Annotated in this window: 50 protein-coding genes, 2 tRNA genes and 1 riboswitch; of the genes, 29 read left to right on the forward strand and 23 right to left on the reverse strand. The window is 65.0% G+C overall.

Translation table 11 applies throughout. The annotated features are described in order from the left end of the window. Positions 1-123 precede the first annotated feature (123 nt). Together F812_RS0115025 and recJ are read right to left on the reverse strand one after the other, a co-directional pair. Positions 124-198 (reverse strand) — tRNA-Glu (locus tag F812_RS0115025). A gap of 123 nt (positions 199-321) precedes the next feature. Next, entirely contained in the window at positions 322-2,181 is a 1,860-nt protein-coding gene (gene recJ, locus F812_RS0115030; protein WP_020086805.1) for a single-stranded-DNA-specific exonuclease RecJ, read from the reverse strand. Positions 2,182-2,338: 157 nt separating this feature from the next. On the opposite strand from recJ, the gene F812_RS27135 reads away from it, so the two are divergent. Then, entirely contained in the window at positions 2,339-2,470 is a 132-nt protein-coding gene (locus F812_RS27135; protein WP_020086806.1) for a hypothetical protein, read from the forward strand. 10 nt (positions 2,471-2,480) lie between these two features. Here the strand turns inward: F812_RS27135 and glpX are convergent, their stop codons facing one another. The 3 genes from glpX to F812_RS0115050 are packed head-to-tail and all read right to left on the reverse strand — an operon-like array spanning position 2,481 to position 6,087. Further along, complete coding sequence (gene glpX / locus F812_RS0115040; protein ID WP_020086807.1) at positions 2,481-3,479, reverse strand: class II fructose-bisphosphatase; 999 nt, start codon at positions 3,477-3,479, stop codon at positions 2,481-2,483. A gap of 26 nt (positions 3,480-3,505) precedes the next feature. Continuing rightward, the gene (locus tag F812_RS0115045; RefSeq protein ID WP_020086808.1) at positions 3,506-4,840 is read right to left on the reverse strand and encodes a homoserine dehydrogenase; all 1,335 of its coding nucleotides are present in this window, start codon (positions 4,838-4,840) and stop codon (positions 3,506-3,508) included. Between the two features lie 20 nt (positions 4,841-4,860). Further along, positions 4,861-6,087, reverse strand: coding sequence for an LL-diaminopimelate aminotransferase (locus F812_RS0115050; RefSeq protein WP_020086809.1), 1,227 nt, complete (start codon positions 6,085-6,087; stop codon positions 4,861-4,863). 286 nt (positions 6,088-6,373) lie between these two features. Between F812_RS0115050 and F812_RS0115055 the strand changes: the two genes are divergently transcribed. The 6 genes from F812_RS0115055 (at position 6,374) to F812_RS0115080 (ending at position 15,316) form a co-directional block, all read left to right on the forward strand. Continuing rightward, positions 6,374-8,179 (forward strand): PHA/PHB synthase family protein, encoded by a 1,806-nt coding sequence (locus F812_RS0115055; RefSeq protein WP_026868159.1) that lies wholly within the window; start codon positions 6,374-6,376, stop codon positions 8,177-8,179. 137 nt (positions 8,180-8,316) lie between these two features. Beyond that, positions 8,317-9,132, forward strand: coding sequence for a GDSL-type esterase/lipase family protein (locus tag F812_RS0115060; RefSeq protein ID WP_020086811.1), 816 nt, complete (start codon positions 8,317-8,319; stop codon positions 9,130-9,132). 245 nt (positions 9,133-9,377) lie between these two features. Beyond that, complete coding sequence (gene chrA / locus F812_RS0115065) at positions 9,378-10,679, forward strand: chromate efflux transporter (RefSeq protein ID WP_020086812.1); 1,302 nt, start codon at positions 9,378-9,380, stop codon at positions 10,677-10,679. A 101-nt stretch (positions 10,680-10,780) separates the two neighbouring features. After that, the gene (gene rimO, locus F812_RS0115070) at positions 10,781-12,154 is read left to right on the forward strand and encodes a 30S ribosomal protein S12 methylthiotransferase RimO (RefSeq protein WP_083929208.1); all 1,374 of its coding nucleotides are present in this window, start codon (positions 10,781-10,783) and stop codon (positions 12,152-12,154) included. A gap of 114 nt (positions 12,155-12,268) precedes the next feature. Then, positions 12,269-13,030 (forward strand): hypothetical protein, encoded by a 762-nt coding sequence (locus tag F812_RS0115075; protein ID WP_020086814.1) that lies wholly within the window; start codon positions 12,269-12,271, stop codon positions 13,028-13,030. A 105-nt stretch (positions 13,031-13,135) separates the two neighbouring features. Further along, positions 13,136-15,316: a CHASE2 domain-containing protein gene (locus F812_RS0115080; protein ID WP_020086815.1), complete on the forward strand. Its 2,181-nt coding sequence runs from the start codon at positions 13,136-13,138 to the stop codon at positions 15,314-15,316. 325 nt (positions 15,317-15,641) lie between these two features. Here the strand turns inward: F812_RS0115080 and F812_RS0115085 are convergent, their stop codons facing one another. Further along, positions 15,642-16,610 carry a FecR family protein gene (locus F812_RS0115085; protein ID WP_026868161.1) on the reverse strand — a complete coding sequence of 323 codons (969 nt, stop codon included), beginning with the start codon at positions 16,608-16,610 and terminating at the stop codon, positions 15,642-15,644. A 186-nt stretch (positions 16,611-16,796) separates the two neighbouring features. Then, entirely contained in the window at positions 16,797-17,708 is a 912-nt protein-coding gene (locus F812_RS0115090; RefSeq protein ID WP_020086817.1) for a cation diffusion facilitator family transporter, read from the reverse strand. Positions 17,709-17,975: 267 nt separating this feature from the next. Here F812_RS0115090 and F812_RS0115095 point away from each other — a divergent pair, with 267 nt between their 5' ends. Further along, positions 17,976-18,794 carry a metal-dependent hydrolase gene (locus F812_RS0115095; protein WP_051113852.1) on the forward strand — a complete coding sequence of 273 codons (819 nt, stop codon included), beginning with the start codon at positions 17,976-17,978 and terminating at the stop codon, positions 18,792-18,794. A 72-nt stretch (positions 18,795-18,866) separates the two neighbouring features. Here F812_RS0115095 and F812_RS24095 read toward each other — a convergent pair whose 3' ends face one another. From F812_RS24095 to F812_RS0115115, 4 genes are all read right to left on the reverse strand, one after another. Then, the gene (locus tag F812_RS24095) at positions 18,867-19,505 is read right to left on the reverse strand and encodes a TetR/AcrR family transcriptional regulator (protein WP_020086819.1); all 639 of its coding nucleotides are present in this window, start codon (positions 19,503-19,505) and stop codon (positions 18,867-18,869) included. Between the two features lie 522 nt (positions 19,506-20,027). After that, positions 20,028-20,642 carry a TadE/TadG family type IV pilus assembly protein gene (locus F812_RS0115105; protein WP_020086820.1) on the reverse strand — a complete coding sequence of 205 codons (615 nt, stop codon included), beginning with the start codon at positions 20,640-20,642 and terminating at the stop codon, positions 20,028-20,030. 59 nt (positions 20,643-20,701) lie between these two features. Further along, entirely contained in the window at positions 20,702-21,262 is a 561-nt protein-coding gene (locus F812_RS25585; protein ID WP_020086821.1) for a TadE/TadG family type IV pilus assembly protein, read from the reverse strand. Between the two features lie 339 nt (positions 21,263-21,601). Then, positions 21,602-21,686, reverse strand: a tRNA-Leu gene (locus F812_RS0115115). Positions 21,687-21,975: 289 nt separating this feature from the next. Here F812_RS0115115 and lipB point away from each other — a divergent pair. Further along, entirely contained in the window at positions 21,976-22,698 is a 723-nt protein-coding gene (lipB, locus tag F812_RS0115125) for a lipoyl(octanoyl) transferase LipB (protein WP_020086823.1), read from the forward strand. Positions 22,699-22,773: 75 nt separating this feature from the next. Here lipB and F812_RS0115130 read toward each other — a convergent pair whose 3' ends face one another. Beyond that, positions 22,774-23,145 (reverse strand): hypothetical protein, encoded by a 372-nt coding sequence (locus tag F812_RS0115130; protein WP_020086824.1) that lies wholly within the window; start codon positions 23,143-23,145, stop codon positions 22,774-22,776. 280 nt (positions 23,146-23,425) lie between these two features. Here F812_RS0115130 and F812_RS0115135 point away from each other — a divergent pair, with 280 nt between their 5' ends. Then, positions 23,426-24,274, forward strand: coding sequence for a LysR family transcriptional regulator (locus F812_RS0115135; RefSeq protein WP_020086825.1), 849 nt, complete (start codon positions 23,426-23,428; stop codon positions 24,272-24,274). Between the two features lie 6 nt (positions 24,275-24,280). On the opposite strand, the gene F812_RS0115140 is transcribed toward F812_RS0115135, so the two are convergent. From F812_RS0115140 to F812_RS24105, 3 genes are all read right to left on the reverse strand, one after another. Next, complete coding sequence (locus F812_RS0115140; protein WP_020086826.1) at positions 24,281-24,571, reverse strand: acylphosphatase; 291 nt, start codon at positions 24,569-24,571, stop codon at positions 24,281-24,283. Between the two features lie 100 nt (positions 24,572-24,671). Next, the gene (locus F812_RS0115145; RefSeq protein WP_020086827.1) at positions 24,672-26,690 is read right to left on the reverse strand and encodes an acetyl-CoA carboxylase biotin carboxylase subunit; all 2,019 of its coding nucleotides are present in this window, start codon (positions 26,688-26,690) and stop codon (positions 24,672-24,674) included. A gap of 317 nt (positions 26,691-27,007) precedes the next feature. Further along, on the reverse strand, positions 27,008-28,012 hold the full coding sequence (locus F812_RS24105; RefSeq protein ID WP_020086828.1) for a hypothetical protein: 1,005 nt from the start codon (positions 28,010-28,012) through the stop codon (positions 27,008-27,010). Positions 28,013-28,299: 287 nt separating this feature from the next. Here F812_RS24105 and F812_RS0115155 point away from each other — a divergent pair, with 287 nt between their 5' ends. Continuing rightward, a complete protein-coding gene (locus F812_RS0115155; protein WP_020086829.1) occupies positions 28,300-30,243 on the forward strand; it encodes an acyltransferase family protein in 1,944 nt (647 codons plus the stop codon). A gap of 12 nt (positions 30,244-30,255) precedes the next feature. Here the strand turns inward: F812_RS0115155 and F812_RS24110 are convergent, their stop codons facing one another. After that, positions 30,256-30,861: a class I SAM-dependent methyltransferase gene (locus F812_RS24110; RefSeq protein ID WP_020086830.1), complete on the reverse strand. Its 606-nt coding sequence runs from the start codon at positions 30,859-30,861 to the stop codon at positions 30,256-30,258. A 241-nt stretch (positions 30,862-31,102) separates the two neighbouring features. On the opposite strand from F812_RS24110, the gene gltX reads away from it, so the two are divergent. After that, the gene (gene gltX / locus F812_RS0115165) at positions 31,103-32,470 is read left to right on the forward strand and encodes a glutamate--tRNA ligase (RefSeq protein ID WP_020086831.1); all 1,368 of its coding nucleotides are present in this window, start codon (positions 31,103-31,105) and stop codon (positions 32,468-32,470) included. A gap of 43 nt (positions 32,471-32,513) precedes the next feature. Here the strand turns inward: gltX and F812_RS24115 are convergent, their stop codons facing one another. Next, positions 32,514-33,743, reverse strand: a complete 1,230-nt coding sequence (locus F812_RS24115) for a DUF2865 domain-containing protein (RefSeq protein ID WP_020086832.1) — start codon at positions 33,741-33,743, stop codon at positions 32,514-32,516. A gap of 452 nt (positions 33,744-34,195) precedes the next feature. Between F812_RS24115 and cysS the strand changes: the two genes are divergently transcribed. From cysS to thiC, 11 genes are all read left to right on the forward strand, one after another. Next, the gene (gene cysS / locus F812_RS0115175; protein WP_020086833.1) at positions 34,196-35,617 is read left to right on the forward strand and encodes a cysteine--tRNA ligase; all 1,422 of its coding nucleotides are present in this window, start codon (positions 34,196-34,198) and stop codon (positions 35,615-35,617) included. Between the two features lie 153 nt (positions 35,618-35,770). Continuing rightward, positions 35,771-36,262, forward strand: coding sequence for a GNAT family N-acetyltransferase (locus tag F812_RS0115185; RefSeq protein ID WP_020086835.1), 492 nt, complete (start codon positions 35,771-35,773; stop codon positions 36,260-36,262). A gap of 20 nt (positions 36,263-36,282) precedes the next feature. After that, positions 36,283-37,893, forward strand: coding sequence for a citramalate synthase (gene cimA, locus F812_RS0115190; RefSeq protein WP_020086836.1), 1,611 nt, complete (start codon positions 36,283-36,285; stop codon positions 37,891-37,893). 65 nt (positions 37,894-37,958) lie between these two features. Continuing rightward, a complete protein-coding gene (locus F812_RS24120) occupies positions 37,959-38,804 on the forward strand; it encodes a pentapeptide repeat-containing protein (RefSeq protein WP_020086837.1) in 846 nt (281 codons plus the stop codon). A gap of 43 nt (positions 38,805-38,847) precedes the next feature. Beyond that, positions 38,848-40,068 (forward strand): aminotransferase class I/II-fold pyridoxal phosphate-dependent enzyme, encoded by a 1,221-nt coding sequence (locus F812_RS0115200; protein WP_020086838.1) that lies wholly within the window; start codon positions 38,848-38,850, stop codon positions 40,066-40,068. Between the two features lie 15 nt (positions 40,069-40,083). Next, positions 40,084-42,837 (forward strand): FtsK/SpoIIIE family DNA translocase, encoded by a 2,754-nt coding sequence (locus F812_RS0115205; protein ID WP_026868165.1) that lies wholly within the window; start codon positions 40,084-40,086, stop codon positions 42,835-42,837. A 214-nt stretch (positions 42,838-43,051) separates the two neighbouring features. After that, complete coding sequence (locus F812_RS24125; RefSeq protein WP_020086840.1) at positions 43,052-43,882, forward strand: LolA family protein; 831 nt, start codon at positions 43,052-43,054, stop codon at positions 43,880-43,882. 598 nt (positions 43,883-44,480) lie between these two features. Next, positions 44,481-44,813 (forward strand): hypothetical protein, encoded by a 333-nt coding sequence (locus F812_RS24130; RefSeq protein ID WP_020086841.1) that lies wholly within the window; start codon positions 44,481-44,483, stop codon positions 44,811-44,813. 255 nt (positions 44,814-45,068) lie between these two features. After that, positions 45,069-45,395, forward strand: a complete 327-nt coding sequence (locus tag F812_RS0115220; protein WP_020086842.1) for a hypothetical protein — start codon at positions 45,069-45,071, stop codon at positions 45,393-45,395. 104 nt (positions 45,396-45,499) lie between these two features. Continuing rightward, positions 45,500-45,610: riboswitch (TPP riboswitch) on the forward strand. Continuing rightward, positions 45,602-45,991, forward strand: a complete 390-nt coding sequence (locus F812_RS26620) for a hypothetical protein (protein ID WP_156827447.1) — start codon at positions 45,602-45,604, stop codon at positions 45,989-45,991. (Overlaps the previous riboswitch by 9 nt.) Positions 45,992-46,081: 90 nt before the next feature. Beyond that, on the forward strand, positions 46,082-48,076 hold the full coding sequence (thiC, locus tag F812_RS0115230) for a phosphomethylpyrimidine synthase ThiC (protein WP_026868167.1): 1,995 nt from the start codon (positions 46,082-46,084) through the stop codon (positions 48,074-48,076). 12 nt (positions 48,077-48,088) lie between these two features. Here thiC and F812_RS0115235 read toward each other — a convergent pair whose 3' ends face one another. Continuing rightward, positions 48,089-48,589: a hypothetical protein gene (locus F812_RS0115235; RefSeq protein WP_020086845.1), complete on the reverse strand. Its 501-nt coding sequence runs from the start codon at positions 48,587-48,589 to the stop codon at positions 48,089-48,091. 118 nt (positions 48,590-48,707) lie between these two features. Then, on the reverse strand, positions 48,708-50,066 hold the full coding sequence (gene mgtE, locus F812_RS0115240; protein ID WP_020086846.1) for a magnesium transporter: 1,359 nt from the start codon (positions 50,064-50,066) through the stop codon (positions 48,708-48,710). 274 nt (positions 50,067-50,340) lie between these two features. On the opposite strand from mgtE, the gene F812_RS0115245 reads away from it, so the two are divergent. Together F812_RS0115245 and F812_RS0115250 are read left to right on the forward strand one after the other, a co-directional pair. Next, complete coding sequence (locus tag F812_RS0115245) at positions 50,341-50,751, forward strand: hypothetical protein (RefSeq protein WP_020086847.1); 411 nt, start codon at positions 50,341-50,343, stop codon at positions 50,749-50,751. A gap of 148 nt (positions 50,752-50,899) precedes the next feature. After that, positions 50,900-51,220 (forward strand): hypothetical protein, encoded by a 321-nt coding sequence (locus tag F812_RS0115250; RefSeq protein ID WP_020086848.1) that lies wholly within the window; start codon positions 50,900-50,902, stop codon positions 51,218-51,220. A gap of 15 nt (positions 51,221-51,235) precedes the next feature. Here the strand turns inward: F812_RS0115250 and F812_RS0115255 are convergent, their stop codons facing one another. The 3 genes from F812_RS0115255 to F812_RS0115265 form a co-directional block, all read right to left on the reverse strand. Then, entirely contained in the window at positions 51,236-51,505 is a 270-nt protein-coding gene (locus tag F812_RS0115255; protein ID WP_020086849.1) for a DUF2277 domain-containing protein, read from the reverse strand. A 64-nt stretch (positions 51,506-51,569) separates the two neighbouring features. Next, on the reverse strand, positions 51,570-52,169 hold the full coding sequence (locus F812_RS0115260) for a glutathione peroxidase (RefSeq protein ID WP_020086850.1): 600 nt from the start codon (positions 52,167-52,169) through the stop codon (positions 51,570-51,572). Positions 52,170-52,600: 431 nt separating this feature from the next. After that, the gene (locus F812_RS0115265; protein WP_020086851.1) at positions 52,601-53,092 is read right to left on the reverse strand and encodes a protease inhibitor I42 family protein; all 492 of its coding nucleotides are present in this window, start codon (positions 53,090-53,092) and stop codon (positions 52,601-52,603) included. 182 nt (positions 53,093-53,274) lie between these two features. On the opposite strand from F812_RS0115265, the gene F812_RS0115270 reads away from it, so the two are divergent. Together F812_RS0115270 and F812_RS24145 are read left to right on the forward strand one after the other, a co-directional pair. Then, positions 53,275-53,676 (forward strand): tautomerase family protein, encoded by a 402-nt coding sequence (locus tag F812_RS0115270; protein WP_020086852.1) that lies wholly within the window; start codon positions 53,275-53,277, stop codon positions 53,674-53,676. A 167-nt stretch (positions 53,677-53,843) separates the two neighbouring features. Further along, complete coding sequence (locus F812_RS24145) at positions 53,844-54,371, forward strand: bactofilin family protein (protein ID WP_156827448.1); 528 nt, start codon at positions 53,844-53,846, stop codon at positions 54,369-54,371. A 170-nt stretch (positions 54,372-54,541) separates the two neighbouring features. Here the strand turns inward: F812_RS24145 and F812_RS0115280 are convergent, their stop codons facing one another. After that, positions 54,542-54,871, reverse strand: a complete 330-nt coding sequence (locus F812_RS0115280) for a hypothetical protein (RefSeq protein WP_020086855.1) — start codon at positions 54,869-54,871, stop codon at positions 54,542-54,544. 221 nt (positions 54,872-55,092) lie between these two features. Here F812_RS0115280 and F812_RS0115285 point away from each other — a divergent pair, with 221 nt between their 5' ends. Both F812_RS0115285 and F812_RS0115290 read left to right on the forward strand, forming a co-directional pair. Continuing rightward, the gene (locus F812_RS0115285) at positions 55,093-55,902 is read left to right on the forward strand and encodes a CorA family divalent cation transporter (protein ID WP_020086856.1); all 810 of its coding nucleotides are present in this window, start codon (positions 55,093-55,095) and stop codon (positions 55,900-55,902) included. A gap of 365 nt (positions 55,903-56,267) precedes the next feature. Further along, complete coding sequence (locus tag F812_RS0115290; protein ID WP_020086857.1) at positions 56,268-56,840, forward strand: septal ring lytic transglycosylase RlpA family protein; 573 nt, start codon at positions 56,268-56,270, stop codon at positions 56,838-56,840. Positions 56,841-56,888: the final 48 nt, after the last annotated feature.

Here is a 56,888-nt window from a genome sequence, read left to right on the forward strand (position 1 = left end):
GCCTCGTCGCCTCCCACGCGGAGGCGTGGATTGAATCCACGACGTGTGCGCGATGTGGGCGCGCAACTTCGGCCGCCTCCTGCGCGGAGCACTTCAATAGACTGAATTAAATGGAGAAATTCATGGCGGTCCCTACGGGAGTCGAACCCGTCTTTTCAGATTGAAAATCTGACGTCCTAACCGATAGACGAAGGGACCGTTCTCGCGGCGGACAGCGTCAGCCAACGGCAGCCGGTGGTATAGGGAGGTTTGCCGCAAGACGCAAGCGCTGCCCTGTCGCTCCGCTCCGGCGCGCCATTTTCGCGCACAGCCGCCTGGAAATTAAGGCTTTTGCTTCCGCGGATCGGCCGCATCCTCGATCTGCAGCTCGATGCGGTTCCGCCCGCCCCAGGTATCGCGCCTGAGTTGTCCTGCCACATGAACGGGGAGCCCGCCCGCCGCCTCCATGAGAAGGTCACCGAGCGGCTGTCCCGCGGCCCGGAAGGCCACAGCATCGAGACGCGAACCGTCGCCCGCTTCCAGCACACAGCGGATGTGGGCTGTCCCGACCGGCTTCGCGAACTTCACCCGATGCGCCGGAAACGCAAAGCGCGGCTGCGGATTGCCCTGGCCGTAGGGACCGGCCCTGCCGAGGAGATCCACGAGCGCGTCGGTCACGGCCGAAGGCGTCAGCGCGCCGTCGATGGCAAGGGACGCGCGCTCGGCGAGACGCGCCGCCGACCCCGCGAGCTCCGCCGCGAAGAAAGCCTTGAGAGCGTCGAGCTTGGCGTGGTCCACAGTCAGGCCCGCCGCCATGGCGTGCCCGCCGCCCTTGAGCAGATGCCCTGCCGCAACCGCGTGACGGACCGCGGCGCCGATGTCGATGCCTGAGACGGAGCGAAGCGAGCCCGTCCCCGTCATCGCGCCTGTTGCGCCGTCCTTGTCCCACGAGATCACGCAGGACGGCCGCTTGAAGCGCTCCGTGAGGCGGCTCGCGATCAGGCCGACGACGCCCCGATGCCAGTCGGGCGATCCGACCAGGAGAACACCGAGATCAGGCGTCTCCTCGAGCATACGGTCGGCCGCCGCGGTGGCTTCCTCGAGTGCGGCCTGCTCGATCTCCTTGCGCTCCTTGTTGAGGCGGTCGAGCACCGCGGCGATGCGCACGGCCTCTCCCTCGTTCTCGGTCGAAAGCAGCTTCGCCCCCAGCGCCGCGTCGCCGATGCGCCCGCCCGCGTTGATGCGCGGCCCCAGGATGAACCCGAGATGATAGGCGTTCGGCGCCTCGCCGAGCCCCGCCGCATCCGACAAGGCCCGCAGCCCCACGTTGTCGCGGCCCGCCATCACCGCGAGCCCTTTGGTGACGTAGGCACGGTTCAACCCCTTGAGCGGCACCACGTCGGCCACCGTCGCCAGCGCCACGAGGTCGAGATCGCCGATGAGCTGCGGCTCGCGAACGTTCGCATAGTAGCCGCGCTTGCGAAGCTCGCGCACCGTTGCCACCAGCACCAGGAACACAACGCCCGCCGCGCAGAGATGTCCCTGCCCGGAGATGTCGTCGAGCCGGTTCGGATTGACGAGCGCGTGCACCGCGGGCAGCACCTCGTCCGCCTGATGGTGGTCGATCACCACCACGTCCACGCCCCGCTTGCCCGCGCCAGCGAGCACGTCGACGCTGGTCGTGCCGCAGTCGACCGTGACGATCAGCTTCGCGCCTTCGCCGATCAATTGCTCGAACGCCGACGCGTTGGGGCCGTAGCCTTCCGTGAGGCGGTCCGGAATATAGATGCGGCTCGGCGTGTCATGGTGGGCGAGGAAGCGCGCCATGAGCGCGGAGGAGCAGGCCCCGTCCACGTCGTAGTCGCCAAAAATGGCAACCGGCTCCCGCTTGGTGATCGCGTCCGCCAGACGGCGCGCCGCCTTATCCATGTCGGTAAGCGAGGATGGATCGGGCATCAGCACCCGGATCGTGGGGTCGAGAAACACCGGCACGTCGTCGAGACCGACCCCGCGCGCGGCCAGCACCCGCCCCAGCAGCTCGGGCAGGTTGTGCTGCTGGCTGATGGCGATGGCATCCTTGGCGCGGGCGGGCTCCAGCGTCTCGCTCCACCGGTAGCCCCGCGCCGATTGAACCACCCCCAGGAATGCCGCCTCCGCAGGCTCTACCTGCTGAGAGACGCGCGCTTTCCGAAGTGCCGTCATATCCGAGATGCCCCCGCCCGATTCGCAATAGGCAAGGCTCCCACGCCCGGCCCAGGAAGGCGATTCCCTAAGGATGTATCGTCCACAGCGGCCGCGCTTGTTCCCTCGCCGGGCTTATGGCAGAGGTGCAGAACCGTCACAGCGAAAAGGCCCCGCCATGAGCGACCCGAAAAACCTGATCATCGCGCTGCTGCTCGTCGGCATCGGCGTGCTCGGCTATCTCTATTACGACAGCCAGCGCACGGCCGTCCGCATCGACGTACCGGGCTTCAAACTCGAAGCAAAGTAGGCGGACGCCCCTAGTCGCGGCTTGCGGGCAGGCGCTGCCCGTAGTCGCGGAACTTGCTGCGGATGCGGCGCACCGTGCCGGTCTTCGAGCGCATGATCAGCGTCTCGGTCTCGGCGGTCTGGCCGCGGAATTTCACGCCATCGAGCAGCGAGCCGCTGGTCACCCCCGTCGCCGCGAAAATCACGTCCGACGAGGCCATGTCCGCGAGCGTGAACTTCTTGCGGATGTCGGTGATGCCCATCTTGTGCGCGCGCTCGCGCTCGCCATCGTTCGAGGGCATCAGCCGGCCCTGGATCTGCCCGCCGATGCAGCGCAGCGCCGCGGCGGCCAGCACGCCTTCGGGGGCGCCGCCCGAGCCCATGTAGATGTCGATGCCGGTCTCTTCCGGATCGGTGGTCCAGATCACGCCCGCGATGTCTCCGTCGGGGATGAGCTGCACCGCAGCCCCGGCCTCACGCACGGCCTTGATCAGCTCCGCGTGACGGGGGCGGTCGAGAATGCAGGCGGTGATGCCGCTCACCGGCACGCCCTTCGCCTTGGCGAGCGCCGCGAGGTTTTGCGGCACCGGCGCATCGAGATCGACGACGCCCTCGGGATAGCCCGGCCCGACGGCGATCTTGTTCATGTACATGTCCGGGGCGTGCAGCAGGCCGCCCCGCTCCGAGATGGCAAGCACGGCAAGCGCGTTCGGCATCAGCTTGGCGCAGATCGTGGTGCCCTCGAGCGGATCGACCGCGATGTCGACCTCCGGCCCGGTGCCGTTGCCGACCTCCTCGCCGATATAGAGCATCGGCGCTTCGTCCATCTCGCCTTCGCCGATGACGACAGTGCCGCGCAGAGAGACGCGCCCCAGCTCGTGGCGCATGGCGTCCACCGCGGCCTTGTCCGCCGCCTTCTCGTTGCCCCTGCCGGAGAGACGCGCCGCCGCGATGGCCGCCGCCTCCGTCACACGGGCGACCTCAAGCACCAGCATGCGGTCCAGCCCGACGTCGCCATTGTCCTTCGCCATGGAGTTCCCTTGACCCAAGTCAGCTCTCAAAGATCTTCGATGCGGATCATCTGCGGACGCTCCGTCACCTTACCATCCTTCTCGATGGCTCGGAGCGCCTTGCGCATTGCATCCTCGGTTGTGTCGTGCGTGATGAGTATAACATTGACGGCCGGCTCCGCCGCGCCGGGCGGCGGCTCCCAGGCCTGGCCCGGATGCACCGCGCCGGGCCGCCTCTGAACGATGCTCTCAAGCGACACGTTCTCGTCGCTCATGCGCTTGGTGATGGCCGCCATGGCACCCGGCCGGTCGTAGACCGAAAGCCGCACGTAATAGTTGCCCTGGTGCGCTTTGAGATTGAGCTTCCTGGCGGATTCCAGCGCGGCCGTGGGCCGGATGAACGGCGGCATCACGAGACCGCGCGCGATGTCCACGATGTCGCTCGCGACCGCGGAGGCCGTGGGCTTCGCGCCCGCCCCGGGACCGACGAGCAGAAGGTTACCCGCGAAGTCGCCGTCGATGCCGACGCAGTTGGTAACGCCCGAGACTTCCGCGAGCGCGGATTCTTCCGCCACCAGCACCGGCGTCACGCGCGCCTCGATCCCATGCGCAGTCTCGACCGCGACGCCGAGTAGCTTGATGCAGTAGCCGAGCTCCGTCGCCGCCTCGATGTCGGCGGAGGTGATGTGCTGGATGCCTTCCACGTGGATCTGGTCGAAAGCGAGTGTCGTGCCGAAGGCGAGGCAGGTGAGAAGCGAGAGCTTGTGCGCGGCATCGAAACCGCCGATGTCGAACGACGGATCGGCCTCCGCGTAGCCGCGCTCCTGCGCTTCCTTGAGCGCATCGGCGAAGGCCCGCTTCTCGTCCGTCATCTTCGAGAGAATGAAATTGCAGGTGCCGTTCAGGATGCCGTAGACGCGCCGCACCTCGTTGGCCGCAAGCGCCTCGCGCAGCATCTTGATGATCGGAATGCCGCCAGCGACAGCCGCCTCGAAATTGAGGGCGACGCCGTTCTCTTCGGCAAGGCGGGCCAGCGCGACGCCATGCTTGGCGAGCAGCGCCTTGTTGGCCGTCACCACGTGCTTCCTGGCTTTGAGCGCGGCCTCGACAGCCGCCTTTGCCACACCGTCCTCGCCGCCGATCAGCTCGACGAACACCGCGATCGACGGGTCCTTCGCCAGCGCTACCGGATCGTCGAACCAGCGGGCATCCCCCAGTCCCTCGCCCCGCTCCTTGCTGCGCGAGCGCGCCGAAACGCCGGCCACCGTGATCCGGCGGCCCAGCATCTTCTCGAGGCGCGGCGCATGGGCCGAAAGCAGTTGAATGAGGCCCATTCCGACGGTGCCGAGTCCGGCAACGCCGAGGGTCAAAGGCTCTGACATGGCTGGTTAATCTGAAACGACTAGCGGCTGGCTTTTTGCTGAATTGGGATGACGTTATGCAGTGTTTCAGGTGTTTGAGCCAGGAACTTCTTGATGGAGCGGGCCGCCTGCCGGATACGGTGCTCGTTCTCGACCAGGGCGATGCGCACATACCCCTCGCCGTACTCGCCGAAGCCGAGGCCGGGCGAAACGGCAACATCCGCCTTTTCAATCAATAGCTTAGCGAACTCCACCGAGCCGAGCGCGCGGAACGGCTCGGGGATGGGGCACCAGGCGAACATGGTGGCCGGCGGAGGAGGAACCGGGAAGCCTGCACGGCCGAAGCTCTCCACCAGGCAGTCCCGGCGGCTCTTGTAGGTCTTGCGGATCTCCTCGACGCAGTCCTGCGGCCCATTGAGGGCTGCGGCCGCCGCCACCTGGATGGGCGTGAACGCACCGTAGTCGAGATAGGATTTGACGCGGGCGAGCGCACCGATCAGCCGCTCGTTGCCGACGGCGAAGCCCATGCGCCAGCCGGGCATGTTGTAGGTCTTGGAGAGCGACGTAAACTCGACGGTGATGTCCATCGCGCCCGGCACCTCCAGCACCGAAGGGGGCGGATTGTCGTCGAAGTAGATCTCCGAATAGGCGAGGTCGGAGAGGATGATCAGGTCGAGCTTCTTCGCGAGCGCAACCGCCTCCTTGTAGAAAGCGAGATCGGCCGTCATCGCCGTCGGGTTAGACGGATAGGACAGCACCACGGCGAGCGGCTTCGGAATCGAATGGCGCACGGCATGATCGACCGCGCGCAGGAAATCGTCGCCGTTCCCGGCCGGCACGTGCCGTAGCACCGCGCCCGAGATCAGAAAACCGAACTCGTGAATGGGATAGGTGGGATTGGGGACGATGATCACGTCACCCGGCGCAGAGATCGCCTGCGCCATGTTGGCGAAGCCTTCCTTGGAGCCGAGCGTCGCGACCACCTGCGTCTCCGGATCGAGCTTCACCCCGAACCGGCGCTCGTAGTAGGCGGCCTGAGCGCGGCGCAGACCAGGAATACCCTTCGACGCCGAGTAGCGGTGGGTCCGGGGCTTCGCCACGGTCTCGACGAGCTTCTCGACGATGTGCTGCGGCGTCGGCAGATCGGGGTTGCCCATGCCGAGGTCGATGATGTCCGCCCCGCGCGCTCGCGCCGACGCCTTGAGGCGGTTCACTTCGGCAAAAACATAAGGCGGCAAGCGCTTGATGCGGTGGAAGTCGTCGATCACGAGATCATCTCTTGGCTTGTTGCGGCACGCGCACGACAGCCGGTCCTGGGGCAGCGTATCGCACGCGGCGGTCGTCCGAGCACATGGTCATCCGGGCGCACGACGGTCACCCGCCATCCGGCCAGGAAACCGCGGGGCTCCAGCTCCCTGTATTTACGCTGAGCCGGGCATAAACGTCCAGAGGCAGGGGCCGGGAGGCCCTGGAGCTGTGCACATCTCGCCCGTTTTGCGCGTACTCCTTTCATCCTACTAGGCGTTGTCACATGGACCTCTTATCTTGGTGGCCATGACCCAAGACACTACCTCGCCCACTACTCCCTACCGGATCGAAAACCCCGAGGAGTTCGCGCGCAACATGTTGCGCCTTTTCGAGGAGGGCGGGCGCGCAATGGCCGAGTTCCTCGAGCGGCCTGACGCCAAGATCAGCCCTTTCTCGGCGGCGAGCGAGGTCAACGAGGCGACCAAGACACTGGCCGACATCGCCCGCCTCTGGCTCACGGACCCGAGCAAGCTGGCCGAAGCCCAGACCGCGCTCGTCACCTCTTATCTCGATCTCTGGAACAACTCGATCCGCCGCCTCCTGGGCGAGAAGGTCGATCCGGTGGCCGAGCCGGAGCCCTCCGACAATCGCTTCAAGGACCCCGAGTGGTCCTCGAACCCCTACTTCGATTTCTGGAAGCAGGCCTATCTGCTCACGACCCATTGGGCCGAGGATGTGCTTCAGCAGACCGAGGGGCTGGACGAGCAGGAGCGCCACAAGGCCGAGTTCTATCTGCGCCAGCTCTCGAGCGCGCTCTCTCCCTCCAACTTCCCGATGACCAATCCGGAAGTCGTCCGCGAGACTTTTGCCACCAACGCGCAGAACCTCGTGCAGGGCATGGCCCACCTGGTGCACGACATGGAGAAGTCCGGCGATCTGCTCAAGATCAGCCAGACGGACACCACCGCGTTCGAGGTCGGCAAGAACCTGGCCACCACGCCCGGCAAGGTGGTGTTCCAGAACGACGTATTCCAGCTCATCCAGTACGCGCCGAGCACCGACAAGGTGCGCGAGGTGCCGCTGCTCGTGGTGCCGCCCTGGATCAACAAATACTACATCCTCGATCTCACGCCGCCGAAGAGCCTTCTGAAGTACGCGGTCGATCAGGGCTTCACGGTCTTCGTCGTGTCCTGGGTGAATCCGGACGAGCGCCTCGCGCACAAGACCTTCGAGGACTACATGCTCGAAGGCATTCTTGCTGCCGCCGATGCCGTGAAGCGCGAAACCGCCGTCGAGAAAATCAATGTGGTGGGCTACTGCGTGGGCGGCACTCTGCTCGGCTCCACGCTCGCCTATCTCGCCGCCCGCGGCGAGGAGCCGTTCCGCTCGGTGACGTTCCTCACCACGCAGCTCGACTTTTCGAAGGCGGGAGACTTGCTGCTCTTCACCAACGACAGCCAGCTCACCAGCCTGCAGGAGATGATGGCCGAGCGCGGCTTCCTCGATGGCTCGCGCATGGCCAACGTCTTCAACATGATGCGGCCGCGCGACCTCATCTGGCCGTACATCGTCAACAACTACCTGCTCGGCAAGAAGCCGTTCCCGTTCGACCTGCTCTACTGGAACCAGGACTCGACGCGCATGGCCGCCGCCAACCACGCCTTCTACCTGCGCGAGTTTTACAACGAGAACAAGCTTGCCAAGGGTGAGATGACACTCGCCGGCGTAAAGCTCGACCTCAAGAAGGTGAAGCTGCCTGTCTTCGAGCTGGCGACCAAGGAAGACCACATCGCACCCGCCAAGTCCGTGTTCATCGGCTCGAAACTGCTCGGCGGCCCGGTCGAGTTCGTGCTGGCGGGCTCGGGCCACATCGCCGGTGTTGTCAATCCGCCCGACAAGATGAAGTACCAGTACTGGACCGCCAACAAGGCGGCGGCCGATACGCTCGACGAGTGGGTCCGCATGGCCAAGGAGCATCCCGGCTCCTGGTGGCCGTACTGGGTCGAGTGGCTGACCAAGTACTCCGGCGACTGGACGGCTCCCCGCGAGCCCGGCGAAAACCTCGGCGTCATCGAGGACGCGCCCGGCACCTTTGCCAGAACCAAATCGTGAGCCGGTGAGGCGCCGGGATTAACCCCAGCCCGCGCCTTAAGGTGCCAAAACCGTGTCCGCGTGCTTGTCTCCGTGTGGAGACTGTCGACCGCGTCTCACTGCCAGGGTTCGCGGCGCGGGCGAGTCCGGGCCACGCCATGATCATCCGCACCCGCACACAAGCACGCATCCCCCCATCCGCTGCGCGGTTTTGCCTGCACGGGGCCGCGTGGGCCGTCGCCTGCCTCCTCGTGTTCGCCTCGCACGCGCTCGCCGATACCGCCGCGTCCGCCACCGCTCCTCAATCCGGCACACGACCGATCTACGTCCTGCCGTTGGGCGACTCGATCACTCAGGGCGGCCGAAACGACCGGCCCGAATACACCTACCGCTATCCCCTCTATTACATGCTGAAGGACGCCGGATACCCGGTAGACTTCATCGGCTCGCTTCACGCCGGTCTCAACGCGGACGCCGTCTGGCCCGACAAGAACGGCGTGCCGTTCGACCTCGACCATGAAGGCCATTACGGCTGGACCACGTCGGAGGTGCGCGACAACCTCAAAGGCTGGATGACAACCTATCCGGCCGCGCCCGACATCGTCCTCATTCACCTCGGCAGCAATGACGAGCACGCCTGGAGCTACCGGCGCGCCATCATTCGCCCGCTTGAGGACATCATCGCCATGCTGCGCGAGAAGAACCCGCACGTGGTCATTCTGATCGGACACATGATCGCCAACGGCCGCAACGCGCGCGCCTCACGCCCGTTGCTGGATGAACTGGCCCAGCGGATCAGCACCGCGGACTCCCCTGTCGTCACCGTGCCCCACTTCATCGACTGGCATGAAAGACCGGGCGAGCCCGGCTCCGACACCTTCGATTGGGCGCATCCCAATCCGCAAGGCCAGCAGAAGATGGCGGACAAGTGGTTCGCCGCCATGAAGCCATTTCTCGACGGGCTGCGGAAATAGCCGCCTCCGCTGGTGTCCGTCACATCCGTGTAAAAGAACTACGACAATATTTCTGCTCGAACGGAAGTCTCGCGCCGCTCTCCTTGCGGCTTGAAGAGCGGCCGCGGGCCGCGATAATCTTGCACCGCAGACCATGGGGCTCCCACTGCGACCGCCCCGTCAGGCATTCGCCCAAGCGTCGCTCCATCGGCCCTCCGGCTGAAGGAGTACGTATGTCGAGCGAGATCCCTTCTCGAACCCATTCGATGCAGCATGAACCCGTCTCTGCGCCGTCGTTCCGAGAGGCGCTGGCCACGTTCGCGCGCATCGGCATTCTGTCCTTCGGCGGTCCATCGGCCCAGATCGCCCTGATGCATCGCGTTTTCGTGGATGAGAAACAGTGGCTCGACGAGCGCCGCTATCTCAGCGCCTTGAGCTTCTGCATGTTGCTGCCCGGCCCCGAGGCGATGCAGTTGGCCACTTACGTCGGCTGGCGGCTCCACGGCTTTGCGGGCGGGCTCGCGGCCGGCCTCTTGTTTGTGCTGCCCGGCGCGCTCATCGTTCTCGCCCTCTCGATGATCTACGCCGCGTTCGGCAACGTGCCGCTTGTGGAAGCCCTCTTCTTCGGCGTCAAGGCCGCGGTCCTCGTCATCGTGATCGAAGCTCTCCTGCGCATCGCGCGGCGCGCGCTCAAGCTCAGCGTGCATTGGCTCATCGCAGGTCTCTCCTTCCTCGCGATCTTCTTCCTCGCCGCCCCCTTCCCGCTCATCGTGCTCGCCGCCGCGCTGTTCGGCTTCTTCCATGTCCCGAGCGCAATCGCGGCAGCCAAAACCGCATACGCGTCTCCTCTCATCTCCACGGCGAAGACGTTGCGCACGATCGCCCTCTGGAGCGCAATCTGGGTCGCACCCCTCGCAATCATCTCTGCCGTCTTCGGCCGCGAGCACGTGCTGTCACAGCTCGGCCTCTTCTTTTCCAAGCTCGCCGTCGTCACCTTCGGCGGCGCCTACGCCGTGCTCGCCTACATGGGGCAAGATGTCGTGACCCGCTTCGGCTGGCTCGATGCGGGCGCGATGCTCGACGGGCTGGGTCTCGCGGAAACGACGCCGGGACCGCTCATCCTCGTGACCGAGTTCGTCGGGTATCTCGCCGCCTACCGGAACGGCGGCGAGCCGCAACTCGTCATGGGGCTGCTCGGCGCCTTCGTCGCCGTGTGGGCCACCTTCGCCCCCTGCTTCCTCTGGATCTTCGCCGGCGCGCCTTACATCGACTGGATCACACACCAGCCACGCCTCGCGGGCGCGCTCACCGCCATCACGGCGGCGGTCGTGGGGGTGATCCTCAATCTCGCGGTCTGGTTCGCGCTCCACGTCTTCTTCGCCGAGGTGGATCTCGTGGAATGGGGCTACTTGAAGCTTTGGACCCCCGCGTGGACGTCGCTCGACTGGCGCGTGGTGGCCCTCTCGGCCGTCGCGGCAGTGCTGATCTTTAAGCGCCGCTGGGATATCCCGGGCGTCCTGCTCGCAACGTCCGCGCTGGCACTTTTAATCAAGGTTACAGGGGTTTAGCTGATCCGTGACCCGCCCGCGCCTGCGGCCTCTTCACCAGAGGGCTCCACAGAAACCGAACCTGTGGTAGAAGGCCGCTTTCACGCGCTTCAAGGCCTAGAATGACCGTCCGAGCCCCGGCAAATCCATCCCCTGCACCTGCCCAGCGCGAGCCGAAACCGGCCCCGAAGGTGGGCTTCGTCTCGCTCGGCTGCCCCAAGGCGCTGGTGGACAGCGAACGCATCATCACCAAGCTGCGCGCCGAAGGCTATCAGGTTGCCCCCGACTACGCGGGCGCCGACGTGGTCGTCGTCAACACCTGCGGCTTCCTGGACAGCGCCAAGCAGGAGAGCCTCGACGCCATCGGCGAGGCTATTGCCGAGAACGGGCGCGTGATCGTCACGGGTTGCATGGGCGTGGAGGAGGGTCGCATCCGCGAGGTGCATCCTGGCGTTCTCGCCGTCACCGGCCCACACCAGTACGAGCAGGTAGTCACGGCCGTGCACGATGCCGTACCGCCGCTGCACGATCCCTACGTGGACCTCGTGCCGCCCGAGGGCCTTCGTCTCACACCCCGCCACTACGCCTATCTGAAAATTTCCGAGGGCTGCAACAATCGCTGCTCCTTCTGCATCATCCCGAGCATCCGCGGCGATCTCGCGAGCCGCCCCGCCAGCCACGTGATGGCGGAAGCCGAGCGCCTCGTGAAGGCAGGCGTGAAGGAGCTGCTCGTCATCAGCCAGGACACGAGCGCCTACGGCCTCGACATCAAGTATGCCGAGAGCCAATGGAAGGGCGCGCCGCTCAAGGCGAAGTTCCTCGATCTGTCCCGCGCGCTCGGCGAGCTCGGCGTGTGGACGCGGATGCACTACGTCTACCCCTATCCGCACGTGGACGAGGTGATCCCCCTGATGGCGGAGGGCAAGATCCTCCCCTATCTCGACATCCCCTTCCAGCACGCCTCTCCGGCCGTGCTGAAGGCCATGCGCCGCCCCGCGCATCAGGAGAAGACGGCCGAACGCATCGCCAACTGGCGCAAGATCTGCCCGGATCTCGCCGTCCGCTCCACCTTCATCGTCGGCTTCCCCGGCGAGACGGAGGAGGACTTCTCATTCCTTCTCGACTGGCTGCGAGAGGCGAAGCTGAACCGCGTCGGCTGCTTCAAGTACGAGGCGGTCTCGGGCGCCAAGGCCAACGAGCTGCAGGGCGCCGTGCCCGAAGAGGTGAAGGAGGAGCGCTGGCATCGCTTCATGGCGGCGCAGCGGGAAGTCTCGGAAGAAATCCTGGCAACGCGCGTCGGCACCACCATCGACGTCATCATCGACGAGATCGACGAGGAGGGCGCGACCGGCCGCTCGAAGTGGGACGCGCCCGAGATCGACGGCAGTGTTTTTCTCAACGGCGAGCAGAACCTGAAGCCCGGCGACATCGTGCAGGCTCACATCGACGAGGCCGACGACTACGACCTCTGGGGCACGGTCGTCCGAAACGGCTGATACGGCCTCCGTTAACTCTCCTGTTGCCACATCGTCATATCCGTCAGCCTGCGTTGACAGGCTGCGGGAGCCGGTGCGACAGTTCGCCCGATAAAACGGGGAGGACGTCTCGCAATGGCAATGCCGGACCAGGCAACTGCACCCGCGCCCGCGCCGCAAGGCGCCCCGGAAATCCGCATCTACGCCCACTCTCCCATCATCTACTGGTGGGTCGTCTGGGCCTATGGCTTCTTCTGCGCAGCCCTCACCTATTTTCAGGGCGAGCGCCTCACCTTAGGCCAGAACGCAAAACCCCTCTTCATTCATACGAGCGCGTGGGTCGGCCTCTCCTTCACACTGCTCCTGCTGCTCGTGATCGTCGCCACCTCGGTGCGCGCACGCGGCGTCAACGCGCTGCTGTTGCTCCTCCTCATGGGCGGCGCCGGGGCCGCGACCTACGTCGTCATGAACACGCCCGGCCTCTGGTCGGAGCCGCCCGCGCTTCTCGTGCACATGAACCTCGCATTTTACCTGCTGGTCTCCTCGGTGCTGTTCATCGTCTGGTTCGTCATCGTCTTCATCGTCGACCGGCTGAGCTATTGGCGCGTCCGCGGCACCCAGGTCGAGCGCGTCCAGATGTTCGGAAGCGTGCTGGGCCGCGCGCCGGAAAGCTGGTCCGTCATGCACATCCGCTTGACCCGCTACAGCGACGACATCATCGCCCACAAGCTGCTGGGCCTCGGCATCCTGGGGCTCGGCACCAGCGACATCGACGCCAAGCTCTCGATCTTCGGCGGCGGCCACGAGCAGTTCCGCATCGAGAACGTATGGCGCGCAGCGCGGCCCCTGAAGGCTGTGCAGGCAGCCATGGGTCCGAAGGCGACGGTCGTCATCTGACCGGCCGAACAGAGAGACGATACGCTCGCTGCCGAACGATGAGACGTCGCCCCGCTAGAGCCGTGGTCCGGACATGCATCCTCTGATGCAAAGGTTGAGTTGGCGATGACCCTGCGCCGTCCCTCTCTGCACGTCCTCGTTACGGCGGCCGTGCTGGGGCTCGCCGTTGCACTGCGGATCCTCGACCCGAGCCCTGTCGCACGCCTGCGCCTTTCCATCTTCGACAGCTACCTCAACCTCAAGCCGCGCGAAGCCGATCCCGCTTTCCCCGTCCGCATCGTCGACATCGACGAGGCGTCGCTCGCCGCCATCGGCCAATGGCCCTGGCCACGCTCCGAGCTTGCCCGCATCGTCGAGCGCCTCGCGGACGCCGGCGCCAAGACCGTCGCGATAGACCTTATCCTCTCCGAGCCCGATCGCCTCTCGCCCGAAGCCCTCGCCCGCCAGGCCGAGCACCGCGCCGAGCTCGCCCCCATCGTGGCGGAGCTGGCCGCGCTGCCGTCCAACGACACGCTTCTGGCCACCGCGGCGGCCCGCCTCCCCGTGGTGCTTGGCGTCGCGGGAGACGCGACGGCCAGACCCGCACCCCGGCCGCCCAAGGCACGCTTCGCTACTGCCGGCGACGACCCCGCACTCTTCGTCCCGTCGTTCGCGGGCGCCATCGAGCCGCTCGCAGCACTCGCCGCGCCAGCCGCGGGCATCGGTGCCGTCAACTGGCTGCCCGCAGCAGACCAGATCGTTCGCCAGGTTCCTCTCCTGGCCACGCTCTCCGGCACACTCTATCCGACCCTCTCGCTGGAGGCGCTCCGGACCGGCATGGGCGAGACCACGGCGTTCGTCCGATCCTCCGGCGGCAGCGGCGTGCTCGCGTTCGGCCAGCAGACCGGCGTCGAAACGGTCCGTGTCGGCGCGACCGTGCTCCCCACCGCCAGCGACGGCCAGCTCTGGCTCAACTACGCACGCCCCGATCCGCGCCGCTACGTGTCCGCCCATAAAATCCTCGACGGCAGCTTCGATCCGAACGACTTCGCCGGACGCCACGTCCTGATCGGCGCGAGCGCCACCGGCCTTCTCGATCTGAGAGCTACGCCCCTCGCCTCATCGGTGCCCGGTGTGGAAATCCACGCCCAGGCCATCGAGCAGATGCTCTCCGGCGCACACCTCACGCGCCCTGCACTCGCCACGGGCGCCGAGATTCTGTTTCTCCTCGCGGCAGGCGCGCTCGTCGCGGGTCTCATCCGCCGCTTGGGCCCGCTCGCCGCCGCCCTCGCGGGCGTCGCCGCCATCGCCGCCGTCGCACTGGGCTCATGGCTGGCCTTCGCCGAAAGCGGCTACCTGTTCGACCCCGTCTATCCCTCCCTCTCCCTGCTCGCCGTCTATCTCTCGGGTTCTCTCCTCTCCTTCATTCGCACCGAGACCGACCGCGCCCGCGTGAAACGCGCGTTCGGGCATTACGTCGCCGCGCCCCTGGTCGAGGAACTGGCCGCCGATCCCACTCGGCTCAAGCTCGGCGGGGAGACGCGGGAGGTCACGCTGCTGTTCGCCGACGTTCGCGGCTTCTCCCGCCTCTCCGAAGGCATGGACGCGGAAACGCTCATCCGCTTCGTCAACCGCCTCTTCACCCCGCTTTCGGAGATCATCCTCGATCACCGCGGCACCATCGACAAATTCATGGGAGATGCGGTGATGGCTTTCTGGAACGCCCCGGTGCCGGATCGCGATCACGCCGCCAACGCCTGCCGTGCCGCGCTCGCCATGCAGAAAGCCATGGACCGCCTCAATCGGGAGGAGGCCGCGCGTTGCGCCGCAGCCGCCACCCCCCATCATCCGGTCCGCATCGGCATCGGCCTCAACACCGGCCCCTGCTGCGTAGGCAACGTCGGCTCGCCCCAGCGCTTCGACTATTCCGTGCTCGGCGACGCCGTGAATGTCGCCTCCCGCATCGAGGACGCGACCAAGATCTACGGTGCTCCCATCATCGCCGGCGAGCGCACCGCACGCGAGGCGGTGGGCTTTGCCTTCCTCGAGATCGAGACCGCGGCACGCCTGCGCGGGAAGGATCGCCCGGAGCGGTTGTTCGCGCTCGTGGGCGACAACACGCTGGCGGCCACACCGGACTTCAAGGCGCTCTCCGCCCGCTACGCGGCTTTGCGCGCAGCCCTCGAGAGACGAGACACCGCAACGGCCGCGAGCGAGATCGCGGCCTGCCGGACGCTCGCGAGAACCGCATCCCCGGTCTCGATCGACGCTCTGCTCGACACCTACGAGGCCGCGCTTAGGTCCTGAGAGGACGCCAATCCAGCCGGTTCGTCGCAAGACACTCCGGCCAATCCAAAAGCATGCGATCCGAGCCTTCGAGCACAGAGCGTCCCAGAAACTGGCGGTCGGTTTTTACTGAGACGTGGCTGGAGCCCGACCTGCGTCGGGCTGACGGTTCCGTGAGGATGTCGACGCGTGGGCGTCCGCCCGATGACGTCATTCCGGCGAAGGCCGGAATCCAGATACGCCTTTGAAGGCGCATCTGCCGGCAAGGAGCGGTGGGCCGCTAGAAAATACGACAAATCAAAAAAGCTGGAGCGTGCGATCCGAGTCTATCGGATCGCGGTACGCTCTAGTACTTGCCGCCGGTCCGGCCGCCCCGCATCGGGCTGTCCATGCCGCGTCCGCCGCCGCCCTTGTAGCCGCCGCGCCCGATCCCGCCGCCAATCCCGATCACGATGTCCATGCCCTTGACGATGTTGCTGTCGTCATCGGAGCTGTTCTTCTTCGCCGTGCGGGTCTTCTTCGGCTTCGTCTTTGTCTCGGTCGGCGTGGTCCGCGTGCGCTCCACGCGCTTGGTGGGTTTCGTGGTCTCCGTCTTCTTCTTGGGCTTCTCGGGCGTGGGAAGGTTGCCGAGAATGATCACGTCGCGCGTGAAGACGGGATTGGGATCGATGCTTGGCGTCTTAGCGACGAACGGAAACGCCGTGTCGAATGGAACCGTATCCTTCCCCGGGAGCGACGCCCATTTGACGGGCGAGCCCACGTCCCCGTCTCCGGTGATGCGGATAAGCTTGCCGGGCTCGTTCAGCTCGCGGCATTGCCCGCGCTGATTGCAAACCTGGATCGCGCCCTCGTGCAGCAGCAGCCACGAAAGCCCATCGTCCTGCACATAGACGTCGAACACGGTGCCGCGCACGGTGATCGCGGCCGCGGGCGTCTTGATAACGTAGGTCGGCTTCTCGGCCACGCCCGTCATGAAGCGGAACGTGCCCTTCACCAAGTCGAGCACGATGGAGCCTTTCGACTTCGCGGGATCGTAGACGAACTTGTCGAGCGTGAGGTGCGAGCCGGGCCCCAGCGCCAGCTTGGTCTCGTCGTCGAGCTTGAGCTCGCTCGAGGCATCGAGGCCCACCTCGATGGTCTCGTCCTGGTTGACGCGGTCTCCGGTGCTCAGCGTGCGCGTATCGCGATTGAAGGCCGCTGTCACCAGATTGACCACCGACAAGGTGGAGCCGATCGGTTCCTGAGGCGCAGCGTTGACGATGGAGACGGAGCAGAACAGCAGCAACAGGCTTGCGGCAAATGGGCGGAGTGTCATGACGGCCATCTTTCTTTTTGGCTCATGCCTCCATGGGTCTGGTGTGCGGCAGACCCGATCGGCGCGGCCCGAATGAAGCGGCGTGACGCATATCCCATCATATCAGATGGCGCGCTCCGCTCGAAAGGGCCCTACACTGCACCGCGATGGGTGATCAATTAGGGCAGATGGCCAAAATCCCGCGCGTCAGAGCGGAATCGTACCCTTGGAATGATCCTTGGCCTTATGCTCAGGCTCGACGTGAATGACCACCTCCGAGCCTTCGATCTCCGCCTCGATCTCGGCTTCGAGCCTGTCGCAGATCTCGTGTGCCGCGTGCACCGTCATGCTGCCGGGCACGACAAGATGGAACTCGATGAAGATGGCACGCCCCGCCTGCCGGGTACGCACGTCGTGGGCTTCCAGCGCGCCGTTCCCGCTCCGCTTGATCGCGGCGCGAATGCGCGCCTCGATATCGCCATCCGCCGCCTCGTCCAGTAGTCCGCTCATGGAGGTCACGGCGATCTTGGATCCGCTCCAGAGAATGTAGGCGGCCACAGCCACCGCAAGCAGCGGATCGAGCACCTTGAGACCCGTGGCCCAGGCCAGCAGCAGCCCGGCGACCACGCCTGCCGAGGTCATCACGTCCGTAAGGAGATGCCACCCGTCCGCAACCAGCGCCGGCGAGCGCAAGGCCCTTCCGCGCCGGATCAGAAAGGCGGACCACCCGCCGTTCCCGGCCGTCGCGAGGACACTGAGCAGCGCACCGTAGCCAAACTCGGAGATCTCGCGCGGCCTCAGGAACGCGTCGTAGGCCTCGCGCATGATGAGGATGGCCGCAACGACGATGAGAACCCCTTCGAGCACCGCCGAGAGATACTCCGCCTTGTGATGGCCGAACGGGTGGTTCTTGTCGGCGGGACGCGAGCTTATGTTGATCGCGAGCAGCGCCGCGACCGCAGTGACGAGGTTGACGATGCTCTCGAGCGCATCCGAGTAGAGCGCGACACTGCCCGTCACCCGGTAGGCGGCGTACTTGAGCCCCATGACGGCCAGAGCCACGAAAATGCTGGCGAAGCCGATCAGGTGAACTGTTTTCGTCGTGCGCAGGTCCGCCACCGCAAGTCCCGTCGTCCAAGCTTATGATAGGATTGCGCGATTGCGCGCAGCTGAGGCTTCTCCTGCCAGAGTTGGAAGCCGAGCGCCACCCCTCACGTCCTGCGGCGTCTCAGCGCCCTTCTCCGGGGGAACGGCGCGAACGCGTGTTATCCACACCGATTGCACCGCCCAAGCTCCCTCCTGGTGCGCGAATCTGGTCCGAAGGCATGGGATGAGCGCCGCGGGGTGCAAGCCGGCGCATGGCTTCGGATCGAGGAGCGCTTCGCCATGGCTAATTTCACGACACACATCGCGGCAGGAACCATCGTCGCTGGCGCGCTGGCTACGCTGACACTGGCCGCAGACGTCATCGCGCCCGACAACCTGATCGCGGTCACGATGGCGGGCGTGCTGGGCTCGGTGCTGCCCGACATCGATCTCAAGGACAGCCGGCCCAGCCGTGCGATGTTCTCCGGCCTCGGCATCTTCTTCTCGTTCGCGGTGCTGTTTTCGGCTGCGGGCCGCTTCTCGATCGCGGAACTCTGGATCCTGTGGCTCGGCACCCTGGTGCTGATACGCTACGGGCTGCACACCGCCTTCCATAATCTCGCCGTCCATCGCGGCATTTGGCATTCCATCATAGCCGCCCTGTTCTGCTCGGCGGCCACCGCCGTCGTCTTCGGCCACGTCCTCGACAGACATGCCGGCGTCGCCTGGCTCGCGGGCGGCTTCATGTTCGTGGGCTACCTCGTGCACCTCACCCTCGACGAGATCTATTCCGTCGACGTGATGGACACGCGCATCAAGTCCTCCTTCGGAACGGCTCTCAAGTTCGTGGACCGCCGCTACCCCTACGCGACGGCCGGCATGGCCACGGCCTTGGCGCTCGCCGTCTGGCTCGCCCCTTCCCCCAGCGCATTCGTCTCGGGCCTCTCCTCGCGCGATATGTGGGCGGGGCTCAACGAGCGCATGCTGCCCAAGGAGAGCTGGTTCGGCTTGGTGAAGGTGCCGAGCTATATCGCCGCCACGCCGCCAGCGTCCGACATCACGACGGGCGCGATTCCGGCCGCGCCCACGCAGAAGGAAGCCCCCAAGACGACGCCCTAGAGGTGACGCTGGGTAGCAGCCAAGAAGCGAGACGCGGGATCATCGACGCGCGCGCGTTGAGCGAGCGAAGCGCTAGGCGTGCCGGGCTTCGCCGCCTTCACGGTGACTACGCTGCTGCGCCTCGAACCCTACGAGATAGTTCCGCACGAGATCGTCCATCAGCACGCTCGCGTCGTCTGCCGCAATGATCGAGAGCTTGTCCGCGGCCGACAGAGACGAGATCCCGTGCATGCCCGCCCATAGCACGCGCGCCGCACGGCGCACCTCTTCGGGGCTGAGCCCTTCGGAGAGAGGAAGCAAGGCGTCCTCCACCTTCCCCATCAGCGCTTCGAGCTTCTGGCGATACCAGTCCGGCACGGTCCGGGAGGACGGGATGTGGTGCTCGAACAGAAGGTTCCAGAGATTGGGATCTCGCGCCGCGAACGCCAGATAGCAATTGGCGATCTGGTGAACCCGCTCGCGCGGATCACCGCCCTGCGGCACCGATGCCAGAGCGTGCAGCAAGCCGTCGAGCAGGCGTCCCTCGATGGTGAGAACGAGATCGTCCAGGTTCTCGAAGGAATTGTAGAGCGTGCCCGGCGAGTAATTGATGCGCCGGGCAATTTCTCGGGCTGAAAGCCCGCCGAGTCCAGACTGCTGGATCAGCTCGGTTGATGCCCCGATGATCAATTCCCTCAGCTCTTCTGCGGTGTGAAGCGATCGACGGCCCATGGAGGTTCTCTCGCGCATGAAGACCAGAACGATAGGGTGCCATCGAAAACCAAAGCACCCCGCAAGTCAGTAAGGCCATTTACCAACCGAGCCGTGCGCAGCACCCGAAGAGCTGTCACAGCCCAAGAGCGTGGATCCTGAAAAAAGCGCAGGCAACGTTAGCGAGGCGGCGAAAGCCAGATGCATCTAACTTGCATTTGCGTCTATTGAGGGTGCTCGAATGTGTCAGACGCGCCCGGAAAACCTTTCACGAACTCACCGACTTAAGCTGCGCCAAAATTTCTGAATCGCATTCGCCGTCAAAGACGGACGGAACGAAGCAAGGCGAAACCGGACCCCGAGATTCACCGAACCGGTGACGTGCTCAATCAGTTCCGGTATCGCCGCAAAAGCCCACGAAATCGTGCCTGCCCGCAAGCCATCGTGACAGCATACTGAAGATCGAAAGCGACTGCAATATTCTGAACGCAGTATTGGTCTGTCGGCGCCTTATTTTGGCGGTCAGCGTTCAATTTCGCCGCGTCACGAGAAGCACGAAGTCTGACATTTGGTATCGAAGATCACGCAAAGCCCTTTGCGCGGCTTGGCCATCGCGGTCTCCTTCCACGGCGTCTCCCCCATGATGAAGTTGAGGAAGAGCGGAACGAACGTGTAGGTCGCCTCGACCACCACCACGGCCTCGTTCTTCCCAACGATGCCCGCCCCCAAGGGATAGGACTGGCATTTGGCCAACTCGCCGCCCGGTTTGCGATTGTAGCGGTTCGTGATCTCCGGATAGACGAGCGTGTTGCTCGCATTGGTCGGGCTCGACATCACTGGGATAACCGAGATCTGCAGCTGCTCGGTATCGTAGGGGCTCATCACGAGATCGGCGATGGCGTAGATGGCCTTGACGTCGTCGTTCGTCAGCTTCTCCTCGCGCGCGACGAGGTCGGCGACCATGCTGGTGACCAGACCGAAACGCTGATGGATCGCAACCGCGCGCGTGATTTCGACGGTGCCGATCAGAAGCACCATCATCACCGGCGCGATCATTCCGAACTCGACCGCTGCCAGTCCGCGGACGTCATGCCGGAATTTCCGGAGCAGCCGGCCGAGACGCGTGGCGATCGTTCCCCGCTTGCCGGGCTCGCTCATCCTCACTTCTCCCGCGCCATGCACACCTCGATCTCGGCTCATGTCACTCGCCCCCAGGCTCATTCGAACGGTTCGGATCGAAAGGCCGTTGCCGCCGACAGCACGACCATCTTCTGCTCGCGTGGGGTCTCACCCCTCTCCGCAAGCAGATTCCAGATGAACTGAAAGAGCGGCATGCCGCCCTGCCAGTCGTAGCAAGCGGTCACGACCACGGCCATGCTCGCGTCTCCCGACCGGCTGCGGATGCCGTCGGAGCCACTACCCTGTCGCGGCGTCAGCTTTCCGTCCGTCAGGCATGGAGTCGGCGGATTGAGATTGGCAAAGAGCGCATTGCTCTCGACGTGAATGACCAGGTGCGTGTCGCAGGCGATAAGATCACCCGACTTCTCGCAAACGAGATTGCGGAAATCGTTGAGCGTCATGCCCGCCTTCTGCGCCTCACCGGTTCTGAGGAGGCGCGAGGCATCCAGAACACCGCGCTGGAGCGAATGGTTGGTCAGGTAATAGAGCCCGATGGTCATGATCCCGAGCATCATCACCAGGAATGGAACCGAGACGAGCGCGAACTCGACCATCGTCACGCCCCGCGTATCCGCGGAGAAGCGCCGCGCGAAACGCACGAGCCTGGCTCGAAATCTCGGAGAACTTGAGTTGCTGTTACGCATGACGGGTCCGGACGCGCGGAATACGGGCATCGGACGAATTTAGGGCCGTCCCGATCTATGAAAGGTTGACGCGCGGACTAAGCCCGCTGCGAAGGTAAAGAGCGCATTACTTCGGGCGCCGATGCCCCCGGCAAGGGCGTAGCCGTTACACTCTATATATGCGCGACGTTCAGAGGATCCCGTGGCGACGGGGCCATAGCTCCGGACAACCCCCGGAGCCCCGGCGTGCCCCATGGGCCGCCGCGGAAAATAGAATAGGAATCAAATGAGTAAGAGAAAAAGATCAGCCAAAAATGGTGCGGTCGAGAAGACTCGAACTTCCACGGGTTGCCCCGCTACCACCTCAAGGTAGTGCGTCTACCAATTCCGCCACGACCGCATCATGGCTCGAAGCGCCCCATATAGCCAAACCGGATCGGTTGAACAAGGGACACCTGAGAGCCCGCCGAACTATCAGAGGCAGGTGAGGAAGGCAAGCGGGAAACGAGCCGCAGGGGAGAACCTCGCACCCGGGCGGCAAACGCGTGGACGAAAGCCTAAGCCCCGGCCTCGAAACGTGACCATCGAAAATTCGAATGCGTTCGGGCTGGAGGCGCGAGAAGCGCTGCATGCCGCTTCGGAAGAAGCCGCATTCCACAAGGGTTAGAGAAGGTGATAGGTCTCCATCCATGATGGATTTCGATAGAAGCGCGGTCGCTTGGACGACGAGTAAAGAGCCCGTCGCATACCCGCTCGCCCTCGCTGCGATGGAAGAGCGGGCGCGCCAGATCAGAGCCGGCGACGCCCCCGAGTTGATCTGGCTGCTGGAGCATCCCGCCCTCTACACCGCGGGGACCAGCGCCCAGATCGCGGACCTCAAGGACCCCGATCGCTTCCCGATCTACACGGCCGGACGGGGCGGGCAGTACACCTACCACGGCCCCGGCCAGCGCATTGCCTACGTGATGCTCGACGTGCAGCGCCGCTTCGGATCGGACGTCCGCGCCTTCGTCTGCGCTCTCGAGCACTGGGTCATCTATAGTCTCGCCGAGTTCGGGATCAGGGGCGAGATCCGCCCCGGCCGCGTCGGCGTGTGGGTCGTCCTTCCGAACGAGGGCGGCGTGGAGAAGAAGATCGCCGCCATCGGCATCCGTATCCGGCGGGGCGTGAGCTTCCACGGGATCAGCCTGAACGTCGCCCCGGACCTCACCCACTACGACGGCATTGTCCCCTGCGGGATCGCCGAGCACGGCGTCACGAGCCTGCACGACCTGGGCCACCCCGCATCGATGAAAGATGTGGATATGTCGTTGAGGAGGACGTTCGAGCGCACTTTCGGCGTCACGGCCGATAGCCACGAGCCTGTCGAGACACCGCTCGCCGCCCATCAAAATGGCCCAAAACGGTACTGAGCGCGCCTGCGCCCAAAGGAAAACCCGGTCCCGCGAGGAGCGGAACCGGGTCTCTATTCACTACAACGAGCCTCTCTACGGACGAGAGCCAGGCTGAGAAGGCTGGGCGCCAGGCCTTGGATCGAGCGTACCCGAACCAGTTTCTGACGACACCCCTGCCTCGTCGTCGTAGAGCTGACCTTCCTCGATCGACGTAATCTCCGAGCCCTCAAGCTCGAACGGGTCTTCTCGACTGTCGCCGAGCCGGATCAAGCACCCCTTCTCACAGATCCCATCGAGCACCGCATTCGGTTTAAGAATATGGTCTTTCTGGGTGCTTCCCTCGATGATCGTGACCAGATGGTCCTTGTCATCCCGATTTGTGATCGAAGCCGAGTGACCGGCCGAGGGGAGGAGAAGCAGTGCGATCAGGAACCCCGGGATTACGCGACCGGCTATCACGGTCAACTCCGAGACTCGTGGCAGAAACTCGTTACTTCTTCTTCTTCGCAGCGGGCTTCTTCGCAGGAGCTTTCTTCGCGGCGGGCTTCTTAGCAGCTTTAGCCATCTTCGTTAGTCCTTCCATTGAACGCCCAGCATGAGCTGAGCCGAATCTGACCCGACTCACGACGGGCCGATCCTCAATGTGGTCAGAATCAATCCTCGCTTCAAACGGAATTTTCCGGTGACTACTATCGAAGATTTCGATAGATAGCGTTTACGCGCTTGGACGCGATGCGAGCCGCACATGGACATCAACCTCGCGCGAACCTTCCTCATGGTCACCGAGACCGGCAGCTTCATCGAAGCTGCGATGAAGCTCAACATCACCCAATCCACCGTTTCTGCGCGCATTAAGGTGCTCGAGGACCTTCTCGGACGCCCGCTCTTCGAGCGCTCGAAGTCCGGTGCCGACCTCACGGCGGCAGGCGAGCAGTTCCGCAAGCATGCACTGGCTCTCGTACGCGTCTGGCAGCGGGCTCAGCTCGAAGTGAGCCTCTCGGACCAGCACAGAGACCACCTCGCCGTCGGCGCGACGCTCGGATTGTGGCAGGGTTTCCTGCTCAAATGGGTGGCACGCCTGCGCGCGACCAACCCCGACATCGCCGTCTCGGCCATATCGAGCCCGTCGACCATCCTCACCCAGCGCCTGATCGAGGGCACGCTCGATCTCGCCGTCATGTACCGGCCCATCCAGCCCCCGGGCCACGTGGTCGAGCATCTCTTTGATGAAGAGTTCGTGCTGGTGACGAGCGCCAAGCAGACGAGCAGGCGTGGCCCGAGCGACTATGTGTTCGTGGACTGGGGGCCGGATTTCCAGCAGGACCACGCCGCCGCCTATCCCGAACTCACCAACCCCGGCCTCCACCTCGACCTCGGATCGACCAGCATCGAATACCTGCTCGCCAACGAGGCGTCGGGCTACTTCCCGTCCCGCATCGTCAAGCATCACGTGACACGGGGGCGCCTGCGCCAGCCCAAACGCGCACGCCGCTTCGTCTATCCGGTCTATATGGTTTATCCGGAAGCCCGCGATGAGGAGACCTACGAGCTCATCATCCACGGCCTGCGCAGCGCAGCCGCCCGGCTCGCTTGAGCGCCCTCAGACGGTCTCGCGCACCTCGAAGCCCACGAACGCCTCGGCGTCCGCAGGCCCGACGGTCACAGACTTCACGCGGGCGCTGAGCGGCCCCTGCCGGCACGCCGCGATCATCGAGCGAATGTCCGGATCAGGCCCTTCAAACACCGCCTCCACCGAGCCGTCGCGCCGGTTACGCACCCACCCGGCGAGCTTGAGTTCCGCGGCCGTCCGCTGTGTCCAGAGGCGATAGCCAACACCCTGCACACGGCCTTCGATCAGAACATGAGCGGTTCGTACGGCGTCCGTCGTCATCGTGGTCCCTAAAAAGAATTCCCCCTCCCCGCGAATGCGGGAAGGGGGAAAAAATGGCACGATTTCGTCCGGAGATGAGGACGACAAAGGCGCGCGGGCCTCACGCGAACTCGAGGATCACCGCGTCCACGGCCAAGCTGTCGCCCGGCTTGGCGTTCACCTTCTTTACGACGCCGTCGCGCTCGGCCCGGAGGATGTTCTCCATCTTCATGGCCTCGACCACGGCCAGCGCGTCGCCCGCCTTGACCTCCTGCCCCTCGGCCGTGTGGATGGCCTTCACGAGGCCCGGCATCGGGCAGAGCAGGAACTTCGACATGTCCGCGGCAGCCTTCACCGGCATGAGGCTGACAAGCTCTGCCTCGCGCTCGGTGTAGACGTAGACCGGGCTCTGGATGCCCCGGTAGGACAGGGTTGCGCCGTTCAGAATGGGCCGCACCTGCACCGAGACGGTCTTGCCGCTCACCTCGCCGCGCCAAACCGGCTCGCCGGCCGCCCACGGAGAGTTCACGGAGAGCGTCTGCTTCACGACGCCGTTCTCGCCGAGGAAGCTGATCTGGAGGGGACCGCCCTCGGCGCCCCCCACCTCGACGGCGACGCGCTCGCCGCCGACGTCGACCACGCGGCGCTTTGCGAACTGCACGGCCCCGTTAGCCATCTGATCGCTGATCAGACGGCGGCGCGAGTTGTGGATATGATCGATCGAAGCCGCCACCGCGACGAGCACGTTGAGCTCTTCGCCCTCCGCCTTCCGCGGCTTGAAGCCCTCGGGATACTCCTCGGCGATGAAGCCGGTCGAGAGCTTGCCCTCGCGCCAGCGCGGATGATGCATCAGCGCCGAAACGAAGGGCACGTTGTGCTGGATGCCGTCGATGTAGAACGCGTCGAGAGCGTCGGCCTGCGCGTCGATGGCCGCGATGCGCGTCGGCCCGTGCGTGACGAGCTTGGCGATCATCGGATCGTAGTACATCGAGATCTCGCCGCCCTCCTCGACGCCGGTATCGTTACGCACCGTGATGCCGTTCTGGACCTCCTCGGCCGGCGGGCGGTACTTTACGAGGCGCCCGATCGAAGGCAGGAAGTTGCGGAAAGGATCCTCGGCGTAGACGCGGCTCTCGATGGCCCAGCCGTTGAGCTTCACGTCGGACTGCGTGAACGGGAGCTTTTCCCCGGCCGCGCTGCGGATCATCAGCTCCACGAGATCGACGCCCGTCACGAGCTCCGTCACCGGATGCTCCACCTGGAGGCGCGTGTTCATCTCGAGGAAGTAGAAGCTGCGGTCCTGTCCCGCGACGAACTCCACCGTGCCGGCCGAGTCGTAGCCCACGGCCTTGGCAAGCGCGACCGCCTGCTCGCCCATGGCGCGGCGCGTCTTCTCGTCGAGCAGCGGCGAGGGCGCTTCCTCAATGACCTTCTGGTTGCGGCGCTGGATCGAGCATTCGCGCTCGCCGAGGTACACGACGTTGCCGTGCTTGTCGCCGATGAGCTGGATCTCGATGTGGCGCGGATCGACGATGAACTTCTCGATGAACATGCGATCGTCGCCGAACGAGGCCTTGGCCTCAGAGCGCGCCAGCGGGAAGCCTTCCTCGACCTCTTTGCGGTTGAAGGCGATGCGCATGCCCTTGCCGCCGCCGCCCGCCGAGGCCTTCATCATCACCGGATAGCCGATCTCCTCGGCGATCTTGACCGCATGCTTGGCGTCGTCGATCTCGCCCATGTAGCCGGGGACGGTGGACACCTTGGCCTTGGCGGCCGCCTTCTTGCTCTCGATCTTGTCGCCCATGGCCGCGATGGCCTTGGGGTTCGGGCCGATGAACACCACGCCGGCCTTGGCGAGCGCGATGGGGAATGCCTCGCGCTCCGAAAGGAAGCCATAGCCCGGATGGACCGCCTCGGCGCCCGTCTGTTTGCAGGCTTCGACGATCTTGTCGATGATCAGATACGACTGTGCGGCGGGGGGAGGCCCGAGATGCACCGCCTCGTCAGCCATTTCGACGTGAAGCGCGTCACGGTCCGCGTCCGAATAGACGGCAACGGTCTTGATGCCCATCTTGCGTGCGGTCTTGATCACGCGGCACGCAATTTCACCGCGATTGGCAATGAGGATTTTCTTGAACATTATCCCTTGGCGCCCTGTCTGGAATGTCGGGAGAGGTAGTTCGATCCGGCACTTCTAGTGTGCTTCCGCAAAACTGGAAACCGGTTTTCCAACCGGAAGCATGATCAACCAGAGAGCTAACGGACAGGCGCTTTTCAACGAAAAGCAGAAAAAACACTAGAACAAACCCGCCGCAGCCGTAAACCGCGACGAAAAATGCCGCTGCTGCCGAACTCTAATCCGCGAAAGCGGCAAGCCCCGCCATTGGGGGCTTGCATGCAATTCCGGGTGGCCAGGGCCGAAATCCCCGCCACACCGGCCTCTCGAAATTGGTAAACTCAGGCGGCCTTGCCGTCGCGCGCCATCCGCTGACGCTCGAAGCCTTCCCCGATGAGGCATTCGCGGCCGAGATGGTCCAGCACCGCCGCCTCCACCGCCGAGCGCCGCCGGCTCTCCAGGAGGCGCTGCGTGAGCCAGCCCTCCTCCTCGGGAAGGATCGATTCGCCCGTGACGATCTCGATCCGCTGACGCTCGAGCCGGGCGAGCGCGCGCTCCTCGACCGACTGCCGGTGATAGTCTTGCCGCAACAGGCCGAGCGAGGCCGCCACCTGCTCGTCGAATGTCGTATAGGCCGCTTCGGACACCCAGGGACGCAACGCCACCGCACGCGGAGGCACGGCGTATCCGTGCTCCGACAGGATCACGTTGGTCATCGCCTTGGCGAACAGATCCGTCCACGCAGCCGGAACCGTGCGCCCAGCACCGGAGACTGCCTTGTTGACCCCGATCAGGATCTCGGTTTCCTGCTGCGTCAGCGGCAGCGCGCTGTCGCCGCCGAACGCATTGACGATGACGCGGATGAGCGCGATCTCGCCCTCGCCGATGGTGCCCGGCACGGCGCCCTGCTGCCCGTGCCCGGCGCGCAAGGGACCGAAGCCATGGATCACGGCGCCCGCCACCTGATCGAGGGCGAACGTCGCGAGGCTGAGCGGGAACCAGCGTGCCTTTCCGAGAATGGCGACCAGCAGATCGAACTCCGCCCGGTTGGCGATCCAGCCGTCGCTCGCAAGCTTGGCGATCAGCCAGCGGCTCTTCTCCGCGGTGATATAGCCCTCGGGGCCGCTTTGATTGAGAATGTAATCGGCGATCACATCGACCAGGAATCCGCTCCAGGACGGGGCCTGGATGGGGCACGACCGGTTCAGCCGGAGCAGCGTCTCCGCCTCGTTCTCGTGAATGTGGGGATCTTCGGCGAAGGCCCGCATCATCCGGGCGACGTCGCTATCCTTGATACTGCCGCGGAACTCGAAATCCTCAACTGGAACAGACTTGACAACGCGCATGCAAACTTCCCCGCCCGAGTACTCGATGCCCCGAAGCTAGGTGACCAACCTTACCAAGCGGCTAACGGTGCCTCAGAATGGGACGCCCCCGCGGCCCGTTTCCGTGGACAGGAAAGGGGATGTGGCACAAATGCAGCAGCGCCGCGCCTCCTCGCCTGCGATGCTCGCCGGAGGATTTCGTGAGCGCCGATTAGCTCCTACGGATTGACGGCCGCCCCCGCCCGACGCCGGGGCCACGTCTTCACGTGCCAGCGCGAGCGCCACACAACCTGGAACCCGGATTGGGCATGCAAAGCTACCGAAACGACATCGACGGCCTGCGGGCAATCTGCATCGGGGCCGTGGTCATGTTTCATGCCGGCTTCGACGACTGGAAGGGCGGATATATCGGCGTCGACGTCTTCTTCGTGATCTCGGGCTACCTCATTACCTCCATGATCGCCCGCGACATGGCGGAGGGGCGCTTCTCGTTCCTGAGCTTTTACGAGCGACGCGCCCGCAGGCTGCTCGCAGCCACCATTCCGATGGTGATCTTCACCACGCTGTTCGCTTGGGCCTTCTACACGACGAGCAACTTCCTGGCCTACGCAAAGAGCCTCGTCGCCTTCGCCGCCTACGTCTCCAACTGGTACTTTCTCGCGACTACGGGCTACTTCGGCACCGATGCGAACGTCACCCCGCTGCTCCACACTTGGTCGCTGGCGGTCGAGGAACAGTTCTATTTCGTCTTTCCCGTTCTCTTGATGCTGCTCAGCAGGCGCAAGGCCCTCGTGGTGCCCGCGCTCGCCCTGATCGCGGTCCTGAGCCTAAGCTACGCCCAGGCCGAAATCGCACTCGGAAACCACGACCGCGCGTTCTACAGCCTCTTCTCCCGTTTCTGGGAGCTGATGGCCGGAGCGCTGTTGGCCCTCAAGGCCCAGGATGTCGAGAAACTCGCCCGCTTTTCCACCCCCATGCGGGCGGTGGGCCTCGCCCTGGTCATCACCCCCATATTCACGTTCGGCCCCACGACCAGCGTGCCGGGCTTCGCAACCCTGATCCCGGTCTCGGGCGCGCTTCTCCTGCTCGCCGCCTCGCCCACCGTCCGCGATCCCTTCGTCAAGGTTCTGGAAGCGTCCCCCGTCACCTACCTCGGACGCATCTCCTATTCGCTCTACCTGTGGCACTGGCCGATCTTCGGCGCGGTCAACACCTTGTTCCTCGATCGCAACGATCTTCACGCCGTGCTCGGCATCGCCGCGTCCATCGGCGCGGCCTCCCTCTCCTACCACTACCTGGAGCACCCCATCCGCAAGCGCCGGCTCTTGCCGCGTAAGATCGACATGGCGGGCCTGGTGGCCGCAAGCCTCGCTGCCTCCATCGCCGTAGGCGCCTACGGCTGGAGCACGGGCGGCTGGCCCGGCCGCTTCAGCCCCGAGGTCGAGAGCACCGCAGCGCTCGCCGCAAAGCGCCCGGCCGATCCCGACAACTGTTTCAAGACACCCGAGGAGACGAACGACTTCTGCAAGATCAACGTGAAGCCCGGCGAGCCCGTCGATCTCCTGCTCTGGGGCGACAGCCATGCGGGCTCGCTGATCCCGGCCTTCCGCCAGTATGCGGAGGCGAACGGCCTATCCTTCGCGGCAACCGCCCGTGCCGACTGCCTGCCCCTCGTGGGCGTCTGGCGCACAAAGGACGACACCAACAAGGTCTGCCGCAAGTTCAACGACGAGGCCCTCGCCTTCATCAACGAGCACGAGGTGAAGAACGTTGCCATCACCGCGCGCTGGCAGGTCTACACCACCGGGCCGCAGATCCTGCTCGACGACGCCCACAAGACGGCCGTCAAAAGTCAGGTCAGAACCGTCTTCCGCGACGGCGTCGCGCGCACCCTCGATGCGCTCGCGGGCAAGAACGTCATGATCATCGAGCAGATGCCGGAGCTGCACGGGGAGCTACCGGCCGCCTATCTTCTGATGCAGCGGATCGGCCTGCCCCCGAGCACCGTGGCCGCCACCCTCAAGGATCATCGCAAGAAGAACCGCACCAGCACGGAAGCGTTCACGAGCCTCGAGCAGAGCCACCGCTTCGGCCGCTTCGACCCCGCGACGGTATTCTGCGCGAACGAGCTCTGCTCCTTCGAAGCCGGCGGCAAGCTGCTCTACTTCGACGACGACCACCTCAACACCGAGGGCGGACAGTTCATCTATCCGGCGCTCGCGGCTGCCCTCGACAAATGGCGCGTGAAATGAGCGGAGCCGGGCCTACTTGGCGCGGCCGCTGAATTTGCTTCCGAGATAGCGCGCATTCTCGATCGCGCGCTTGCCGAGGTAGCGCTTGAGCTCGCCCGGCTTGCGCGGCCAGGTGCGGAACCCGGCCCGCGAGCGGCGCACGGTGGCGACGCGCTCGAGGTGCGGAAAATGCCGGCCGAGGCGTTCCTTCCACCACTCGGCGGGCCGCACGGTCACATGGGCATTCCGCCCATCCGCCAACAGCTTCACCGCGAGCTTGGTGTCGATGATGATGAGGGCGTTGCGGCACAGGCTGCGCATGTCCTCGATGACGGAGTCGAGATCCGTCTCCTCGATGTGCTCCAGCACATCCACGTTGATGAGGAGGTCGAACACCTCGGTGGGCTTCTCGGAGACCTCCGGAATGGCCGGATCGTAGCGCACGAGCTTCGCGGGATAGCCAAGATCGAGCGCGTGGATGAGGCGCGACTGCCCGCATCCGTAATCGATGATGGAGCGCGGGGCGAGAAGCTGGATCTCTGGCCGGATGAACCGCAGGTTCTTCACCGACGTCGTGCCATAGGCGCTCGTCGCGTGAATCTGCCGGTACTGCTCGATGAGATCGGGATTGCCAACCATGCTGAACCCTGCGTTCCGGCCCAAACCCACGGCCAGCTTTGTTTATTTGCCTTGTATCGTCAGTCGAAACGTAAGATTACCGGGTTTGACAGATGAGCGGAAGCACCCTTCGAAGCGGCCGCTCGCCACGCGCGAGCACGCGCGGTGGATTGGCCCCTTGCCGCGGAGCCCGTTGAGTTCCCTCCCCGCGCGTCTATAAGGTGTCGCCGACGTATCCACAGGGATTAGCTAGGCCGCCAGCATGGCACCCAAACTCCGCTTCGCACCGAGTCCCACCGGCCGGCTTCACATCGGCAACATCCGGACAGCGGTCCTGAACTATCTTCTCGTCCTCAAGACGCAGGGCACGTTCATCCTGCGCCTCGACGACACCGACCGCGAGCGCTCGACTGAGGAATTCGCCGAGGGCATCCGCAAGGATCTCGCCTGGCTCGGCTTCTCCTGGCAGCGCGAGGAGCGACAGTCGGACCGGATGGCCCGCTATGCCGAGGTCGCCGAAGCGCTGAAGGCGAAAGGCCGCCTCTATCCCTGCTACGAGACCGAGGACGAGCTCGACCGCAAGCGCAAGCGCCAGCTCGCCCGCGGCATGCCGCCCCTCTACGACCGGGCGGGCCTCAAGCTCACCGAGGAGGACCGCGCCAAGCTCGAAGCCGAGGGCCGCAAGCCCCATTGGCGGTTCCGTCTCGACAACACCGACGGACGCAGCCTCGAGCCCCTTCCCACGATAGTCTCCTGGAACGACCTCATCCGCGGCGATCAGACGGTCGACATCGGCTCGCTGTCCGATCCCGTGCTGATCCGCGAGGACGGCACGCCGCTCTATACCTTCACGAGTGTCATCGACGACATCGACTTCGCCATCACCCACATCGTCCGGGGCGAGGATCACGTCACCAATTCCGGCGTGCAGATCTCCATCTTCGAGGCCCTCGGCGCCGAGCCGCCTGCTTTCGCCCATCACAGCCTGCTCATCGGATCGGACGGCCACGCCCTCTCGAAGCGCCTCGGCACGCTTTCCATCGAGACCTTCCGCAACGACGGGCTCGAGCCCATGGCCATCCTGAGCCACGCAGCCCTCGTCGGAACCTCGGACGCCATCGAGCCGCACGCGGAGCTGGCCGAGCTGGCCGCCCTGTTCGACTTCTCCAAGATCTCGACGGCGCCGGGCCGCTTCGATCTCGAAGAGCTGAAGGCCCTCAACGCCAAACTGCTCCACAAGACGCCTTACGAGAAGGTCGCGGGCCGGCTCGCCGCGTGGGGCATCACCGGCGGCGCGGCGTTCTGGGAAGCGGTGCGCGGCAACATTACGGTGCTGTCCGATGCGAAAGAGTGGTGGAGCGTGGTCGCGGGCGAGATCGCCCCGGTGATCGAGAACGCCGCGCTCACCAGCAAGGCTGCGGAGCTGCTCCCGCCCGAGCCGTGGGATGCAGGAACATGGAGCGCACTGACAGGCAAGGTCTCCTCCGAGGCCGGCCTCAAGGGCCGCGCGCTGTTCCACCCGCTCCGCCTTGCCCTCACCGGCCGCGAAGCGGGGCCGGAGCTCAAGGCGCTTCTGCCCCTCATCGGCCGCACGCGCGCCGAAGCACGCCTGCGCGGCACCCGGGGCTAGACCCCGAACGCTATACTTTCAGAGGTGAGGAAATTGCCGTGCTCTAGGGCGTGGTCGCCCAGGGCAGCGTCTCGCCGCCACGCGCACCGCCGCTCTGCGCCTGTCCAGCCGGCGCCTGTCCAGACGGTGGTTGTCCGGTCGGCTGCTGCGGCGGCACCTGCGGATTGGCACCCGTCGGGCTTTCCGCGACCCACCCGCCCGCATCGCCCTGCTGGGCGCCGCCCGGGGGAATGGCGCCGGGCTCCGGCGTGTACTCGGCCATCTTGCACGAGCACCCCGCCACATATTCCTTGCGATAGCGGAACGCCGTCTTGAGCTGCGTGTACTGCGCGTTGCTCCGCGCCGCCACCGCCTGCTCCATGCCCGCACCCGGGTTCTGGTGATAGTAGAGCTCGGCAGGCGCCGCGCACTTCGACTGGCACACTTCCTCGTCCCGCTGGAAGTGGTTCGGCAGCGTCGAGAAGCTCACAGGAAAATAGTAGCCGTCGCAAAGACGGACGCAGACGGTGCGATAGGTGGCATAGGGCAGAGCGCCGAAACTCGATCCGCTGCCGCCCGAGTTGCTCTCCTCGTCTTCCCAGAAACCGGAAAGACCGCCGCCGCTCTGACGCCGCGCCTGCTGCTGATAGCTGGCGCCGCAGTTGTTGCGGGCGAGCTCGCGCACGATCTCGTCCTGGTACGACCGGCCCGATGAGCCCTGGAGCTGCTGGAGCTGAACCTCCAGATCCTCGATCCGCTGGCGCGTTGCATCTGCCTGACTGGCGAGATCCACGCACTTGCGCGTCCGCTTCAGCGTCTTCGAGAACAGGAAATACTCGTAGCAATCGCTGCGATCGAGCTGCTGTTTGTGGCCACGATAGGCCTGTTCCGTCTGACGCAGCTCATTCTCGACCATCGGAATGAGATTGCGCGAGTCGCTTCCACGCTGCCCCTCCTGCACGAGGCGCTGCTCCAGCTGAAGGCAGATTGGGCTGCGCCCGCCACCGGCCCAGCCCTGCTGGCCTTGCGGAGGAGGCGGAGGCGGCTGCCCGGCGGGATCCTGGTAAATGGGCTCGCGTGGAACGGGAGCCTGGCGCTGCTGCGGCTGCTGCTGGTTTCCACCGAACGGCCACCAGCTTTGCGCCAGCGCGGGCACGGCGACGCTCACGGCAAGCAGCACGCCGCCCAGCACGGCAAAGCCTCTACGCCTGCCGGCCTTCGCCACCAGCTTGTCGGCCCTCGCCGCCAAGCCGAGCATCCGGCGCCCGAAGCCGTTGTTAGTGGAACCTGCCATCGACCCCTTCGATCACCGGGGGTCCAAACGCCCCTAAGCTGGTCATGTCGTTCACTTTACTTATGCGAACCTCCGGATAGGGGGTCAATGCGGGAGAAATGCGGCGTCTCGCCTCGAACCGGGGTTATCCCGCAAAACCTCTCTCGCGAGCGCCGTTCATCCACGATACCGGCGCGGCGCTTGACGCCACGGGCTCCGCCCTTGACGCCATGGGCTCCGGCAAGCATAACACCCGCCATGAGAACACCGCTGCGCAAACCCGCCGTCACGATCTGCTGCGGCGCTATTATTATTTCCGGCTAGTCCCACCGGCTGGCGCGCGGCCACGTTCTTTGCCTCATGACAAGACAGAGAAACGCCCCGCCCAGACGGAGGGGTTCGCCTGTGCACGCCCGTTGAAACCGGACCAGACCCACCGGGGGCCGCCCCGGCGAAGCATGAGGAGAGGACGCGTGTCGCTCACGCTCTATAATACGCTGACACGGCGCAAGGAGACGTTCGAGCCGATCGACCCGGCCCGCGTCCGCATGTACGTCTGCGGCCCGACGGTCTACGACTATGCCCACATCGGCAATGCGCGCCCCGTCATCGTCTTCGATCTTCTGTTCCGCCTGCTTCGCCACCACTACGGCGCCGCCCACGTCACCTATGCCCGCAACATCACCGACGTGGACGACAAGATCAACGCGCGCGCCGCGGCGGACTATCCGGACCTGCCGCTGAACGAGGCCATCCGCCGCGTCACCTCCGCCACCGAGAAGCAGTTCCATGACGACATCGCGGCCCTCGGCGTCCTGCCGCCCACGGTCGAGCCCCGCGCCACCGAGCACATCGAGGAGATGAAGCGGCTGTGCGAGGCGCTCGTCACGCGCGGCCATGCCTACGTCGCACAAGGCCACGTGCTGTTCGACGTGTCCTCGATGCCCGACTACGGCCGCCTCTCCAACCGCTCGCTCGAGGAGATGGAGGCGGGCGCCCGCGTCGAGGTCGCCCCTTACAAGAAAGGCCCCATGGACTTCGTGCTGTGGAAGCCGTCGAAGCCCGGCGAGCCCGCCTGGCCCTCGCCCTGCGGCATCGCCGAGCCCGGCCGCCCGGGTTGGCACATCGAGTGCTCCGCCATGTCGGAGAAGCACCTCGGCCCGATCTTCGACATCCACGGCGGCGGCATCGACCTCGTCTTCCCGCACCATGAGAACGAGATCGCCCAGTCCCGCTGCGCCCACGGCACACCCGTGATGGCGAGGGTCTGGATGCACAACGGCTTCCTTCAGGTCGAAGGCGAGAAGATGTCGAAGTCCCTCGGCAACTTCATCACCATCCACGAGCTCCTGGAGACGCGGAAATTCGGCGCGAGCCCCTGGCACGGCCGCGTCGTGCGCCTTGCCATGCTGGGCACCCACTACCGCCAGCCCATCGATTGGACCGCGGAGCGCCTGCTTCAGGCCCGCGCGACGCTTCTGGATTTCGCCGACCTGATCGCCAGCGCCGAACCCGCCGCCGCTCCGAATGCCGACGTGATTGCGGCCCTCTCGGACGATCTCAACACGCCGAGCGCGCTCTCGATCGTGCACGGCCTCGCCAAATCCGCCCGCCGCAATCCCGAAGCAGCCGGGGAGCTGCGCGCCACCCTCGAATTCATGGGGCTCTACGGCGGCGAGACGCGCAGCGATCTCAACGTCGGCGTGGAAAGCGTCAACGTGGACGCAGCCCAGATCGAAGCCCTCGTTGCCGCACGCTTGGCCGCGCGCAAGGCAAAGGATTTTAAAGAGAGCGATCGTATTCGTGACGAGCTGGCGGCCCTCGGCGTGTCGTTGAAGGACGCCAAGGACCCCAAGTCCGGCGAGATCATCACCACCTGGGAGGTCGCGCGCTAATCACGAGCCGCGGGAGATGAGCATGAGCGACGACTGGCGGAAAGACACACCGTTTCCCAAGCACTGGCTGGTCTACGTGGCGATCAAGATTGCGATCCTTGCGCTCGCCTTCTACCTCGCCCGCACCCACGGCTACATCTAGACGAGCCAGCGATGAGTACCGCATACCCGCTCCGTCCCTTCCTGCCGGCCGACACGATGGCCCTGCGCGAGCTGTTCGCCCAGAGCATCGAGGAGCTGACGGCGGACGACTATGACGAGGATCAGCGCGTCGCCTGGGCGAGCACGGCGGCCGACGCGGAAGCATTTGCCGCGCGTCTCGGCGCCATGACCACCCTCGTCGTGCAGGTAGACGGCGAATATGCGGGCTTCGCCTCCCTCAAGGACAACAACACCTTCGACATGATCTACGTTCACCCCTACTTCGCGGGCGAAGGCGTAGGCAAGGCACTCGCCGACGCCATCGAAACGCTGGCCCGCAGCCGCGGCGCAACCGAGATCACGGTCGAGGCATCCGACACGGCAGAGCCGTTCTTCGAAGGCCGCGGCTACCAGGCCACCCAGCGCAACATGGTGCCGCGCGACGACCTCTGGCTCACCAACACCACCATGAAAAAGCAGCTCGCCCCCGCGAAGGCGGGCTGAGCCGCCGAGAGACCCGGACGATGACCAAAGAACGCCTCTACCTCTTTGACACCACGCTGCGAGACGGCGCGCAGACGACCGGCGTCGACTTCTCGCTCGAGGACAAGCGGCGCATCGCGGCCCTGCTCGACGACCTGGGCCTCGACTATGTCGAAGGCGGCTATCCCGGCGCCAACGACACCGACACCGAGTTCTTCACCTCGAAGCCCGCGTTCAGCCACGCCCGCTTCACCGCCTTCGGCATGATCAAGCGCGCGGGCCGCTCCGTCTCAAACGATCCGGGCCTCCAGGCGCTCCTCAACTCTGCCGCCGACAGCATCTGCCTCGTCGCCAAGTCGTGGGACTATCACGTGCGCGTCGCCCTCGGCATCTCCAACGAGGAGAACCTCCAGGGCATCGCCGAGAGCATCCGTGCCGTCGTCGCGTCCGGCCGCGAGGCGATGCTCGACTGCGAGCACTTCTTCGACGGCTACAAGGGCAATCGCGAGTACGCCCTGGCCGTCGCCAAGACCGCACTCGAGGCCGGCGCCCGCTGGGTCGTGCTGTGCGACACCAACGGCGGCACGCTTCCCCACGAGGTCGAGCGCATCGTGGCCGACGTGGCAACCCACGTTCCCGGCAGCAACCTTGGCATCCACACCCACAATGACACCGACAACGCGGTCGCCAACACGCTGGCCGCCGTGCGTCAGGGCTGCCGCCAGATCCAGGGCACGCTGAACGGACTCGGCGAGCGCTGCGGCAACGCCAACATGACATCCATCATCCCGACGCTGCTGCTGAAGAAGGATTTCGCCGAGCGGTTCAAAACCGGCGTCACACCCGAGCGCCTGCGCACCCTCACCCACGCGAGCCGCGTGCTGGATGAGCTTCTGAACGAGGCCCCCAATCGTCACGCGCCCTACGTGGGCGAGAGCGCTTTCGCCACCAAGGCGGGCATTCACGCCTCCGCGATCCTGAAGGAACCTGAGACCTACGAACACGTGCGCCCCGAAGCTGTCGGCAACGAGCGCCGCCTGCTTGTGTCGAAACAGGCCGGCCGCTCCAACGTTCTGGCCTCGCTGGAGCGCCTGGGACTCGCCGCCGACAAGGATGATCCGCGCATCCAGGCCCTGCTCGACGAGGTGAAGTCCCGCGAATCCGCAGGCTACGCCTACGAATCCGCCGACGCCTCGTTCGAGCTTCTGGCCCGCCGCCATCTGGCGGAGGTGCCGCGCTATTTCTCCGTCGACAGCTTCCGCGTGATGGTGGAGCGCCGCCACAACGCGTTGGGCGAACTGGTCACCGTCTCCGAGGCGACGGTGAAGGTGTTCGTCAACGGCGAGAACGAGCCCCTGTGGTCGGCCGGCGAAGGAAACGGCCCCGTCAACGCGCTCGATCGCGCGCTCCGTAAGGACCTCGGCCGCTACCAGAAGCACATCGATACGATCGAGCTGGTGGACTACAAGGTGCGCATCCTCACGGGCGGCACCGAGGCCGTCACTCGCGTTCTCGTCGAAACTCTCGATGCAGCAACCGGCGAACGCTGGCTCACCGTTGGCGTTTCCCCCAATATCATTGATGCCAGCTTCGAGGCGCTGCTCGATTCCATCAACTACAAGCTGTTGAAGGACGGCGCCACGGCGGCTTGATGAGGAAGGCCGGCGGCGGAGAGCATCCCCTCGCCCGCCACGCCCCTCGACAGGAGAGGACAGACATGCGTCTCGCAAGCGGCCTCGCCGCGCTCATTCTGGCCTTCGCGGTCGCAAATCCCGTCGCAGCCGCCGATCCCGCGCCGGCTCCTGCGGACGGAGCCGACGCGGCCGACGTGAAGCTTTCCGCGCGCGACGTTACCGCCCGCCTGTTCAAGGCCGCCCCCGGCTCGCGCCCGGATCTGCGCGAAACCAACCTCACCCGCCTCGACCTTGCAGATCTCGACTTCAAGCACGCCCGCCTCGACGGAGCGGATCTGTACGGCGCCGATCTCTCGCGCGCCAAGCTCACAGGCGTCTCGCTGGTCGGCGCGCGCCTCGACCGGGCGACCATCACATCCGCCGATTTCTCGGGCGCTGACCTCACCGACGCGCGCATCCTCCGCCCGACGATTTTCACCACCCTCGAGGTCGTCACCGCCGAGGCGCCCAAGTTCACCGGCGCCAAGCTGGTTCGCATTCGCTCCGACGGATGGCTCGATCGCGCCGACTTTTCCGGCGCGGACTTGACGGGCGCGGTGTTCGGCGGCGGCGCCTCCCGGGAGGAGTCGCTGTTCTCACCCGCAACCCTCGTCAGCGCCAACTTCACCAAGGCGATCCTCAAGGAAACCAAATTCCCCGGCGCCGCGCTGAAGTATGCCCGCTTCATCGACGCGGACCTCACGGGCGCCAATCTGCGCGGGGCCAACCTCACGCGCGCCGACTTCACGGGAGCCGATCTCACCGGCGCCGACGTCACCGGGGCAAACCTGGACGAAGCCGACCTGCGGCACGCCAAGGGCCTCGATCAGGTGATCGGCCTCACCTCCGCCACCAACCTCGACAGCGCCCAGCGCGACCCGACACCCTGACACACCACTGCCCACTGCCCCTCTCTCACACCGAGACCGCCCGATGTCCGATCCCTTGAGCCTCGCGGCATTGGCCGACGGCACCATCCTCTCGCCCTTCTCGCGGCTCCGTCAGCTTCTCGATGGCGTCGAGCCCGGGCACGAGAAACCGATCGACCTCACGCTCGGCGAGCCGCGCGAGACCATGCCTCCGTTCGTCGCCGCCAAGATCGCCGAGGCTGAAGCGCTCTTCGCCAAGTATCCCCCAATTCGCGGATCGGACGAGCTGCGCGGCGCCATCGCCGACTGGATCGGCCGCCGCTTCAATCTCGCTGGCGTCATAGATCCGGCGCGCGAGGTTCTTCCCTGCAACGGCTCGCGCGAAGGGCTCTTCTATGCCGCCTTCCCCGCCGTGGGCCGCAAGCGGCTCCCGGGCCAGCGCCCGGCCATCCTGATGTGCAATCCGTTCTATCAGGCCTATCTCGGCGGCGCGCTCGCGGCAGGCGCCGAGCCGGTGTTTCTCGACGCGACCGCCGCCACCGGCCACCTGCCCGATCTCGACACCCTCGAAGCTAACCCCGCGCTTCTCGCCCGCACGGCAGCGCTCTACCTGTGCTCGCCTGCCAACCCCCAGGGCGCCGTCGCGAGCCCGGCCTACATCGCCCGCGCGCTCGCACTCGCCCGCGCCCACGATTTCCTGCTCTTTTTCGATGAATGCTATTCGGAGATCTACAGCGGCACCCCGCCCACCGGCGCGCTCGAAGTTGCAGCCAAAACGCAGGAGCGCTTCAAGAATCTCGTGGTGTTCAACTCCCTCTCGAAACGCTCGAACCTGCCGGGGCTACGCTCCGGCTTCTCGGCCGGGGACGGCGATTTCCTCGCCACCCTGTTCGAGGTGCGCAATCTGATCGGCCCCCAGATGCCGGGGCCAATCCAGCACGCTTCCGCCGCCGTCTGGGCCGAGGAGCAGCACGTCACCGCCAATCGCCTGTCCTATTCGCGGAAGTACGACGTCGCCGGCGAGGTTCTGGGCAGCCGCTTCGGCTACCACCGGCCGGAGGGCGGCTTCTTCCTTTGGCTCGACATGAGCCAAATCGGCAACGGCGCTCACGCCGCACTAACCTTATGGAAACGTTTCGGAGTCAAGGTCATACCCGGTGCCTACCTGGCTCAGACCGGGGCTGACGGGACCAATCCGGGCGAAAACTACATTCGCGTCGCATTGGTCCATGATGCCGGAACGATCAGGGAGGCGCTCGAACGGTTCGTTCATGTTTCTGCGTAAGAGACGTTCGCCCCCATGCCCTCGGTTACCACGTCGTCCGCTTCCGGACTTGATCGTCAGCGCCTATTGCCGCCTGCTCTCGAGGCCCGCCTGATCGGCACCCTCGGAAGGGGATGCGGGCTGCTGATTCTTGCCGTGCTCGCGGCCATCTGGGCCAGCGTCGTCACCTGGTCCATCGCAGACCCGAGCCTCATGCACGCGACCGGTGGCCCGGTTCGCAACGCACTCGGCGCCCCGGGCGCTGTCGTCGCCGATCTTCTCCTTCAAACCCTCGGCCTTGCCGCAGCCGTCGCTCTGCTCCCGCTCATGCTGTGGGGTATCGAGCTGATGCTCTCGGAGCATGTCGCAGCACTCCGCACCAAGGCCATCTATTACCCCTTCGCCCTCATGGGACTGTCCGGGGCCGTCGCCTCGCTGCCGAGCACGTCGTCCTGGCCGCTCGAGCACGGTTACGGCGGCATCCTGGGCGATGTGATCTTCGATTTCGTAGCCTCCGTGCTGCGCATCATCAGCTCGGATACCGCCGCCATTGCCGCCGGCCTCCTCCTGGCGGGGCTCGGCCTCTCCGCCTTGATGCGCACGCTCGGCCTCTCGAACGAGACCCCGTATCTCGCGCGCCAGCACGCCGTCCGCGCCATCGACCCGACCGTTCAGCACGCAGCCTGGAACAACGAGCCGCCTTCCGCGCCGCGCCACGCTCCTGTCCGCGCGCGTCCGGGCCGCAGCCTCATGGCCGCGCTCGGCACGCTCAAGGCATGGGCCGATCGCGCCCCCACTCTAAGCGCAGGAACGCTGCGCCAGCGCCACCGCACTGCCGCAGAACCGGTTCTGCCGGGCGCCTTCGCCGCCGCCCCGCGCTATGGCGAGACCACGCCGCAGCCCCAGTCCTACGACGACCGGGACTATGCACCCCCGCATCGGCAGCCAGGCAGCCATCCCGAGTTCGCAGACGATGCTCCGGACGCGTTCGAGCACGACGATGCGCAAACCGATCACATGGAGGCCGATCCGCTCGATCCGGCCCTCGAAATGTCGAGCCGCGCCATCGCGGAACGCTTCGCGCCCGCCAACGCACGCCCGCTTCCGCGCGATCCCGCGCTGAGCGTCGACGACCTGCCGCGCATCGTCCGCAACGCGGCCGCCGCACGCGCGCCCGTTCCCGCGTCCGTCATAAAGCCCGCCGAGCAACCGCGCCGCCCGCAGAAATCCTCTCTCCTGCGCGCGGTAACCCCGCGCCGCGCCGAGCCTGTGTTCAAGCGGCCCGCTCCCTCGATGCTGAAGCGCAGCCCGCCCTCGAAGGCCGGAAGCGAGTTCTCGCAAACCGTGCTGCGCGGCACCGCGCGCCTGCTCGAGGACGTGCTGGCCGATTTCGGCGTGAAAGGCGAGGTGCGCGACATCAAGCCCGGCCCCGTCGTCACACTTTATGAGCTCGAGCCCGCACGCGGCACCAAGGCCACGCGCATCATGGCGCTTGCCGACGACATCGCCCGCTCCATGAGCGCCACCAGTGCCCGCGTCGCCGTCATCCCCGGCCGCAACGTCATCGGCATCGAGCTGCCGAATGCCCGCCGCGAGATGGTGGGCCTGCGCGAGCTGCTGGAAAGCCCCATCTTCGGCTCCGCCGACGGCGTGCTGCCTCTCGCGCTCGGCCGCTCCATCGGCGGCGAGCCGATCATCGCCGATCTCGCGCGCATGCCCCACCTGCTCGTCGCCGGCACCACCGGCTCCGGCAAGTCGGTCGGCGTCAACGCCATGATCCTGTCGATCCTGTTCCGCCACACGCCGGACCAGTGCCGCTTCCTCATGATCGATCCGAAGATGCTGGAGCTCAGCGTCTACAACGGCATTCCCCATCTTCTCACCCCTGTCGTCACCGATCCGCAGAAGGCGGTCGGCGCGCTGAACTGGGTCGTGGCGGAGATGGAGGAGCGCTACAAGCGCATGGCCAAGCTCTCCGTGCGCAACATCGAGGCCTTCAACGGCCGCCTGAAAAGCGCGGCCGAGCGCGGCGAGCAGCTTGCCCGCACGGTCCAGACCGGCTTCGATTCCGCCACCGGCCAGCCTATCTACGAACGCGAGGAAATGGACCTCGCCCCCATGGCCTACATCGTGGTCGTGGTAGACGAATTCGCCGATCTCATGATCACCGCGGGCAAGGACATCGAGACCGCCGTTCAGCGCCTCGCCCAGAAGGCGCGCGCGGCCGGTATCCATCTCATCATGGCGACCCAGCGCCCGTCGGTGGACATCATCACCGGCACCATCAAGGCCAACTTCCCCACGCGCATCAGCTTCAAGGTCGCGTCCAAGATCGACAGCCGCACCATTCTCAACGAGCAGGGCGCCGAGCAACTCCTCGGCCAGGGCGACATGCTCTACACCTCCGGCGCAGGCCAGATGCTGCGCGTGCACGGACCGTTCGTGTCCGACGAAGAGGTTGAAGCCGTCGCCGCCTACCTGCGCACCCAGGGCGCGCCCCGCTATATCGAAAGCATCGCCGACGCGCAGGAGGAATCCTCCAGCGCCGGGTCCGGCTCGGCCGGCGGCGGAGCCGATGAAGGCGAAAGCCTCTACGATCGCGCGGTGGCCGTGGTGCTGCGCGACCGCAAGGCCTCGACCAGCTATGTCCAGCGCCGCCTCTCCATCGGCTACAACCGCGCCGCCGACCTGATCGAGCGCATGGAGCGGGAAGGGCTGATCAGCGCGCCGAACCACACGGGCCGCCGCGAGATTCTCGCGGGCGATGGCCCCGCCCGTTCGATTGCGTGAAACGGCCCTTCTGCTCCGCCGCAGAAAAACATCTTGCGGTATGAGATAGATGCTGGCGCCCGCCGTGCTCAGTCGCTACAGACACAGGGTCACGACGGGGCAAGCTCGGGGAAATCGCCAACTTGTGGTCGCAATGTCCGGTCAGACAGCGACCTTGGGACTTCGACGGGTGCCCCCGAGCGATTCGGTGAGGCAGGGCTCAATGAGACGGAACATGAAGAGATCTGAACTGGTCGTCGCCGCCGGCTTTGCCCTCGCGCTGATGACAGCCGCAGCCCATGCAGGCGGCACGGCACCGGCCGCACCCGCAGGCGGGCAGGCGGCCACGCCCGCGGTTCCCGCTCCCGTCCCTGCCGCGCGCCCCGAAGGTGCAGCACCCGCAGCGCAAGCTCCCGCCGATGCAGCCGCCCCCGCAACCGACGGCGCCGCTGCCGTGGGCCAAGGCTCGGGCTGGAATGCCGAGGTCGCCACACCGGGCGGCGGCATCGTTCTCAACGACGCCCAGACGGCACTCGTCAAAAAGGTCAACGACTACTTCAACGCACTCGGCGACTTGAAGGGCAACTTCGTCCAGACTGCCGCCGACAACAAGCGCATGAAGGGCAAGTTCATGGTCAAGCGGCCCGGCCGCTTCCGCTTCGACTATTCGTTGCCCTCGAAGCAGATCATCATTTCCGACGGCGAATACCTCGCCATCCAGGACCTCGATCTCAATAACGAGGACCGCGTCTCGCTCGACCAGACGCCGTTTCGTCTCCTGCTCCGCAAGGACGTGGATCTGATCCGCGACGCCAAAATCGTCGAAGTTCAGGAATCCGATGACCTGATTGTGCTGGCCCTCCGCGACAAGAGCCCGGATGCCCCCGGCAAGATCAAGCTGTTCCTCTCCACGAAGCCGGAGATGGAGCTCAAGGAATGGGTGACCACCGACGCCCAGGGCCTCGATACCCGCGTCGAGTTGTCCCAGCTCACCAAGCAAGAGCAGTTGGACGCCAAGCTGTTCAAGATCGAGGCGGTCAGCCTCAATAAATTCCATCCGCAATAGCTGAATTTATGGTTTTGGGGCCGTCCTCCCTTGCATCCGGAGGTCTGCCAACCAAATATGCAGTGGACGGAAGCGTCTAATACCAAGGCATTTTTGGCGCCCCCCGGCGGCCGAATCGCGGCAAATTGGGGATAACGGGCATAAGTCAATCACGTTTTCGTGATAATTACGTGTCCCCCCTATTGAAAGCTGGCGTGTTGCGCTTATGTCATTGTCAGTCAGGCGATGCCATATACATCGGTAGCTCCCCCCGTCTAACCGAGGCAATCGTCTGGAACGCCGGCTTCCCTCCCGGCGTTGCGCGCGAGAGCGCTAATACGCCCAGCCCCGCCCCCCGGGGTTGGGCGTTTCTCGTTAGGGACCTGCGGCCAGTCCCTTGCCCGCGAACGGGCCACCCTCGCCAACGGAAGCCAGCCCTCCTTCCATCCACGCTCTCTCCACCCCTATGCGCCCCTCTCCGGTCCCATGCGCAAGGGACGCTGCGAGATGAACGCATTCTGAAGGCCCCATTCAGACCCGGTTCAAAGGCATTCCCCTATCACTGGCGTCATCGAGACACCGGCACACACCGGACCTGATGACCAACTGGAGAACGCCAATGATCCGCACCGCCACCCTCGCCCTCGCCGCCCTGATCGCCATCCCGGCCGTCGCATCGGCCCACACCATCGACCAGCGCCGTGACTGGCAGGCCGAGAAGATCGAGCAGGGCCGCAAGGACGGCTCCATCACCTGGCGCGAAGGCATCAAGCTGCGCAAGGAGCAGCGCGACATCGCCCGCACCGAGAGCACGTTCAAGGAGAAGGGCTACCTGACCAAGACTGAGCGCCGCACGCTGACGCAGATGCAGAACAAGGCGGCCCACAACATCCGCGCCGAGAAGAACGACAGCTGGCGCCGCTGGTGGCTGCTGCCCCGCGTCGGTCGCTAAGCCGCCCGCTAACTGAGAGCTCTACGCACGCGCGGCGCACCCTCGCCACGCGATGTCCCGAGGAACGGAGCAGTCCCCCGCACTGCTCCGTTCTTTCTTTTTTGCGCGCGCCAAGCGCAAAGACGCACGCCCCCAAACATGAACGGCACCTGACTGAAGCATTCAGAGCCGGTTCAAGGCACCTCTCGCATCATGGCCTCAATGCTGAACGGCCGACGTGGGGTTGGTTCGTCCGGCTGAATAGGGAGACGACATATGATCAACACCAAGCTCATCAGCGGAGCGATCGCCGTTGCGGCCGCGCTCGTCACTGTAACTCCGGCGCTCGCTGGCGGCAGCGACACCTACCGTCACGCGGCTCCCGCCGTCATGACCAAGAGCGACCACGCGAAGGTCGAGCTCGCTCATTCCAATCGCGGCTACAAGCACTATCCGAGCTACGGAAACCGCTACGACAATCCTCCTCCGTATGCCTGGAAGTACAAGAAGCATCACAACCGCTTCGGCTGGCACAAGCCTTCGCACAAGCGGTGGGGCTGGGGTTACGACCGCTACTATCGCAACCCCTACGCTTGGCGCTAACCCGACAAGATTCTCATATCCTCTCCCTGAGCCCGGTCCCTCGCCGGGCTCTTTTTTTTGCGTTCTTTGCCCTTGCATCGCATTGCGGAAAGGCCGAAGGTCTCGCCAGTTCCAAGGGGCGCCGGAAAGACCGGCTGAGATCATGGTGGATCCCATGAGAACCCTTCGAACCTGATCCGGCTCATACCGGCGAAGGGATGGACGATATGACGAACGCAGAGCTGATAGCCGGCTTTGCCGGACCGCTGTTGATTGCGGTCGCGGCTGCGCTTTTGATCAACCGGCGCACCGTCGCCGGGCTTCTTACCGGCACACTGAACAGTCCCGAGTTCATTTTCTTTTCCGGCATTTTCACGCTGCTCGCCGGCTTGGCGATCGTGCGCGTCCACAACATCTGGTCGGCGGAATGGACGGTGCTCATCACCGTCCTCGGCTGGCTCTGCGTTGTGGGCGGCATCCTGCGCATCATCTGGCCCGAGCATGTCTCAGCCCTGCGCAACAGCGTGATCAAAGGCGAGAACACGATCACCGCATGGGCCCTTGTCGCCCTGCTGCTCGGCGCCTTTCTGACCGCCAAGGGCTACGCGCTCGTCTAGAGCCAGACCCGAACTCGCATGTGCGGCCACAACACCGCGCACCTCTCTCAAACATCCAGATCCGATATCCGAAACGGAGTGCCCCTCATCATGAACAAGCCCGCACGCCCCTCCGAAATGACCGTCTTCAAAGTCACGACCGGCGCGCTCTCTGGATCGCGCAAGATCCATTCGGAGCCCGAAGGAATGCCCGGCCTCAAGGTGCCGTTTCGCGAGATCACGCTGTCGCCCGAAAGCGGAGAGCCGCCCGTTCGCGTCTATGATCCTTCAGGCCCCTACACAGACACGGCGGCAGCGATCGACGTCGACAAGGGATTGCCCCGCCACCGCGAAGCGTGGGTCACGGAGCGCGGCGGCGTCGAGCGCTACGAAGGGCGCACCATACGGCCCGAGGACAACGGCTCCGTCACGGGACGCCACGCCGCCCGCGCCTTCCCAGTCGCCCATCAGCCGCTGCGGGGCACCTCGCCCGGCCGCGAGCCGGTGACCCAGCTCGAATACGCCCGCGCCGGCATCGTCACCAAGGAGATGATTTACGTCGCGCACCGTGAGAACCTCGGACGCGCGGCCGCCCACGAACGCGCGAGCGCAGCGCTCCGCGACGGCGAAAGCTTCGGCGCGGCCATCCCGCCCCACATCACGCCGGAATTCGTGCGGGAGGAGATCGCCCGCGGGCGCGCCATCATACCCTCCAACATCAACCATCCGGAGTTGGAGCCGATGATCATCGGCCGCAATTTCCTCGTGAAGATCAACGCCAACATCGGCAACTCCGCCGTCACCTCCTCGGTCGAGGAGGAGATCGAGAAAATGGTGTGGGCCATCCGCTGGGGCGCCGACACCGTCATGGACCTCTCGACGGGCCGCAACATCCACACCACGCGCGAATGGATCATCCGCAATGCGCCCGTGCCCATCGGCACGGTGCCGATCTACCAGGCCCTCGAAAAATGCGGCGGCGATCCCGTGAAGCTCACCTGGGAGCTTTACCGCGACACGCTGATCGAGCAATGCGAGCAGGGCGTCGATTATTTCACCATCCACGCGGGCGTGCGCCTGCGCTACGTGCCGCTGACCGCCAACCGCGTCACGGGCATCGTCTCGCGCGGCGGCTCCATCATGGCCAAGTGGTGCCTCGCTCATCACCGCGAAAGCTTCCTCTACGAGCGCTTCGACGAGATCTGCGACCTGATGCGCCGCTATGACGTCTCGTTCTCCCTCGGCGACGGCCTGCGCCCCGGCTCCATCGCGGACGCCAACGACCGCGCGCAGTTCGCCGAACTCGAGACGCTCGGCGAGCTGACGCAGATCGCCTGGGCCAAGGGCTGCCAGGTGATGATCGAAGGCCCGGGGCACGTGCCCATGCACAAGATCAAGGTCAACATGGAAAAGCAGCTCCGCGAATGCGGGGAAGCCCCCTTCTACACGCTAGGGCCGCTCACCACCGACATTGCGCCGGGCTACGACCACATCACGAGCGGCATCGGCGCCGCCATGATCGGCTGGTACGGCACGTCGATGCTCTGCTACGTGACGCCGAAGGAGCACCTGGGGCTCCCCAACCGCGACGACGTGAAGACCGGCGTCATCACCTACAAGATCGCGGCCCACGCCGCCGATCTCGCCAAGGGCCACCCCGCAGCCCAGCTCCGCGACGACGCGCTCTCGCGCGCCCGTTTCGAGTTCCGCTGGCAGGACCAGTTCAACCTGTCTCTCGATCCCGATACGGCCCAGAGCTTCCACGACGAGACGCTGCCGAAGGAGGCGCACAAGGTCGCCCACTTCTGCTCCATGTGCGGACCCAAGTTCTGCTCCATGGAGATCACACGCGAGGTCCGCGACTACGCCTCGCGTTTGAACGAAGCCGCCGTCGAGATCGCCGAGGAGACGACACAGATCGATCCTGAAGCCGCGTCAGGGCTTGCCCTGGAGCGGCAGGAGGAAGCGTCAGGGCTTGCCCTGGAGCGGCAAGAGGAAGCGTCAGGGCTTGCCCTGGAGCGGGAGATCGAAAGCGGCATGAACGAGATGAGCCGGAAATTCCGCGAGCTGGGCAACAACGTCTACGTCGAGCGGGACAAGACCTGAGGAAGAAGAGGCTCACTGCGAGGCGAGCTTCCGCACCTCCACCCAGACCGACCGGCCACCGGCCGTGCTCGGCCGCGTGAACACGTTGCCGATCTCGAGCCGGTCGCCCGGAAATACGCTCCCGAGATCGAGGCCAAAGGAGCCCTCTTCCTTGGAGGGCTCCTTCCGCAACGCCGATCCCTGATCGTACATCGGCGTCACGATCTGTCCGACGAGCGCTTCGGGCGCGGCGTCGAGAGGAACGCTAAGCATGCGGCTCGCCCAGCGGCCGTCCGCGTAGCGCCCCGCACCGACCCATCCGTGCCCAACGAAGGCGACGGCTTGCGGTGTTGGCGTGGCTGGAACCGGCACGGCCGGAACTGCCGCCGTCTCTTGCGTCGCGCGGGTCCCGCTCGTTCTGCACTCCCACACCTTCAGGAACTCGGTATGCGTGCAGAGACGCTGGTAGTCGGCGATGAACAGCCCCATCAGCAGGGTGCCGGCCACACCAAGAACTTTCGCAACGATGCGCATGGGCTCCCCCGCTCGCGCCAGCCTGCGCCGAGCTTATCTGCGCATCAGCGATCGGCGCAACCCGCCCCTCGGCCGCTTGGCAAGAGCGCGCGGCCGGGAGAGGCGAGCCTGAAACCCTTCAAAGCAGCGTGCCGCTCAGAACCACCAGCGCCACGCTGAAGTAGATGACGAGCCCCGTCACGTCGACGAGCGTCGCCACGAACGGCGCCGACGCGCTCGCCGGATCGAACCCGAGCCGCTTGAGCACGAATGGCAACATTGACCCGGCCAGCGCCCCGAAGGTCACGATACCAACGAGCCCCAGGCCGACCGTGAGCGCCACCAGCTCCCAATGGGGGCCGTAGTCGTAGATCCCGGCCTTTTGCCAGACGGCGATCCGAACCATGCCGACGACGCCAAGAATGGCGCCCAGCGTCAAGCCCACCGGAATCTCGCGCAACGCCACACGCCACCAGTCGCGCAGCCGCAATTGACCGAGCGCGAGCGCCCGGATCAGAAGCGACGTGGACTGCGAGCCCGAGTTTCCTCCCGAGCTCATGATCAGCGGAATGAAGAGGGTGAGCACCACGGCCTTGGCAAGCTCGTCCTCGAAGTGCTGCATCGCGCTTGCCGTCAGCATCTCGCCAAGGAAGAGCGCGCACAGCCAGCCGGCCCGCTTGTGGATCATGCCGAGGAAGCCGATTTCGAGGTACGGCTTCGGAAGCCCTTCCACGCCACCGAATTTCTGTACGTCCTCGGTGCTGATCGAAACGATGGCGTCGATGATATCGTCCACCGTCACGATGCCGAGCACCTGATGGCGTCCATTGAGCACCGGCACGGCCAGCAGGTCATGGATCGAGATGAGGCGCGCGACCTCCTCCCGGTCCGTATCGGGCGAGACCCAGATCGGCGCCCGGCCGGCGCCAATCTCCGTGATGCGCTGCTCCGGCTCGCTGGTGATGAGCTGGCGAAGCGACACGACACGCACGAGCTGGCGGCTCGACGGATCGAGCACGAGGATGGCGTAGACCGTCTCGCGGGAGGATTCCACGGCCCGGATATGCGCCAGCGTCTGCGCGACCGTGTAGGTGTCGGGCACGCTGACGAACTCCGTCGTCATCAAGCTGCCGGCCGTTCCTTCAGGATACGCCAGCAGCAGCTTGAGCGACATCGCGGTCTCGAAATCGACCCGCGTGAGCAGCTTCATCCTGTCGTGCCCATCGAGCTCCCGAAGCGTGTCGGTAGCGCGATCGGCCGACATTCCCTTGAGAACCGCCCCGGACATGTCCACCGGCAGCGCGAGCATCAGCTCGCCCGCACGCGCGAGCTCCGGCCGGTCGAAAATCTCGATGACATGATCGAGAGGCAGATCCGCGAGCTGAGCCGCGGCGGTCTCTATCCCAAGTTCGTTGATTTGGGCAACGCTGTCGGCAACGTGCTCTTGGCGCAAACCGCCGCCCAGCCGTGCCCCTTCCGCAACGCGGAGTTCTTCCATGGCTCACCTCACGATCCGCCGTTCGCGGAGGACCGTGGGAGCCCGACGTAGAGTTAACGTCGATCCACGAGCAGCCGCGACGGCAAACACAATCGACTACTGTCGCTTGGCATCACGTCGTTTCCTTTGGATTGCGGGCGCAACGAGCCCGCGCCCGGTATATGAGACGGCACGCACGGAAGGTCAAGCGGAAGCCGCCCTCCGCATCCGTTTTCATCCGAGCCGTCGTGCTTTAGGGTAGCCCCGCACACTGGGGGAATTTGGGGGAACGGCCGTGAAGCTCAAGTCGTCGCAGCTCTGCGAGCTGATTGGAATTGCAATCCTGCTGGCTTCGGCCGCCGCGCAGCTTTTCTACCTCGAGCCCCTGAAGCGCGAGATCGAATGGCGCCTCGCCACGTTCTCCACACAGCAGTCGGCCCAGGTCCAGACCAGCGCGATGTTCGAGAACCACCTCTCCGTGCTCGCCTTGATGAACGCGCCGCCCGAGCAGGTGAAAAAGGCCGAGGCCCGGCGCGACGAGATCCTTGGCCAGTTCAAGACCGCCGACGCCAACATCTCCGATTTCATGATCGAGAAGGAGCGGGTGGAAAGCTATATCGAGGTGATCGTCATCGCGCTCTTTGCCTTCGGAAGCCTGCTCGCCGGCATCGGCCGCATGATCGAGATGCAGGCCAGGCCGGACTGAGCCCTCTTCCGGGGCGCCCATCCCCGGAGGCGCCCGCCCGCCTGCTCCCGGCAGAAAATTTAAAGGTTATTGCCGCCTCTGAGGCGCGGCCGCGCCGGAACAGGCGTAAGATTTGGCTCTCCCTCCGGCCCCAACGCGAGGCAGACCCATGACGCAGCAAATCCCGCTTCCCGCGCTCGCTCTCTCCGTGATGGCAACCATCACACTCGGCGCGTTCGCACAGCCCTCCCCGGCTCGCGCAGAAAAACTCGAAGTGTCCAAAGACATCATCGCCGTGCAGATCCGCAAGCAGGGTTTCGAATGCGAGAACCCCGAAAGCGCGGAACGCGATGAGAAAGCCTCGCAGCCCGATAGCGAGGTCTGGATCCTGAGATGCGAGGGCATGAGCTACCGGGTGCAGCTCGTCCCCAACATGGCCGCGAAGGTGGAACGCCTCTCCGAAAAGCAGCCGCCGCCTGACAAGCCCTGACGCCCGCCTCCGTCGCTAGGCGCCGAACCTCAGCGCGTTGCGTGCCTTCGCCTTGGCAGCCTCTGCCTCGCGATCGCGCGGCGGTGCGAGCGTCACCAGCGAACCGAGCAACTCATGAGCCGCCGCCGCGACTTGATCGACGGCTTTGTTGAAGGCCTCTTCGTTGGTCTGCGACGGCCTCTTGAAGCCCGAGATCTTCCGCACGAACTGTAAGGCCGAAGCGCGGATCTCCTCCTCGCTCGCGGGCGGCGAGAAATTGTAGAGCGTCTTGATATTGCGGCACATGAAAAAGGTCCTCGATCTTGTTCACGATCTGAAGACGTCTAGCCTTGCTCCATTCCGGCAGGGCTCATTGAGCGGCCGCCGCCACCTTCGGCTTCTTCAGCTCCGCTTCCACCGCAGAAACCAGGCGGTCCGCATCCGGCGTCGTCATGGAAAAGAAGCTCGTCACGAGCTTGCCGTCGCGCCCCACCAGATACTTGTGAAAGTTCCACTTCGGCGCATTCATCCATCCCAGCTCATCGCGCGCCCACTTGTAGAAGGGATGCGCGCCGTCGCCTGAAACCACATTCTTGTCGGTCAGCGGAAACTCGACGCCGAACATCCCCTCGCAGAATTCCTTGATCTCACCCGCCGCCTTCGGCTCCTGCGCGCCGAAATCGTTCGACGGCACGCCGATCACCGCGAAGCCTTGCGGGGCATACTTCTGATGCAGCTCCTGAAGCGCCTTGTACTGCTTCGTGAACCCGCAGAACGAGGCGGTGTTCACGACCAGAAGTACCTGGCCGCGGAAGTCCGAAAGCGGCATCGGCTTGCCGTCGATGGACGTGAAGGAGAAATCCCAAGCCGTCCGCGCCGCGCCGCCCCCATCGCCCGCGAGCCCATCGGCGGCAAGCACGGACGAGGTGAGACCGAGTACGGCGGCAAACGTTGCGAGCTTCGAGGGCATCAATGGCCTCCACGGCAGGAAAGGGAATGGGACGAGACGTCGAAAAAACACCGGAAAAACGAGCGAAACGCGCCACCTGGACGAGTTGTAGACCACGCGCGCCGGCCTCGCACACCTTTACGTGGGAACCTTGGCGCCGGATTTCCACGCGTTGCAGCAACTATCCAAATCGTAACTTTTCAGATCGCGCGAAGCATGGCACGCTTACCCCATCGTTCAACAACTGGAAGGAGGTGATCCGATGTCGAGTGGGATCTTGAGGACGGCGATGTCGCGGTCGCTGGGTTTCAAGCCGGATCTGCCTCTGGTAGCGGCTTAAGCCAAGCGACAAGCGGCCGGGCGCAACAATCGCTCGAATAAGCCGCCTGAATCTCACGGGGGCTGTCCATCGGACAGCCCCTTTGCTTTTGCGGTAAGCCGCTGCGCGAGCGCTACTTGTCGGCGCCATCGTCGAACATCTGCTCGCCCGGGTTCTCCATGGAATCCTGGGGCGGATCGCTACCCTCTTCTTCAGGCAACGCATCGGGCGCCTCGCCGACGACCTCGACGGAAACCTCTTGCGTCTTGGCCACCTTGGGATCGTTGGCCCTCACATACTTGAAGACGAGCGTTGCCGTGCCCGGCGCCACGCCCGTCACGAGAACCTGGAATTTCTGAGGGGCTCCGAGCACGGGTCTCTCGCCCGGCGCCAGCTCCCGCTTGGCATAGCCCAGGAGATCCACCGTGACGGACTTGGGAACCTTGTCGATCGCCCAGGCGTACCCGGTGGACGGATTGCCGTCGAGTTCAAGCGTCGTGGTGTCTCCCACCGTGACCTGCACCCGCGTTTCCTGCGCCCGCACGTGCTCCGAAAAACCCGGAAGCCCCGCGAGACCTGCAAGCAGCAAGGTTAAGACCGCACGGCGGCATGGACCGATCGACATCCGACATCCCTCTCGATAACGCCTAAGCCATCGAGCTTCGCACGCAGGGCAAGCACCCGTCCATATGGCCCCGGCAGGCCGAGCCTCGCCCGTTGCCCCACAACCATTTATCCATTGCCAATCTCCCCTCCCTACTGCCTACTGCCTACTGCCTACTGCCCTACCTCAACCGGTCTCACCCCATGCCCCTGCTCCGCTTCGATCTCATCGAGGGCCGCTCCGACGAGGAGCTGAAAACTCTCCTCGACGCCGCTCATCGCGCCATGCTGGCCGCCTTCAAGGTGCCGGAGCGCGACCGCTATCAGATCGTCCACGAGCACAAGCCCTCGCGCCTCATCGTTGAGGACACCGGACTCGGCATTCCGCGCACCGACAAGGTCGTGTTCCTGCAGGTGACGAGCCGTCCGCGCGGGCGGGCACCCAAGGAGACCTTTTACCGTCTTCTTGTCGAGGAGCTGGAACGAAGCTGCGGCATCGCCCCGAGCGACGTGGTCGTGTCCATCGTCGAGAACACGGACGAGGACTGGTCGTTCGGCCATGGCCGCGCCCAGTTCCTCACGGGCGAGCTCGGCACCAAAGGCTGACGCCTCCCCTCATTATCAAGACCGGGAGCAGAATGGCCGCCGTGCATCAGCCGGCCGGCGCTCGCGACAAAATCGTCCCGTTCACTCTTTAACGACAAATTTTCTCCATCAGGCGGTGTTTCTGTCCATAGTGGATCACCGTAGCGTGGGTTTTAGGGGAGGTAAGCGTGTTCAGCCGAGGTTCCAATTCCGATTCCGGTCTGCCGAAGCCGCCGGTCATTCCGAGTGCAATTCCGACGGGCGCCGCGCCCTCGGCCGCTCCAGCCCCTGTCGCCAATGGCCGGTCCTCTCCCTTCGGCGCCGCCTCCACCATGGGGCAATCGGTGATCGGCACGGACCTCACCATTCTCGGCGACAAGATCACCATCATCTCTCAGAACAAGCTCCAGATCGACGGCGACGTCCGCGGCGACGTCACCGGCAAGCAGATCGTGATCGGTGAGGACGGCTCTGTCATCGGCACCGTCTGCGCCGAGCAGATCGAGGTGCGCGGCGGCGTGCGTGGTGCGATCAAGGCACAGAACGTGATGCTGCATCCGACCGCTGAGGTCGAGGGCGACATCTTCCATCAGACGCTGTCGATCTCCGAAGGCGCCCAGTTCGACGGCCGCGTGCGCCGCGCGAAGGATCTCGCGGAGATCTCGCCGAACCTGGATGTGAACAGCTACCCGGTTGGCCAACAGCAGACCGGCTGACCGGCGCTGACAACTACGAGTTAAAAGCCCTCCTCCGGCTGCCGGAAGAGGGCTTTTTCTTTTGCTGCGCTAGACCATGATCGCTCGGACACTTGTCAGTCCGAAGCGTGAATCATCGATCTCAATAAAGCCGTGAAGCGCTCTCCTGATCAATCAAACTCGATCGCGCTCTAGAACGGACGACGCCCCACGCTGTTGGCGTCGATGCAGGCGAGATAGATGCGATTGTCCCGGCCCACGTGCTGGCACACGTTGCGCTTGAGATTGGGGTTCTGACGGATCGAATTCGCCGAAACCTTTATGCCGTACTCGCGCGCGACCTTGGCCACGAGCTCGTCCTGGCAGTACGGGGTCGCGAGCGGCACGCCGTTCACCATCTGGTTTCCGTTCACGCACTTGATGCGAGCCTCGGCCGGCTGCGCGGCGGCGAGGAAGGCCATCGGAAGGGCCAGCGCGGCATACAGAGCACCGGCACGGCCACCACGGGAAGTGAAACGCATGAAATATCTCCTTGAATAGACGTCCGGCCGACGGGATGCGCCCGCAGCGGACGGTCAGGCTCGATGGGGCACTGAGCTAGCCTTGCCCGACACCGAGACGCAGTTCCTAAAGAAACACGCATAAGATCTGTCGAGGGTGACCGCCGCGCGACACCTTGGCAAACCTGTCTTGCTGTAAGGTATGAACCCGCCGGATGAGTTCAAGGCGGCTGAGGACATGCATGCTGACGATCTACGACACCACGGGCACGAGCCTGCTGAAGCACGACGATACCGCCGCCATCACCGCCGACACGGTTTGGTTCGACCTTCTCAACCCGACCAAGGAAGAGGACAACCGCGTCGAAGACCTGCTCAAGATCTCGGTGCCGACGCGCGCCGAGATGCGCGAGATCGAAGCCTCGAGCCGCTTCTATCAGGAGAACGGCGCGAGCTACATGACGGGCTTCATCGTCCACAACATCGATGAGCACACCCTCGGCTCGTCCACCCTCACCTTCATCCTGACTGGCAACGCGCTCGTCACCGTGCGCTATTCGGACAGCAAGGCTTTTCCCGCCTTCCTCTCGCGCGTCGAGCGCGGCGATGCCACCTGCCGCACAGGCGCCGGCATCATGATCGGCCTCATAGAGACGTTGATCGAGCGGCAGGCCGATCTCATCGAGCAGATCCAGGATCGCGTCGACAAGCTTGCCAAGGGCGTTTTCGAGCTTCAGAAGCGGCGCACGCGCGACACCAAGCTCGACGCGCTGCTCAAGGGCATCGGAGCCCAGGGCGACATCGTCGCCCGCGTAACGGAAAGCGCGACCTCCCTCGAGCGTGTGCTGCATGTGCTGAAGAACACGGCCCAGGAGCGCAACTGCGACGGCAAGATCTTTCAGCGCATCGAGACGGCCGACCGCGACCTCACCTCTCTTGCCGAGCACATGCGCTTTCTCATCGCGGCTGGCTGTGAGAAGAGCGTCACGCGAGACCGCGAAGCGCGCGACACATTCTCGCCGCATTTCCAGAGCGTTGCGAAACTCTCGTAAGACGCTTTCTCTGCGACGTGCCGTCGCACTTCGCACATCGTTAAAATGAAAATCGAAATGGAATCAACACGCCCCTCTCGCGTGCCTTACAGCGTTCAAGAATAGGCGTTGATTCCGCCCAATTCGGCTGGTCAGGTGCGCGCACCAGAACGGGGTGCTCTGACGACACTCCGGAATATTTGAGTGGCAGAACGCGTTCTGGCGTTGCGCTTAGGTTCTATCTCGTATCGGAAGCTCATCTTCTTATTGAAGAACGATATCCGCCACAGGCGGACAGCCCGAGTGGTCCCCTGGGGAACCATTTGTCGGGACTGGAGCTCTGCTTGAACCACGGCACTGTCGCTGGGAAGAATGGAGAATTGATCATGCGATTTATTGCTCTCGCAGCACTCGCCGTATTTGCGGTTGGCCTCATGGACGCTCGCCCTGCGAGCGCGGCACACCGTTGCGAAAACGCTCAGGTCTGCAGCAAGCACGCAGTCAAGAAGGCTCACTACAAGAAGTCGGCCCACCGCGCTCACAAGGAGCGCGCGGCCAAGACGAGCTATAAGTACGGCAAGAAGAACTACTCCAATGTCCAGACCACGCCGACCAAGCGTGCGGCTGCCCATCGCGCAGCGGCGCGTAAGGCTGCGAGCGCGTCTTACGGCGGCGGCTCGACCGGCATCGCCTCCTACTACTGGCAGGGCCAGATGACGGCTTCCGGCGCCCGCTTCAACCCCAGCGCCATGACGGCCGCCCACCGCACGCTGCCCTTCGGCACCCGCGTGCTCGTCACCAACCAGTCGAACGGCCGCTCGGTCACCGTGACCATCAACGACCGTGGCCCCTTCATCAAGGGCCGCATCATCGACCTGTCGAAGGCCGCCGCTGGCGCCATCGGCATGCAGGGCGCGGGCCTGGCTCGCGTTTCGATCTCGGTCCTCGGCCGCGGCTGATCCGGATCAGCAACGCACGAGTTGCAGAGGGCGGGCCGCAAAACGGCC

The organism is Hyphomicrobium zavarzinii ATCC 27496 (assembly GCF_000383415.1).
Lineage (GTDB): Bacteria > Pseudomonadota > Alphaproteobacteria > Rhizobiales > Hyphomicrobiaceae > Hyphomicrobium_C > Hyphomicrobium_C zavarzinii.

What these genes read in the sequence shown, in the direction of transcription:
- F812_RS24105 (WP_020086828.1), bottom strand. Translation starts at nt 28,012, where the DNA reads ATGCGCGTTGTCAAGTCTGTTCCAGTTGAGGATTTCGAGTTCCGCGGC.
- F812_RS0115290 (WP_020086857.1), top strand. Translation starts at nt 56,268, where the DNA reads ATGCGATTTATTGCTCTCGCAGCACTCGCCGTATTTGCGGTTGGCCTC.
- F812_RS0115105 (WP_020086820.1), bottom strand. Translation starts at nt 20,642, where the DNA reads ATGAGCGAGCCCGGCAAGCGGGGAACGATCGCCACGCGTCTCGGCCGG.
- F812_RS26620 (WP_156827447.1), top strand. Translation starts at nt 45,602, where the DNA reads ATGACGAACGCAGAGCTGATAGCCGGCTTTGCCGGACCGCTGTTGATT.
- F812_RS0115075 (WP_020086814.1), top strand. Translation starts at nt 12,269, where the DNA reads ATGGCAATGCCGGACCAGGCAACTGCACCCGCGCCCGCGCCGCAAGGC.
- F812_RS0115205 (WP_026868165.1), top strand. Translation starts at nt 40,084, where the DNA reads ATGCCCTCGGTTACCACGTCGTCCGCTTCCGGACTTGATCGTCAGCGC.
- F812_RS0115095 (WP_051113852.1), top strand. Translation starts at nt 17,976, where the DNA reads ATGGCTAATTTCACGACACACATCGCGGCAGGAACCATCGTCGCTGGC.
- F812_RS0115045 (WP_020086808.1), bottom strand. Translation starts at nt 4,840, where the DNA reads ATGTCAGAGCCTTTGACCCTCGGCGTTGCCGGACTCGGCACCGTCGGA.
- F812_RS0115200 (WP_020086838.1), top strand. Translation starts at nt 38,848, where the DNA reads ATGTCCGATCCCTTGAGCCTCGCGGCATTGGCCGACGGCACCATCCTC.
- F812_RS0115060 (WP_020086811.1), top strand. Translation starts at nt 8,317, where the DNA reads ATGATCATCCGCACCCGCACACAAGCACGCATCCCCCCATCCGCTGCG.
- F812_RS0115270 (WP_020086852.1), top strand. Translation starts at nt 53,275, where the DNA reads ATGCCCCTGCTCCGCTTCGATCTCATCGAGGGCCGCTCCGACGAGGAG.
- F812_RS0115220 (WP_020086842.1), top strand. Translation starts at nt 45,069, where the DNA reads ATGATCAACACCAAGCTCATCAGCGGAGCGATCGCCGTTGCGGCCGCG.
- F812_RS0115260 (WP_020086850.1), bottom strand. Translation starts at nt 52,169, where the DNA reads ATGCCCTCGAAGCTCGCAACGTTTGCCGCCGTACTCGGTCTCACCTCG.
- F812_RS24110 (WP_020086830.1), bottom strand. Translation starts at nt 30,861, where the DNA reads ATGGTTGGCAATCCCGATCTCATCGAGCAGTACCGGCAGATTCACGCG.
- glpX (WP_020086807.1), bottom strand. Translation starts at nt 3,479, where the DNA reads ATGGCGAAGGACAATGGCGACGTCGGGCTGGACCGCATGCTGGTGCTT.
- F812_RS0115055 (WP_026868159.1), top strand. Translation starts at nt 6,374, where the DNA reads ATGACCCAAGACACTACCTCGCCCACTACTCCCTACCGGATCGAAAAC.
- cimA (WP_020086836.1), top strand. Translation starts at nt 36,283, where the DNA reads ATGACCAAAGAACGCCTCTACCTCTTTGACACCACGCTGCGAGACGGC.
- F812_RS27135 (WP_020086806.1), top strand. Translation starts at nt 2,339, where the DNA reads ATGAGCGACCCGAAAAACCTGATCATCGCGCTGCTGCTCGTCGGCATC.
- F812_RS24095 (WP_020086819.1), bottom strand. Translation starts at nt 19,505, where the DNA reads ATGGGCCGTCGATCGCTTCACACCGCAGAAGAGCTGAGGGAATTGATC.
- F812_RS0115085 (WP_026868161.1), bottom strand. Translation starts at nt 16,610, where the DNA reads ATGACACTCCGCCCATTTGCCGCAAGCCTGTTGCTGCTGTTCTGCTCC.
- recJ (WP_020086805.1), bottom strand. Translation starts at nt 2,181, where the DNA reads ATGACGGCACTTCGGAAAGCGCGCGTCTCTCAGCAGGTAGAGCCTGCG.
- thiC (WP_026868167.1), top strand. Translation starts at nt 46,082, where the DNA reads ATGAACAAGCCCGCACGCCCCTCCGAAATGACCGTCTTCAAAGTCACG.
- F812_RS0115185 (WP_020086835.1), top strand. Translation starts at nt 35,771, where the DNA reads ATGAGTACCGCATACCCGCTCCGTCCCTTCCTGCCGGCCGACACGATG.
- mgtE (WP_020086846.1), bottom strand. Translation starts at nt 50,066, where the DNA reads ATGGAAGAACTCCGCGTTGCGGAAGGGGCACGGCTGGGCGGCGGTTTG.
- F812_RS0115255 (WP_020086849.1), bottom strand. Translation starts at nt 51,505, where the DNA reads ATGTGCCGCAATATCAAGACGCTCTACAATTTCTCGCCGCCCGCGAGC.
- F812_RS0115280 (WP_020086855.1), bottom strand. Translation starts at nt 54,871, where the DNA reads ATGCGTTTCACTTCCCGTGGTGGCCGTGCCGGTGCTCTGTATGCCGCG.
- F812_RS0115265 (WP_020086851.1), bottom strand. Translation starts at nt 53,092, where the DNA reads ATGTCGATCGGTCCATGCCGCCGTGCGGTCTTAACCTTGCTGCTTGCA.
- chrA (WP_020086812.1), top strand. Translation starts at nt 9,378, where the DNA reads ATGCAGCATGAACCCGTCTCTGCGCCGTCGTTCCGAGAGGCGCTGGCC.
- F812_RS0115080 (WP_020086815.1), top strand. Translation starts at nt 13,136, where the DNA reads ATGACCCTGCGCCGTCCCTCTCTGCACGTCCTCGTTACGGCGGCCGTG.
- F812_RS24130 (WP_020086841.1), top strand. Translation starts at nt 44,481, where the DNA reads ATGATCCGCACCGCCACCCTCGCCCTCGCCGCCCTGATCGCCATCCCG.
- F812_RS0115250 (WP_020086848.1), top strand. Translation starts at nt 50,900, where the DNA reads ATGACGCAGCAAATCCCGCTTCCCGCGCTCGCTCTCTCCGTGATGGCA.
- F812_RS0115235 (WP_020086845.1), bottom strand. Translation starts at nt 48,589, where the DNA reads ATGCGCATCGTTGCGAAAGTTCTTGGTGTGGCCGGCACCCTGCTGATG.
- F812_RS0115140 (WP_020086826.1), bottom strand. Translation starts at nt 24,571, where the DNA reads ATGACGACGGACGCCGTACGAACCGCTCATGTTCTGATCGAAGGCCGT.
- F812_RS0115155 (WP_020086829.1), top strand. Translation starts at nt 28,300, where the DNA reads ATGCAAAGCTACCGAAACGACATCGACGGCCTGCGGGCAATCTGCATC.
- F812_RS24120 (WP_020086837.1), top strand. Translation starts at nt 37,959, where the DNA reads ATGCGTCTCGCAAGCGGCCTCGCCGCGCTCATTCTGGCCTTCGCGGTC.
- F812_RS24125 (WP_020086840.1), top strand. Translation starts at nt 43,052, where the DNA reads ATGAAGAGATCTGAACTGGTCGTCGCCGCCGGCTTTGCCCTCGCGCTG.
- rimO (WP_083929208.1), top strand. Translation starts at nt 10,781, where the DNA reads ATGACCGTCCGAGCCCCGGCAAATCCATCCCCTGCACCTGCCCAGCGC.
- F812_RS0115285 (WP_020086856.1), top strand. Translation starts at nt 55,093, where the DNA reads ATGCTGACGATCTACGACACCACGGGCACGAGCCTGCTGAAGCACGAC.
- lipB (WP_020086823.1), top strand. Translation starts at nt 21,976, where the DNA reads ATGATGGATTTCGATAGAAGCGCGGTCGCTTGGACGACGAGTAAAGAG.
- gltX (WP_020086831.1), top strand. Translation starts at nt 31,103, where the DNA reads ATGGCACCCAAACTCCGCTTCGCACCGAGTCCCACCGGCCGGCTTCAC.
- F812_RS0115145 (WP_020086827.1), bottom strand. Translation starts at nt 26,690, where the DNA reads ATGTTCAAGAAAATCCTCATTGCCAATCGCGGTGAAATTGCGTGCCGC.
- F812_RS24115 (WP_020086832.1), bottom strand. Translation starts at nt 33,743, where the DNA reads ATGGCAGGTTCCACTAACAACGGCTTCGGGCGCCGGATGCTCGGCTTG.
- F812_RS0115135 (WP_020086825.1), top strand. Translation starts at nt 23,426, where the DNA reads ATGGACATCAACCTCGCGCGAACCTTCCTCATGGTCACCGAGACCGGC.